Source organism: Streptomyces sp. NPDC001068 (assembly GCF_042897315.1).
Lineage (GTDB): Bacteria > Actinomycetota > Actinomycetes > Streptomycetales > Streptomycetaceae > Streptomyces.
On the sequence record NZ_JBIAYD010000003.1, the window covers coordinates 114316 to 156724 of the forward strand.

Annotated in this window: 34 protein-coding genes and 1 tRNA gene; 18 read left to right on the forward strand and 17 right to left on the reverse strand. The window is 68.1% G+C overall.

All coding sequences use genetic code 11. The features are described from left to right. Window positions 1–1337 precede the first annotated feature (1337 nt). Window positions 1338–1583: a hypothetical protein gene (locus tag ACFY3I_RS09975; protein ID WP_390860180.1), complete on the reverse strand. Its 246-nt coding sequence runs from the start codon at window positions 1581–1583 to the stop codon at window positions 1338–1340. A gap of 485 nt (window positions 1584–2068) precedes the next feature. Between ACFY3I_RS09975 and ACFY3I_RS09980 the strand changes: the two genes are divergently transcribed. Then, complete coding sequence (locus ACFY3I_RS09980; protein ID WP_390860181.1) at window positions 2069–3184, forward strand: hypothetical protein; 1116 nt, start codon at window positions 2069–2071, stop codon at window positions 3182–3184. A 103-nt stretch (window positions 3185–3287) separates the two neighbouring features. Further along, window positions 3288–4112 (forward strand): hypothetical protein, encoded by an 825-nt coding sequence (locus ACFY3I_RS09985; protein WP_390860182.1) that lies wholly within the window; start codon window positions 3288–3290, stop codon window positions 4110–4112. 936 nt (window positions 4113–5048) lie between these two features. On the opposite strand, the gene ACFY3I_RS09990 is transcribed toward ACFY3I_RS09985, so the two are convergent. From ACFY3I_RS09990 to ACFY3I_RS10010, 5 genes are all read right to left on the reverse strand, one after another. Beyond that, on the reverse strand, window positions 5049–10670 hold the full coding sequence (locus tag ACFY3I_RS09990; RefSeq protein WP_390860183.1) for a DEAD/DEAH box helicase: 5622 nt from the start codon (window positions 10668–10670) through the stop codon (window positions 5049–5051). Beyond that, a complete protein-coding gene (locus tag ACFY3I_RS09995) occupies window positions 10663–11619 on the reverse strand; it encodes a hypothetical protein (protein WP_390860184.1) in 957 nt (318 codons plus the stop codon). The genes ACFY3I_RS09990 and ACFY3I_RS09995 overlap by 8 nt, the downstream gene beginning before the upstream one ends. Continuing rightward, window positions 11616–13745, reverse strand: a complete 2130-nt coding sequence (locus ACFY3I_RS10000; protein ID WP_390860185.1) for a hypothetical protein — start codon at window positions 13743–13745, stop codon at window positions 11616–11618. The genes ACFY3I_RS09995 and ACFY3I_RS10000 overlap by 4 nt, the downstream gene beginning before the upstream one ends. 739 nt (window positions 13746–14484) lie before the next feature. Next, window positions 14485–14916: a hypothetical protein gene (locus ACFY3I_RS10005; RefSeq protein WP_390860186.1), complete on the reverse strand. Its 432-nt coding sequence runs from the start codon at window positions 14914–14916 to the stop codon at window positions 14485–14487. Window positions 14917–15159: 243 nt separating this feature from the next. Continuing rightward, entirely contained in the window at window positions 15160–16281 is a 1122-nt protein-coding gene (locus ACFY3I_RS10010; RefSeq protein WP_390860187.1) for an endonuclease NucS domain-containing protein, read from the reverse strand. 324 nt (window positions 16282–16605) lie between these two features. Here ACFY3I_RS10010 and ACFY3I_RS10015 point away from each other — a divergent pair, with 324 nt between their 5' ends. Beyond that, window positions 16606–16956 carry a hypothetical protein gene (locus tag ACFY3I_RS10015; protein WP_390860188.1) on the forward strand — a complete coding sequence of 117 codons (351 nt, stop codon included), beginning with the start codon at window positions 16606–16608 and terminating at the stop codon, window positions 16954–16956. Between the two features lie 314 nt (window positions 16957–17270). After that, window positions 17271–17756, forward strand: a complete 486-nt coding sequence (locus ACFY3I_RS10020) for a DUF4265 domain-containing protein (protein WP_390860499.1) — start codon at window positions 17271–17273, stop codon at window positions 17754–17756. A 208-nt stretch (window positions 17757–17964) separates the two neighbouring features. Here ACFY3I_RS10020 and ACFY3I_RS10025 read toward each other — a convergent pair whose 3' ends face one another. The 5 genes from ACFY3I_RS10025 to ACFY3I_RS10045 form a co-directional block, all read right to left on the reverse strand. After that, window positions 17965–18534 carry a hypothetical protein gene (locus tag ACFY3I_RS10025; RefSeq protein ID WP_390860189.1) on the reverse strand — a complete coding sequence of 190 codons (570 nt, stop codon included), beginning with the start codon at window positions 18532–18534 and terminating at the stop codon, window positions 17965–17967. A gap of 709 nt (window positions 18535–19243) precedes the next feature. Further along, on the reverse strand, window positions 19244–19825 hold the full coding sequence (locus ACFY3I_RS10030; protein ID WP_390860190.1) for a DUF4365 domain-containing protein: 582 nt from the start codon (window positions 19823–19825) through the stop codon (window positions 19244–19246). Window positions 19826–20325: 500 nt separating this feature from the next. Beyond that, complete coding sequence (locus ACFY3I_RS10035) at window positions 20326–20655, reverse strand: hypothetical protein (protein ID WP_390860191.1); 330 nt, start codon at window positions 20653–20655, stop codon at window positions 20326–20328. Between the two features lie 3 nt (window positions 20656–20658). Beyond that, window positions 20659–20970 carry a hypothetical protein gene (locus ACFY3I_RS10040; RefSeq protein ID WP_390860192.1) on the reverse strand — a complete coding sequence of 104 codons (312 nt, stop codon included), beginning with the start codon at window positions 20968–20970 and terminating at the stop codon, window positions 20659–20661. Continuing rightward, the gene (locus tag ACFY3I_RS10045) at window positions 20960–21511 is read right to left on the reverse strand and encodes a bifunctional DNA primase/polymerase (protein WP_390860500.1); all 552 of its coding nucleotides are present in this window, start codon (window positions 21509–21511) and stop codon (window positions 20960–20962) included. Before ACFY3I_RS10045 ends, ACFY3I_RS10040 begins: the two co-directional genes overlap by 11 nt. A 420-nt stretch (window positions 21512–21931) precedes the next feature. Here ACFY3I_RS10045 and ACFY3I_RS10050 point away from each other — a divergent pair, with 420 nt between their 5' ends. Together ACFY3I_RS10050 and ACFY3I_RS10055 are read left to right on the forward strand one after the other, a co-directional pair. After that, window positions 21932–23179: a hypothetical protein gene (locus tag ACFY3I_RS10050; RefSeq protein ID WP_390860193.1), complete on the forward strand. Its 1248-nt coding sequence runs from the start codon at window positions 21932–21934 to the stop codon at window positions 23177–23179. A 41-nt stretch (window positions 23180–23220) separates the two neighbouring features. Continuing rightward, window positions 23221–23829 (forward strand): hypothetical protein, encoded by a 609-nt coding sequence (locus tag ACFY3I_RS10055; protein WP_390860194.1) that lies wholly within the window; start codon window positions 23221–23223, stop codon window positions 23827–23829. On the opposite strand, the gene ACFY3I_RS10060 is transcribed toward ACFY3I_RS10055, so the two are convergent. After that, window positions 23826–24755 carry a phosphotransferase family protein gene (locus ACFY3I_RS10060; RefSeq protein WP_390860195.1) on the reverse strand — a complete coding sequence of 310 codons (930 nt, stop codon included), beginning with the start codon at window positions 24753–24755 and terminating at the stop codon, window positions 23826–23828. The two genes, ACFY3I_RS10055 and ACFY3I_RS10060, sit on opposite strands and share 4 nt — an antisense overlap. Window positions 24756–24863: 108 nt before the next feature. On the opposite strand from ACFY3I_RS10060, the gene ACFY3I_RS10065 reads away from it, so the two are divergent. After that, window positions 24864–24933: transfer RNA gene (locus ACFY3I_RS10065), tRNA-OTHER, on the forward strand. A 440-nt stretch (window positions 24934–25373) separates the two neighbouring features. On the opposite strand, the gene ACFY3I_RS10070 is transcribed toward ACFY3I_RS10065, so the two are convergent. The 3 genes from ACFY3I_RS10070 to ACFY3I_RS10080 all read right to left on the reverse strand — a co-directional run bounded on the left by ACFY3I_RS10070 (window position 25374) and on the right by ACFY3I_RS10080 (window position 28753). Beyond that, window positions 25374–26123: an ABC transporter ATP-binding protein gene (locus tag ACFY3I_RS10070; RefSeq protein ID WP_390860196.1), complete on the reverse strand. Its 750-nt coding sequence runs from the start codon at window positions 26121–26123 to the stop codon at window positions 25374–25376. A gap of 43 nt (window positions 26124–26166) precedes the next feature. Then, window positions 26167–28269 (reverse strand): hypothetical protein, encoded by a 2103-nt coding sequence (locus ACFY3I_RS10075; RefSeq protein ID WP_390860197.1) that lies wholly within the window; start codon window positions 28267–28269, stop codon window positions 26167–26169. A gap of 199 nt (window positions 28270–28468) precedes the next feature. Further along, window positions 28469–28753, reverse strand: coding sequence for a lactococcin 972 family bacteriocin (locus tag ACFY3I_RS10080; RefSeq protein WP_365290497.1), 285 nt, complete (start codon window positions 28751–28753; stop codon window positions 28469–28471). 491 nt (window positions 28754–29244) lie between these two features. Between ACFY3I_RS10080 and ACFY3I_RS10085 the strand changes: the two genes are divergently transcribed. The 7 genes from ACFY3I_RS10085 (at window position 29245) to ACFY3I_RS10115 (ending at window position 36551) form a co-directional block, all read left to right on the forward strand. Beyond that, window positions 29245–30705, forward strand: a complete 1461-nt coding sequence (locus tag ACFY3I_RS10085; protein WP_390860198.1) for a hypothetical protein — start codon at window positions 29245–29247, stop codon at window positions 30703–30705. A 73-nt stretch (window positions 30706–30778) separates the two neighbouring features. After that, window positions 30779–32041, forward strand: a complete 1263-nt coding sequence (locus ACFY3I_RS10090; RefSeq protein ID WP_390860199.1) for an NAD(P)/FAD-dependent oxidoreductase — start codon at window positions 30779–30781, stop codon at window positions 32039–32041. Window positions 32042–32051: 10 nt separating this feature from the next. Then, window positions 32052–32357 (forward strand): (2Fe-2S)-binding protein, encoded by a 306-nt coding sequence (locus ACFY3I_RS10095; RefSeq protein WP_390860200.1) that lies wholly within the window; start codon window positions 32052–32054, stop codon window positions 32355–32357. Then, window positions 32344–33777, forward strand: coding sequence for an NAD(P)/FAD-dependent oxidoreductase (locus tag ACFY3I_RS10100; protein WP_390860201.1), 1434 nt, complete (start codon window positions 32344–32346; stop codon window positions 33775–33777). Before ACFY3I_RS10095 ends, ACFY3I_RS10100 begins: the two co-directional genes overlap by 14 nt. Window positions 33778–33819: 42 nt before the next feature. Then, complete coding sequence (locus ACFY3I_RS10105) at window positions 33820–34728, forward strand: dihydrodipicolinate synthase family protein (protein ID WP_390860202.1); 909 nt, start codon at window positions 33820–33822, stop codon at window positions 34726–34728. Between the two features lie 33 nt (window positions 34729–34761). Next, complete coding sequence (locus tag ACFY3I_RS10110) at window positions 34762–35763, forward strand: proline racemase family protein (protein ID WP_390860203.1); 1002 nt, start codon at window positions 34762–34764, stop codon at window positions 35761–35763. An 83-nt stretch (window positions 35764–35846) separates the two neighbouring features. Next, entirely contained in the window at window positions 35847–36551 is a 705-nt protein-coding gene (locus ACFY3I_RS10115; RefSeq protein WP_390860204.1) for a GntR family transcriptional regulator, read from the forward strand. 146 nt (window positions 36552–36697) lie between these two features. Here ACFY3I_RS10115 and ACFY3I_RS10120 read toward each other — a convergent pair whose 3' ends face one another. Next, entirely contained in the window at window positions 36698–37672 is a 975-nt protein-coding gene (locus ACFY3I_RS10120; RefSeq protein WP_365290471.1) for a Ku protein, read from the reverse strand. A 65-nt stretch (window positions 37673–37737) separates the two neighbouring features. Here ACFY3I_RS10120 and ligD point away from each other — a divergent pair, with 65 nt between their 5' ends. Beyond that, window positions 37738–38619 carry a non-homologous end-joining DNA ligase gene (gene ligD / locus ACFY3I_RS10125; RefSeq protein ID WP_390860205.1) on the forward strand — a complete coding sequence of 294 codons (882 nt, stop codon included), beginning with the start codon at window positions 37738–37740 and terminating at the stop codon, window positions 38617–38619. Between the two features lie 72 nt (window positions 38620–38691). On the opposite strand, the gene ACFY3I_RS10130 is transcribed toward ligD, so the two are convergent. Then, window positions 38692–39495 carry a nuclease-related domain-containing protein gene (locus ACFY3I_RS10130; protein WP_390860206.1) on the reverse strand — a complete coding sequence of 268 codons (804 nt, stop codon included), beginning with the start codon at window positions 39493–39495 and terminating at the stop codon, window positions 38692–38694. A gap of 173 nt (window positions 39496–39668) precedes the next feature. Between ACFY3I_RS10130 and ACFY3I_RS10135 the strand changes: the two genes are divergently transcribed. From ACFY3I_RS10135 to ACFY3I_RS10145, 3 genes are all read left to right on the forward strand, one after another. Further along, on the forward strand, window positions 39669–40100 hold the full coding sequence (locus tag ACFY3I_RS10135) for a protein phosphatase (RefSeq protein ID WP_390860501.1): 432 nt from the start codon (window positions 39669–39671) through the stop codon (window positions 40098–40100). 109 nt (window positions 40101–40209) lie between these two features. After that, complete coding sequence (locus ACFY3I_RS10140; RefSeq protein ID WP_390860207.1) at window positions 40210–41031, forward strand: hypothetical protein; 822 nt, start codon at window positions 40210–40212, stop codon at window positions 41029–41031. Next, window positions 41028–42257, forward strand: coding sequence for an ATP-binding protein (locus tag ACFY3I_RS10145; RefSeq protein WP_390860209.1), 1230 nt, complete (start codon window positions 41028–41030; stop codon window positions 42255–42257). The genes ACFY3I_RS10140 and ACFY3I_RS10145 overlap by 4 nt, the downstream gene beginning before the upstream one ends. Window positions 42258–42409: the final 152 nt, after the last annotated feature.

Genomic DNA, 42409 nt, shown 5'->3' on the forward strand with positions numbered 1-42409 from the left:
TATGGCCGGATGAGCCCTGCTGGCCGGTGCACCCCAGCACCGCGGAGCCACTGGACTTCATCGGACGGTTCCCCATCCCCGGGGAACCGGGCGAGGAGCGGCGCATGGCGTATCTCTTCCTGTCCTACGAGACCGGCGGGACGGACCCGGAGGACGGCGAGGCCGTCCTGCTCGTCCAACCCGGGGCCGGGTCCCCGAGTTCGCCACTATCGGGCCGGTCGGGACGAAAGGGCGTACTCTTTGGCGGTTCGGTCCCGACGAGGAACAGGTATCCGTCCAGTTCCGGATCCGGACCACGGCCGTCCCGGAGACGGTGGAGCGCAACCTGGAAGAGGACGGCAGGGTCGATGTCCGCGACTACCTGGGAGGCAAGCCCACCTATCCGGACCGGGCCGGGGTGAGGCACCGTGGCGCTTCTTCTTCTGCCTCGGCGGAATGGCGGACGACGGACCGTACTTCCTGAACTTCGCGTACGGCAGCGGATTCGCCTCCCTCAGCCCCGACCGCCTGGAGGGCCGCTTCAGCTGGGAGGCGGCCTAAAACCGTGTTCGGCCGTCTCGGTTTCCGTCTCGTTCAGCACCGATCACGGTCGTTCAGACAGGACCAGAGCCCGAGGGCCACCGGAAGCCCAGCCGCCGATGAACGCCCCTGTACAGCCCCCAGCTCCTCCAACACAGTTGGAAAGCATGCGCATCGAGGAGATGCGCCGGGTGTACTGACCGCGTGCGCGTGGGCCCGGATACCGCCTGCCATGCGCCCTCCCCTACGTCTGCAGCGCCGCGCACGCTGAATGTCGGCAGGGGGAGCTGGACTACCGGGGGTTGACAGTGGGCGAGTGGAAGCAAGGGAAGTGCGGTTGGCCAACGGCGGCCGGCCGTCGTTGCCAGAACAAGACAGTGAAGGGCACATCGCGCTGCCACCTTCACCAAGGTGACTGGACGAAGCGCGGTCAAGCCGAGCTGAAGAAGAGGACGAGCAAGCGCCGCAAGAAGTGAGTTGGAGGCGCGGGGTGAGTGTCCAACTGCGTGACAACGCCGGCGGACGCCCGCGGACAATCGGCGCAGGTGAGAACCAGACCAGCCCAAGGCAGCAGGCCCGTACAGGTTGCTACGGGGCGAAGGGGTCGTGGGTTCAGACCTTGCCACCCCGACGCGGTTCTCAGCTGGAACAGTCGACGACCTGCCCAGTGACGGAGAATCACTGCTCACACTCCGGGCAGCATCACCATGCCGATGCCGTTGTGCGGCCCGTTGGTCATGACAGGTCGTGGCAACCTCGCTGGCAGAGCAGCAGGCGAACCAGGTCGATCGCAAGCTCACCCTGAACAAGCTCCCTTGCTACGCATGCGGCCCCTCAGCATCCCTGCGGCTGGACACGACATGCCGCGCGATCGTGGACAAGGCCAGCTCGCGATCCTCGTCAACCACAAGCCAACCCTTGCCCAGGAGCGATTGCAGCACTGGGCACACCTCGTCACCCAGCTCCTCCGCCAAGTCGTCATTCGTGGGGGAGAGGCCGTCCTGGACGAGGCTCGCCACGTGGAACACGACGACTTCCTCCCCCGCGGTGATGTTGAAGTCCATGACGTGAAGGTATGCGAGCCCCTTGGCCGCAACACGCCGAGGGCCCTGTCGTCACGGGCCAGCCGTCACAGCTTGCTCCGGTCGACGGCACCGGCAGCGTGGCTGAGGCCGGTGGGGGTGCAGCGAGGCATACGCGTGCGTGGTCGGTCGGTGCACCCGCCGTCGTGGCTGACTGTCGTCGGCTGAGGTTCAGACGGGGTGTGTCCAAGGTGCCGGCCGTCAGCCGAGCGTGCCGAAGCTGGGCCGTCCCTGGGCCGTCCGAGGTTGATCGACAGCGGCCAACGACGACCAACGTCGACGACCAGGCGCACGGGCCCACCGCCCCTGAGCTGGGAAGCAGCAGGTCGCCAAGATCCCTGGCAACACCCAGGGCAAGAAGACAGCTCTTGAGTCGCCCATTGAGACTCCGCCGCCTTGGCTGCGCCCGTTGCTACCAGGGTTTACTTTTTCGACATCGCCATGATTGCCTGCCATAGTCATGCTTCATGGAGACGGATACCCACACCTCTGCGATCTTGTCTGGAATCGTAAGCGATGCCAACTATTTCGGTCGCTACATACGGGACACAAATTCCAGCAAGAATGAATTTCTGGGTGCCGTCTTGGCCTTCTGCATGGCACCATATTTCTCTCTTGTCATGCACGAGTCGCTGCTAAAGCTCAAGAAGATCGACCCCTCAATCATGGCAGCGTTTGAACAGGATACACTTACCATCAGCGCGCGCGCTCGTCACTCGCTGAAGCTCTTCGAGGACACTAAGCGCGGAATCGAGGGCCAGATCTCATATTTTCGAGACGAGGTCTTCCCTGCGCATTCTGCCAGATTCCTGGGGAACACCTGGCTTCCGCTGGCCCGCTTCCTTGAGACTGATCTCGGCCTCTACAGCTACGGAGGAAGACTGATCACGACCACGCATTCAGCGACGTACCATCTGGGGTTCGAGCCGACCAGGCTCCTCGCGCAGGAAGCTGGGCCGTACATCCGATCGGTATACGAGGAGTACGGGGCCCTCTTTGGCGCTCTCGGAGCCAACCTCGCGGATGAAGGCGCGGAGACCTTCGTGTCTTCCCTGAGCGCGTCAAGCCTGAATGACGAGGATGTTCGGGCCAGTAAGTACTATCGCCGGGTCTTCAATGGAGCAGAGACACCCGAGATCAATGCCATGCTCACGACATTTCGAGCAATGCTGAACTTTGCCGATCTCGTCCTTGCGGATGGTGTGCGGCGAGAGCACGTCGAGTACACGACACTTAAGCTCGCATACCTCTCCCTCTATCAGGTTCTGCATAGCGTGCGAATCCTGCTCAACGATCCGTCCTATGCCCTGACGGCAAGATCCACAGAAAGCGCCACCAGCATCCTTAGCTCTGACTGCGCAAAGGAGCTTATGAACCCGAGCGCAAGGCCGTTTCGCAATATGCTGATGCACTATAACTTGCCACGGCAGATCGATGTAGCGAGAGTCGACCTTTCTCAGGCATTCTTCGGATTGATCCCAGATTACTTCTCGGGCTACGACACCGGTGACTTTATTGAGTTTGTCCGGCAGTGCGGTTCTACGACTGCTGGACTCCTCGACCAGTGGGCGGCGGGACGCTAGGTCAGACCCAGAGGTCTGTAGGGCTCGCTGCCCGCAAAACTGCTAGGTGCAGTCCGAGGGGTGACAGTAAGGTAGCGCCAGGTAGCGGGAGTTAGGTAATAAAATGGACTTTAGCGATCAAGTTGGCCGCCTGGCGCGCGCCCATCAGCTTGGAGCGGCACTGTCGGCCGACATGCAGGCGTGGGGCGTTAGCACCCCTTATGGCGTCCGGGTCAGCATCGCGGAAGATCGACTCAGCTGGGAGCTGCGGCTCCAGGTATCTCAATCTCCACCACTTGCCGATTGGGGCTTCCGATTCGGTGAGGCCGTCAATCACCTGCGGGCGGCCCTCGACAACCTGATCGTGGCCATCGCGCGGCAGTCTGGTGTGACGGACGAAAAGCAGCTCAAGGGACTCATGTTCCCCATCTGCGGCACCCTCAAAGAGTGGAAGAGCCGCCAGAAGGCGCTGTCTTGCTTGCCCGACTGGTGCAGTCAGGCTCTGGAGCAGGTTCAGCCGTTCCGGCGTCCCAAGCACGGCGGCAGCCTTGATCAAGACCTTCTGCTGGTCCTGCGCGACCTAGACAACACCACCAAGCACCACCTTCAGGTCAAGCCCGATCTGGCACCACAGAGCATCCGGCACACACCAGCGGTCGAGTTCGAAACCGAGGACGGTGCAGCCGCTAGCGTGCCACCTGACGTGGAGGTGGTAGTTGGTCCGTTTGAAGATGGCGCTGTGCTACTCCGATATCGGACCAAGGGTCGCATCAAGTCAGTCGAGGGACGATACAACATCACGGCTCAGGTTCAGGCCGTCACTCCTGATGGTCGGCCTCACGGCGTAACGGACTTGCTGGCGGCCCTGTGGGAGTACACGCGGGTCGTCATGGGGCACGTGATGGGCGCGGCCGAACAGGCTGAGGAAGGTCCGGAGCCCAGCTGCTAGCCGGCCCGTCTCAGTTTCCGTCTCATTCGGCCCCGTACACGGCCGTTCAGGCGAGCCCCGGAAACGTCTCGGCTTCGGCAGACGGTGACCTATGAACCCAGGTGAACGTCCTCGAACGACGTCCGCCACCCCACCACCACAGTTGGAAAGCGTGTTGGTCGTGCCGAGATTCAGCAGGCACTGAGCCGTGACGATGCCGCCCTCTGATGAGAGCGTGTCCTGCATGGAGACGCCCACGGCCCCAGGTGACGGGGATGCAGAGCAGCTGTCATCGCCCACTTCCGACTTGCCCACGGTGGCTTCTGTCGGCGAGGCCGACCAACGTTAGCTCGTCTGCGAAGCTCGGCAGGCAATGGCGACAGCGACCGAAGACGCTCGTGTCGGTGAGGTCGATGGCAACGAGTTCGGAGGGGGGCGAGGCCGTGGTGTATGCCCACGGACCGGACGCCAGTGCGCTCTTCAAGATCATGGAGCCCACTTTGCGCAGTCTGCCGTTCAGGCCGGCGCACGTCCTTCTCAGGCACGGCGACAGCGAAACACGGGTGGATTTGTAAGTCAGTCCAGGCGATCATCCGGGCCCGTTGCGCTACGCGCTAGGGGCGCACCAGAAGCGCACCAGATCGAGCGGGGAACAGCGGGGAATCACGGTGAAAGCAAGCGACGTCGACCAGGCCGCAGGTCGGCCATTAGAGCAGGTCAGCGCCCGAACCGACCCCAAATGATCGCAGCTTCCCAAGCTGAGAGCCCGAGTTCGATTCTCGTCACCCGCTCCACACGAAACCCCCAGGTCTGTGACCTGGGGGGTCTTTGTCGTCTTCTCCCACGCAAAATGGAAGTTCACCCCACCTGGCGATCACTCGGTTCAGCGTTGTGGATGGTTAGTGATCAAGATCTGAGGGAGGGATTGAAGACAGTCGTAATTCTGATCCTGTACCGCTATTCGTCGTTGCCCTCGAAGTCGGTCACCATGGAGACAATCCTCGCAGGCGCCTTATCGAGGAGGAAGTCGTCGGCGAAGACGACCTCGGGGACGCCTCGGCTGTCTGCGGCCGCGGCTCGCCTGACCGCAGAGATCCGGGGGGATTCAAGTTGGTCGTCAGCTGCCTCGAAGGGACTCTTGGCGGCTACCCACATGCGCTGCTCAAACAGGACGGCCGGGCCTGCCCCACCGAGGTCCGGTACGAACTCGGCATCGCCCTCCGGGAAGTCGGCCGCCCAGTTCTGCAGCAGCCGACTGGGTTGGCGCGGCTCGATGCGGGTACCTGTGGCCTCCCCGGAGAGGATGGCGAGGAGGTCGTCGGCGAGCCGCCAGTCCAGGAGCGAGTGGTAGGCCATGTTGGTGTAGTCGCGCAGGCACTCGTAGCAGGAGCCCCGGCAGTCGCGGCCGTGGCTGCCGTCACGGAACTTCTCGACCATGCGGTTGGCGGCCGCCACGAGGTCGTTGAAGACCTCAGGCTCGGCCAGGTGGGTGCAGTAGCCCGCGCCGTTATCGAGGGTGTCGGAAAGGAAGGCGAACGTCCGCGCCCGGGAGCCGGCGGATCCAGCACCGTGGATACCGGAGGCGATTTCGTTCGGCTGGACCTGGAGGATATCGCCGGCTGCTACACGGAGGAGTGCCGCCAGGGAGTACCAGCCGGCACGGCGTCCGGAGCGGTCATCCGGGAATCCGGTCGCCTGGGCGACCGAGGCGAGGTTGAGGCGGAGGCCGTGTTCCAGACTCTCGCCCGAGGCCGGGCCGAGGAGGAAGAGATCGGTGTGCTGGACCGCGCCGATCGCTGTGCCAGGGGTGCTGCTGGCGTCTTCAACGGTTCCGGCCAGCCAGGGCGCATAGACGGCAGCTTCTGCCTCTACCAAGGCACCGGACCAGTCGGAGGTCGCCTTGGCCGGGGAGAAGTGGAAGAGCCGACCGCCGTTGTCGTTGACCGCGTAGCGGCGGCCCTTTCCGGCATGCACCACCATCCCGGCTTGGGTAATCCGCCGGGGAGCACCGGACTCCAGGTCCGCTGCCGTACGCGGGGAGAGTGATCTGGCCCTCCAGGCGAAGTTGCCGTCGAAGTCGCGCGCCTTCCCTCCGGTCAAAAAGCCCGCCGGCTGATGGAGGCCGATCTCCCGGTACGAGCCGTCGGATGCTCCGCAGGCAGGACACTCCGCAGTCCGCTCTTCGTCTCCGCCCGGCTCGGAAACAGCCTTCGCGTCCTCGTCGAGGTGCCCGCACGCACGGCACATACCGATGTGCTGCGCTTCGCCGAGGGGATCACCCACAGCCTTCGGGGTCCTGCCTCCAGGCACGTATCCGACCACACCGACCGATGTATGGACCTTCCCGTCCTTCACGGTCTCCGCGCCGGGGGCGAACTGCGAAATCGCGATGTCGAGCGAGCGGTCGACGACACCTGGCGGGGGCCACGGGTAGGACTCCCGCGGCCGCCTCGTGTAGAGGTAGCGGACCGACGTCGGGAAGCCGAACATCGGAAGGAGGCCGGACTCAGCCAAGCGCTGGCTGAGATCGTGGTGCCCGCGGGATGATTCAGCGACAGCGGTGACTTCGGCAACAAGGCGCTCCGTCGCCCATCGAAGTGCCGCGTCAAGAGACCCGGTGCTTTTCGTGTGGCTCACGAGCGCCTCGGCCACCGCGCTGATCTGAGCGGCCTCGGATGCGATCCACGCTTCGACCGCGGGGCGGACAGCATGCCAGTCGCGGACGAGTCCGAACTGGCCGTGGACGTTGCGCGTCGGGTCGAGCTCAGCGTCGCCCGCGGAGTTCGTCTGTGCGGATTCGAACGCCCGGCGGAGCACCTCAGAGGCGAGGACCCGCTGGTAGATGTCCTTCATATCCGTAGAGAGGTACGGAGGCGGGGTCGGAGCGTCAACGATGCGCTTGGGGTCCTGGAAGTAGTGCTCGTCGTGACTGCGCCCGCGGCAGACCGTAAGCGCAAGGGCTACGGGCGCCCCGCGGCGGCCTGCCCGGCCGACCCGCTGCTGGTAGTTGAAGCGGGTCGGCGGCATGTTGGCCATCAGCACGACGGAGAGCGGTCCGATGTCCACGCCGGCTTCCATCGTCGTGGTCACCGAGAGCACGTCGAGGGTGTCGGGCCGCGGGTGTTCCGCATCGTTGAGGAACACGCTCTGGAAGCGGGCTTGGCGCCCTTGGGCCTCGATCCGGTCGGTCTGGCCGGTGAGCTCCGCAGTGTTCAGGCGGAACTTCCCGATTCCGTTCTTCGCCATCCACGCGTAGTAGTCGTCCTCCGGCGCGTCGAAGTCCTCCGCCTCGGGAGGCAGCGGTCCTCCGCACTTCGTACAGATGCCTGTCCCAGGGTGCAAGTGCCGGCGATGGCATACGCCGCACTCCCACGTGAGGCCTTCACCGTGGCGGAGGGACACTTCCTCCGGCTGGATCACGTACCCGATCACGGCCTTGCCCCATGCTCGCTCGGCTCGGTGCTGGACATCCTCCTCGTCCTGGCCTGTGACCGCTGCAATCCTCTGCCAGTAGTCGCGGAGGCGACGAGGCGGAGTGTCCGCGGCGGTACGGAGGCCTGCGAACCGGCGCAGGTGGCCGAGGACACGCAGGCTTCCCCGTACGAGTGCGATCTCTGAAGCCCGGTCGCTGGTGAGGACCGACCTGTCTGACGCCAGCGAGAGCCAGCCGAGACCGAGTGATTCGAAGTCCCTGCCCGCACTGCCGAACAGTCCCATGAGGAGCTCCCGGCTGAGGGACTCCCGTATCTCCTCGCGGAGATCACGCTGCCGCGCGCTGAGAACCGTGCCGGACTCGTCGCGGACCTTCCCTTCGGGATCGTCGGGCCATCGGTACAGCGACGACCACCGCCGTGTCTCAGTGCCCTTCTCATAGCGAGCCGTCTGCAGCGAGGCGTTCGGCCCTCCGGGGTTCACTCCGAGGTGGACCAGCCTCTCGGCAACGGTGGCGGCGTGGCTGTCCAGACTCGGAACCCTGCTCAGACGCGCGTAGAGCTCCTCCTCCGTGTCCGGCTCTGGATCATCGGCGAGGTCGTCGAGACTCCCGGCAGAGGGCGGCTTCTGGAGCTTCTCCCATTGGTCGTATGCGGCGGGGTCCCTGGGCCGGATCCGCTTACGGGCGGCCTGAGCTGCCGCTAGGTCCTCCTTGGTCCGCGAGGGACTCTGGTAGAAGCCCTGGATCGCTGCCAGGTCGGTTGCGGGATCTCCTTGGTCTGCGACTTCCTCCGCAAGAAGCAGACGCAGGAGGTCCTGGTAATGGCGCAAGCCGAGGCCGGCCGCGAGCTTCGCGGCGTCCTGGCGGCTGTCGGAGAAGACGACGGCCTGACGCGTGGGCAATTGGGCGAGGACGGCGGTGGTAAGTACCTGGTTGATCTTCTCGAAACCGGTGCGCATCGACCGGACGGGAGTCCGGAGGCGACGGGGGTCGCTCAAGCTGAGGTTGTCGTGCCCGATACGCCGGACCTCCCAGTTGTCGCCGCAGCCAGGGCACTGGGACGGAGCGGCCGGAAGGTCTTCGAGCCGGAGGCGGGGGCGTCCGCGTTTCGGCTCTGGAACGCTGGTGTGGAAGGACCAACCGGTGTGGTTCCTGTGGTTGCGCAGCATGCCGGTGCGGGGGTCGTACGCACTCCGCTTGAACTCGAATCCGGCGCTCATCGCCCCCTTGTCGGAACTCGTCTCCCAGTCCAGCTTGTCCGCGGCAGGGTGCTTCTTCCGCGGCCAGTAGACGACGTAGTTAGCCGCGCTGGGGCCGAGGGAGCCCCCGTCGGGTAGCGAGTCGAGGTCAGGCAGGTCGGCGAGGAGACCGGCTTCGAATCCCTTCCCCCTGCGCTGTTTGAAGGCAGATTCCGGGGCGTACCCGCCCAGCAGCACATCGCCGCAGTTCTGGCAGTAGAGCAGTTCGAGGACCCGCGCTCCGCAGTCGCATCGCGAGGTCGGCCGCGAGAACAGCTTTCCGACGGTCCGGGCGCTGTCCTCTCCGTGGGCGGGCTCTCCGTCAGCGGGTTCTCGTCCGGGGACCTGCGGGCACTCAGGATCTGAGCATGCCCAGACTCCGGGGATGTTTCTGAAAAAGAGGTGGCCCCGCAGAGTCGGCAGCTTGGGCAGCCCGCTTCGGCGGAGCGCGGCCAAAACGCCTGCCAGAGCGTCTGCTTGCTGCTCCTTCGCCACCGCCGGGAACATCCTGGCTGCCACTGCGTCGTCGAAGTCGGCGGTCAGCCGGTCGCCGTCCCGAAGTGCGTTGGTGAGGGCGTCGCCGGCACCGGTACGGGCCAGGAGGTCGTCAGCCTCGGCCGCTCCGGGCTCAGAGCCGAGACGCGCGAACTCGGCAGCATGATCCGACACGTCGGAGTCCGTGGTCGCAGGCAGGTCCAGACGGCCGCCGAGCACTTCGAACCGGTCGCGTTCGATCCCGAAGAACTCCTGGAGGAAGTCGAGGTCCCGGGGTGCTTCGAGGGAGGCAGATGCTGCGATGACCCGGAACTTGTCAGGACGGTCGGTGAGGCCCAAGCGGTGGCGGAGGTTTCTCAGCAGATACGCGATCTCCGTACCAGCTGTGCCGCGATACGTGTGGAGCTCGTCGACCACCAGTGTGAAACGGGCGTCGGGGACCTGGTGCAGCCACTGGCGCGTCTTCTCGAAGACGGACGCTTCCCGGGACCGCATCAGCATGACGTTCAGCATGCTGTAGTTGGTGATCATGATGTCCGGGGGGGCCTGGATCATGTCCCAGCGGGAGCGCATCTCCGCACCGTCGAGCCGGGGGATGAAGTACTTGCCGTCGCCGTCGCCGCTCTGGGCCTGGCGGGAGCGAGCCTCGGTGGCGGCAAATTCCTTGCGGAGGTTCCTGACGCCGGCAGCAGAACCGATGTCCCCCGGGACAGGTGTCGCGCCTGTGTAGCGGCCGAAGTAGAAGCGGTGTCCAGGGCGCTTGGCCTCAAACCACGCGCGCACGCCGTCGCTGTCCAGAGCCTTGCGCAGACGCATCATCTGGTCGTCGACGAGCGCGTTCATCGGGTACAGCACGAGTGCGCGAACGGCAGCGTGGCGGCCGCGCTCGCCAGCCCTCTGCGGCTGGAAAGCACCGTCGGGCGAGGTCCACCAGCGGTTGGCCGGGGCTGACGTCGCGCTCCACGACTCGGACTCCCGCACCAGGTCGGCAAGGATGGGGAGCAGGAACGCCTCCGTCTTACCTGATCCGGTACCGGCAGTGATGACAACGTCGCGCCGGTCCCTGACCGCGGCGGCGAGCGCCTGGTGCTGGTGCTCGTGGAGGGAGCGAACGCCCTTGAGGAGGCCCAGCTCGACGAGCTCGGCGAGTTGGGGGTGGGCGGCGGCCTCGCGGACCGACGCGGCGATACTCACTCCGGCAGAGACGTACTGCGGACGGACCTCGATCAGCGGGCGGCGCCAGGCGCCCCCATCACGGTCGAACAACCGGCGCCGTTCCTCCTCCAGTTCATCGTCTGCCAGCCCGAAAGGGGTGTCGTAGTAGCGGAAGAGCGCATTCTTAAGGTGATCAAAGGAGCCGACGATGTCCAGTCCGTGATCTGCCGCGGGTTCTGTCGTCGCGTTGTCAGGCATGAAGGTCTCCGAGCGTCTGCCCGAGCGATGCGGCGATCTTCAAGGCCACGTCCCCCGGGACGTTGTCGTACGCAAGATTCTGGGCTGACTCCTGAATGCGGGGTGCGAGGCCGGAGCACATGGCAGCAACCCTCCGCTGCAGGTCCGGCAGCGGATAGCCCCAGTCCACGAAGAGCGTCCCCATGCCGTCGCGACCGCAGTCGGCCTCGGGGCGCCACCGCAGTACGTCGGCGGCGCTGTTCTGCTCGGATAGCACCGTGTAGATGCCGTACTCGTGGGTGGTCTCGAACCAGGCCCCGTCGCGGAGAACCTGGCAGACCCGTTTGCTGTCCCTGCGCTTTAGCCGGTACAGGCCGTCACCCTGCGGACGGACGGTCGGCATGTACCGCCGCTGCTCCAAGTCGTAGCGCTCCAGCGGTGCTCCGTGCTCCGGCGCCGAGGTGCGGTCCGCCAGGCCCGAGCCCGGCAGCAGGGCCGCACCCCGGTAGGCAAAAGTGGGAGCGAAGACAGCTCCGAGGTCCTCCGCCAGATCGCGGAGTTCGCTCTCGTCCCCGAATCGGACGAAGTACGAAGAGGGAAGTTGGATGTCCCGAGGCGGCCGGTCCGACGAGGCCCGGTACAGCTGGACGAGCCCCTCGTCCTGCAGCTCGTCGAGTCGCCGGTCGAAGGAGGCCGTGCGGCTGCCCGTGATGGCGGCAAGACCCTGTGCCTTAGGCAGCGGGGTGAGCACCGGTGGCGCAGCGGACCAGCGGCGCCCGCTCCAGTCGACGTCGAGGTATGCCAGAGACACGGCATCGCGGAGCCAACGGCCTGGTGCGCCGGACTCGATCTCGTCGGACTCCTTGGCGCCGAGCCACCACAGACTCTGCTTTGCTTCGGTGAGACTCCCCGCCCCCTCTTCGCTGAACCAACGCAGCAACAGGTCTCCCGCGCCGATTTCCGTGCTCACTTCCCACCCCGATCGCGCGTGTTGCTGATTTCTGCGGCAGCAACCACGTACTCGGCCCAGCCTGCCGCCCGGCACGCATCGGCGGCGCTGAGTACGACGTATGCCCAGCGGTAGTCCTCCCAGGTCGGTACCGGGGCAGGAGCCGGAGCACCGGGATCAGCTGGCCGCACCCACCATCGCTGTGGAGTGCGGTAGACGAACCACACAGCGCCATTTGGGATCTCTGCTTCCATCGCGGGGGTTTCGGACGCCTGGGAGATGCGCTTGCTGACCCACGACGGTGCTTCCTGCCTTCGTACCGGCGTCACCGTTCCGTACTGGTCGAGGAAGTAGGACTCCACAACCTCGAGCTTGACGACGACTGTTCGGGCCGGGGCGGGAGCAGACGTGGCATCCGCGCCCCGGATGAAGGCTCCGCTGTCCTCGTCATCGCACTCGCTGACGCGGTGTGCGGAAGTGCCTGCGCACCGGTATCCGAGCGAACCGGTGCCCTCAGGAAGTGCTTCGTGGAACCCGTCGTAGACGGTGAAGATCTGGCGGCTCGAAGATGTGCCCACCTCGTGCTGACCTTCCTCGAAGGCGAGGCAGTTGAGGGGGAAGGGCACCCGGGGGTCAGCGCGCAGGTTCTCAGTCCGGCCGTCGAGGGATACCTCGACGGTACGGTCGGGAGTGTCGGAGGCCGGCAGGAAGAGGTCGGGTTCCCCGCCCCTGAGGTAATGGCCCGCGAGGCCGGATCCGGTGCGGTACTCGCGGGCGATGCGGAGTCCGCCGATCAGCTTCGTGTGCTGCCTGATCTGGGGGTGCAGGACGTGGCTGTGCTCAGCGCTGGAGTCCAGCGCCTGCTTGAACGCGGAGGTATCGACAGCTCGCACGCCCTTGAAAAGCCGCCACCCGGGGACAGGGGCGGCAACCTCCCGCACCGTCTTGGACCGGAGCCCGCTGAGCATGGCGCGCACCTGGGCCGCCGACGACGAGGACGCCAGTATCCAGTGCGGCTCACCGGGTTCGAAATACTCTGTGCTCACCCACTCGCCGAGATCCGCGTGCATGCGGAGCAGTACGACCTCCTGAGGCACCCATTCGATGACGAGGTCGTCGCCGTCGAGATGGACACCGAGGCGGAGCTGGGGCTCTGAAGGCACCAAGGTCTCAAGCCCTGAGTAGACCCCCCCGTAGTCGGTGCGGAGGGTGAAGGACCGGCCGTCGTGAATCCGGACAGTCGTCTCCTCTACACCTTCGGCAGCGTCCGCAAGCCACTCCAGACGGCGGCCCTTGTCCGTCACCGCGATGCGCAAGCCCAGCGCCCGGCGCCGCTGCTGACGCTCCGGCTCGTGGAGGGTTCCGTCCCAGGTGGCGGCCAGCCGCTCCAGAAGGGCGACGATGAGTGGATCGCCGCCCTCGCCGCTACTGGGCGCAGATGCGAACTTCAGCTCCTCCATAAGCCGGGGAGACAGGCCCCGGCCACGCCCCGCACTCCACGCGTTGAGCCGCCGCAGGAGCTCTCGGCCTGGCACCTCGGTCGAGTTGTGGGGCCGCAGCCGGGTCGTGGCGAAGAAGCGTGTGAGTGCTTGGCGGTCCGACCTGCGGACGAGCGCCTGTGAGACCGGGTATCCCACGCGCCAGTAAAACTCGTCCGTGCTCACTGTGCTCGTCCCGTACAGGCCGCCGGTATCTTCGAGCCAGGAGTCCAGTTCCTCCCACATGGCCGCTACGTCGTCCAGGGCCTTGTCAAGGCGGTTCGCTTCAGGTCCCTCCTGCGGGACGCCGAACATCTGGTACCAACGTCCGCGGAAATTCGTTCGGCGCATACCGTCCGAGGTCGCCATCCGGGTGGCCGCGAGGACCGACGCCGCCAGGACCGGAAGGCTCGGCGGCGCGCCGGTGCTTCCTTTCGCCGCCCATACCCGGCACTGGCTCATCACGCGCCAGAGCAGGGCCTTGTCCGACCCCGACCAGTAGAGCTCGTCCGCGACGGCGCTGCTGAGCGACTCCTCGATGCCGAACCGCTGAGCGAGTTCCCGTTCAACCTCGTCGTCGACATACAGCACAGTGCTCTGCAGGGCATGGTCAGCACCGAAGAACTCGTCAGAGAGGACTTCGTGCCACCGGTCGTACGCTCGCTTCATCTGCCTGCCTCTGCCCACAGCGCTGTCCGCATCTAGATATTGCGTGGCGTGGGGGGGACGTGCCCTCGCCGCGGCCTGTTCCCGGCCCGACTGTCGCGCCGCGCGGTGGCGGCGGGTTGGCCAGGTGGCTGCAGCGTGGGGCGCGCAGAGAGGGATGCCCGTGGTGAGCGCACTGATGTCGGCAACGATACGACAGCACGCGTTCCTTGTCAGCAGCCTCCGCAAGCCGGTGACCTGCGCTTGCGTGGCCGGCACGGGTGTCGCTACAGGTCTCCGAGCCAGCTTTCCATCTGGCGAAGGCTCCGGCGTACATCGGCACGGAGCGCTTCCGACCTTTGAACCGAGTTCTGGGCCAGGTTCGCCAAATGAGCGTCGGACATGGCCAAACGCGCACATGCGAGCTCAAACTCTTCCAAGAGTTCGCGGGCGACCTAGTCCGCGCCACCGCCCCGGAGGAGCGCATCCCCGCCGACTGAGAAGGCACCCGGGGACCCGGCCACCCCGAAACCGAGGCCGTACGCGCGGACCTTAGCAGCGGACAACAGCAGTCGCGAGCGAATCATGGTGCACATACGCGCCAGGTTGAGACGGCTCTGCCCAGCATTGCCCAAGCCGGGATCGAAAGGGGTGCGCAGCCAGCCATGGACTATCCGTGGACTGACCCCGCCTAATCTACCGCGTGCAGGGCCGTGACCTGCAGCGTTACCCACTTTCCAAGGGCCCTCCGGAGTCGTGCCCACTATTCGAGGATCCGTGTTGGGAACGAGCGGCGAGAAATCAACGGAAGCTGCCCGCTGGGCCCCGAGATCCTGAGTTGCCTGCCCTGCTGAGCCGAGACCTTGACGGTAGAAGCGGCGCTAATGGTCAGAGTGATGAGTTGCGACAGTTCCTCACGAGTGATGCCCGTGACCACCTCGTTGCCGCACACAAGAACAGCGAAAACGAGGGATGCCGCTTCGGAGGTAATTCTCTCCTTGTCTTCCCCAGAGAACGTAAAGAAGTAGTCTCCCGGCCCTTTTCCGTCGTTGTACTTTATGAACAAGTGGCGGTCATGGTTCACCACATAGTGGCCGTATTTTACACTCGCTCGATTCAGTGCTGTGAACATCTCCGAGTCGGCGATCGCGACCAATGCCGCACCATGCATAAAGTCTTTGTGATCAATCACCATTTCCCCCTTCGGACAGTCAAGGACGATGACCTAAAGCCTGGCGCCCGAGATCGCCATAGCGTATCGATCAGCTGGTCGCTGAACTTGAGGTTTGGAGGAGCTTTTGCGTGCGTTGCTTCCAGCCGGAGATGCCCGTGCCAGATCGCGCGGGGCAGAACAGGGAATGGCGGACACCAGGGGGTGGGAGTGAGCCGAGACCTCGGACACGCTTCGCAGGCCCTGACACGCCGCTACCAACCCTTCTCAGGCATCGGTGGAGCCGTCAATGATGCCGAAGTGACGGGAGACCTCATCGATCGTGAAGCGGGCGCGGAGCTTGCAGGCAGAGTTCTGGTTGGCGAAGAAGCCCGGGCGCCACAACGCTTCCTCGCGGGGCACGGCATGTTCCCAAGTGACCGGGACGATCCACTCACGACGATCCTCCCCATCCCCCTCTGCGCTCTCCTCAGCCCGTCGGTAGGTGCCCCCCAGGGACAGATCAGCCATCCGTCGGCTCTCACCGTCAATGGTGAGGGCGGCATCCTCAAACGGCTGCGGCTCGCCGGCCACGGTGCCGACGCCTACGTATCCCACCTTGGGGATGTGGGTGAACACGCGCGCTCCGAGCGGCAGGGATCGGATCGTCCGGGAGAACCACTCCCCGCCGCCGGCCGACACGAATCCGTAGCCAAGTGCGTCGTCCCAACTCCGGCTGCCTGACTCATCACCGAACGACACATACCAGTCCGTCCCGTTCCACGGCTCCTGTTTCGCGCGTCCTTTCGCTCCCGCCGACGGCACCACTGCCTCGGCCTCATCGATCAGCCAGGTGCGTGCCAGGTACGAGCGTCCCTCGTCCTCGAAGTAACGGAAGAAGAGCACGTTCACCGGCACCTGGAACCCGGATGCCAGGTAGGTGACGATCCGCTCGGTCGCCGCATCGATCTCGCTCGCGACGATGGTCAGGGAGTGAGTGGAGTTGAGAGCCTCCGGCGGACTGCCGCCGAACCGCAGCGCGAACGCCTCGTCCAGCTCCTCTGCCAGGCCTCTGCCGCGAGCGTACGAGGCATAGATGTCGCGTATCTGCTCGTTGGTGAGCTCCAGGACCCAGGAGCCGTAGTCCAGAACCTGTGCCACGACCTCACGGGGGGTACGGTCGCGCTTGAGCTCAAGAACATGCAGGCCCCCTTCGGCATCCATGGCAAGCAGGTCGACGACCTTGCCGTACTGCGTGGACACCTGCCGACCGATCAGCAGCAACGGCTGCCCCACGATTCCCGGATCGGCCTCGATGAGCTCCTCCAACCGCGACTCCAGCGGCATCGGCCGCGTAGTGACCCGCACTGGCTTGTCGTCCACCCGCCACAGCCCGAATTCCAGCGGCATGCCCGCTCCCCCTCCGCCCAGATCTGAAGTCAAGCAGACCCTGAGGAAGCGGGGAACCATGGGGCAGGACCGGGCAGCGAGTCGACAGCCCACGCTGAGACGGACTACCCGCGGCCCGTAGCACTTTCCGTCTCATTCAGCCCCGTTCATGGGCGTTCAGGCGAGACCAGCAACCCTTCCAGCATCGGCGACCATCCGCCCGTGAACGCAGGTGAACGCCCCCGAACCTTGGCCAAGACCCCACCAACGCAGTTGGAAATCGTGTTGATCAGCGCGGAAGCTCGGGTCCAGGCCACCGCCAGCCGGGGAAGCTAAGTTGAGGGTGTGGACGAGGAAGCGATCACCATCAAGCTCTCGCGCGATCAAGCGTTCGTGCTGTCGGACTGGCTCTATCAAGTCATGTTCCGGTCCGACGACCTTGAAGGGATCGTGCACGACCTAGCCGTGTGGTCGCCGATCTACGCGATTTCCGGAACGCTGGACAAGACGCTGAGCGAGATCTTCATGCCCGACTACGGCCCACGCCTTGAAGCGGCCAAGGAGCGTCTCCGCGCCGATCTGCACGGTGGAGCAGACGAGCCAACGACACCAGGCCAGGACACGGCCGACGCACCACAAGCGCACCAGATCGAGCGGGGAACACCGGGGAACCACGGTGAAAGCGACCGAGGGTGACGAGGCCCGGTGCCAGGTGAACGCCCTGCTCAGCAGCGCTACCCGCCGCATATGCCCGCAGCTTCCCAAGCTGGGAGCTCCAGAATCGTCGTCGCGGGCCGGTCGTAGTGGCTTGCTGGTCGACGCCATAGGCAACGTGGCTGAGGCTGGTGGGGGCTACAGCAGGGCACACGTGCGCCTGGTCAGTCGGCGCACCCGCCATCGTGGCTGACTGTCGTCGGCTGGGGCACAGACGAACCAGTGTCCGACTCCAAGTGGACGTAACCGTGCACCCACCTGCGGCGTGCGCGGAAGGACTGTGCATCCTGAACACCATGACGAACCCCGAAGGCCCGTACGTGAAGGTGCACTTCCGGATGGAGGTCGAGAACGACTGGCCGCCGGCGTCGGTGGAGAGCCTGTGGGCGGTCGATCAGGGTGACGGCACCGTGCGGCTCGACAACATCCCCTGGTTCGTCCGGGGTATCGCCTGTGGGGACATCGTGGCCACCGAACCGGACGAGGAGGGCGTGCGGTGGGCCGGCGAGGTGGTCCGGCGTTCGGAGAACTGCACCATCCGCCTCATCGTGTTCCGTGACGGCGGTTCAGGAGCTGCACGGCAGAGCGTGATCAACGCATTTCACGCTCTCGGGGTCTGCGGCGAAGGCATAGAGAGGTTCGGCATGGTTGCCCTGGACGTCCCGCCCACCGCCGATCTCACCAAGGTACAAGGGCTCCTCAACCACGGTGTGGCCAAAGAGCGGTGGGACATGGAAGAGGGATGCATCACTGCACAATGGCGGGCCGCGTCCGTCGGCTGACGCCGTTCATGTGATCCATGGCTGGGCCGTAGCTGGGCCGTGCGAGATCGCTCGACAGCGGCCAATGACGACCAACGACGACCACCAGGTGCACGAGCCCACCGCCCCTGAGTAGCGAGAACGCAGGTCACCAAGATCTCAGGCAACACCCAGGGCAAGAGAACGGCTCCTTACTCGCTCATTAAGATTCCGTCGGCCTCAGTTGCAGCTACCCGTCTACCACATTGCCTTGCGGAGGACCGGAAGATTGGCGAGTTATTTGAGGTGCTTGGCTCGCTTCATCATCGAACAGGTTTATCTGACCAGCTGAAACATTCCTCACAGATTGGGGGCGCCGATATTCGTCCACATGCCCCATTGTTCGAATAACCGTCGCATTGTAGAGCCAGCTCAGATTCCCCTCTTTCTCTAGCTTTCCGGAAACCTGCAATGCCAAGTCTTCTTCATGTGCCCTGATGGCCTCGTGATAGTCTTCCTCGTCAGCCAATCGAACACGTACTTTCCTTACCGGTCCTGAAGTGAGTGCTTCAACCCCGAAGACACCCGGACTCCCCACGTCCTTTTTGGCGAGTAGATGCACTCGGCCAATAATAGTCACCATGCGAGATGACTTATCCTCTGCCAGCCGCACCGCCGCTTTACCTAGAGGTTCCGCGTCTGAGCCTTTGAACTCAAAGCGCACTGATTCGGGAGCCGACCCAGGGTTACTTGAATCCCATTCGACGGCGATATCGGCGCCATCTGAATTAGCGGCGATACCCAGGAGAGCCTGGGTCATCTCATAAGAGATGCCCCGTGGCACTCCAGCTTCGAAGCCAGACAGTGATCCGCTCGTGCGGTAGTGCTCAACTGCCTCCGCAGTCGCCTCCACAGCTCGGACGACTGCTTGTGATACCTCCCGAGCATGTGCGACACCGACATCAGGGAGAGACGATGCCTCTCCGCCGGAGGCTGACAGCGAGATCCCAGCATGCGGCGGAGCGTAAGCGGTGACGATGTAGCTACCCGGAGCTGTCTGCCCCATCAGGACTTCATCCAGATAGCGACCTGCGAAGCGACCGTGCCGATTGACGAAGTGCCGGCCAGGCCCCAGGAAAAACTTTGCCCCAGCTAGCAGTGTGCGACGGGCGGACTCGATCAACCGTTCTCCGCTTCGCCAGTCAATGAATCCACTGGGCGCCGCAGATTCCCTCCTGAACCTAAATTCATCAGACGCGTCAACAGCGAGGCGCGGATAGATAATCCTGGTCCACGACTCGCGATCTTCTGCAATCTGCATGAGTGCAGACTTCATAACATCGCTGAATTCAGGCGCATGAACGTCGAGGGGGATCAGAAGGCTGGAGAACCGAGCCTCTTCGGATCCCGGCGGAAGGTATCGCATATAGATGCCACGCCTACCGCCTGCGGGTCGCCACCCAGCTTCCTCTAGTAGGACCGTCAGCTTCCCCGGATCGACTTTCGAAGGGATCGTCACAGTGGACCTTTTAGCCATTTAGCGACTCCCCCCTATCGATCTTATCCAGGATCATCGCCAATGCACTGGCGTCCATAATATTCTTAGTCGGAATTCTGACGGTCGGCTTTTTTACCTTGGAGTCCGCCTCTGCGCCTTCTAAGTATGCCCAGTAACAGCAACGCCTAGTCCACAGGCCTTCATGCGTGACCTGTGTCCATTCGGCCTGTCTCGGAGGCGTCGTCATAACGATCAGGATGGCTTTCGGGTAACTTCTGACCTTCGCCATGTGATCGAAGTACTGACGCTTGCTGAACTGATAGCTAAAGAAGTCTTTGGTGAGGTCTGGCACGGTCTGCGTAGTGCACTTGAGCTGCGCGAAGACCATCGTCTCTTGCTCAAGGGCCGTCTGTGGCGGACGGATCAGCTGAGCGTCAACACCCCACTTGTCCTTGCTGATCAGCTCCATCGTGCAACCTGCCGTCGCAGCGACGCTCGCCATGTATCCCTGCTGAAGCTGCTCCATCATGTCCGTCACCGTGAACGGATCAACAGCTTCGATGTGGCTTGTGCGCGGTTTCCCAATACCGCCCGCGCCAACCAGCTCCACCACTGGCAGCCCCCCGCCTGAGTACAGAGGCTGGCAGGATAGGTCACCGGTGGTTGATCTGAGTAGATCCCCGGTCCACCGCATGGTCACACGGTAAGGCGGAGCACTGACACCGCCCTTGCTCCAGAGGTAGCGACCATCCATCCCGAGCAGCGGGGAATCACGGGGAATGGGGCACCGCCTGCCAAGGATCCCTGTCGTCCATTTCCCGAGGTCAGAGCCTCTATCAGCCCCAAAGGCTCGCAGCTTCCCAAGCTGATGTTCTCGCGTGCGACCAGGCACACCGCTCGCTGCCCAACAATCGAACACGCTGGTCTGCCGCTTCGTCCGGGCTGCGGCGCTGGGGCGCCGGTCCCGGCCGAGCGGCAGACGAGAGAGCTGACGTACGACAGAAGGCCCCGCGCATCGGCCGCCGGGAGAGATGGCGAAGTGCGGGGCCGGGCTGGCCGGTCGCAGGAGCCTGCCAGCACTGCGGCCAACCGAAGTTTCATCGGTCAACGAGATCAGACCACTGACGCACCCCGGCCCATCGTGCGCCTCGGCGTCGGCAATACGTCGGAACTTGCCTCTGACTTTGCCCCGAGGCCGGAGAGGATCAGTTCGGCCAGCATCGCGGCCGTCTCCGGCTGGATGGTGCCAAGGCGCACCAGGCCGTCACCAGCGACATTCACGTCTGCCGCAAGGCCGGGAAAGTCCGTCTCCAGGCCCAGACCTGACAGTTGTGTGGCCAATGCCCCTGCGCCGCGTCGAGCCCGAACCCAACCACGGACGTACGGAACTCCGGGCACCAGGTCTTCGGCGCGCTTGGCGACGACTCCCCGTCGGTCGGTCATGGCTCAGTCCCTTCCTGCGCGCAGTTCGGTGGCTCGGGCGCCGCTCTTCTCACATCGCGCGCCGCCCGTTGCCAGGGCCAGCCGCAGCAACTCGGCCAGTCGCTCCGCGGTGGCCGGCGATACCCGGCCGAGTTCGACCAGGCCGTGCCCGAAGGCATTCAAGTCGGCACGCAGGTAGGGGAAGTCCATCTCCATTCCTGCGCGGATCAAGGCGTCTCGTAGAGCGGTCGTGGCGTTGCGAGCGGCGTACCAGCCGTCGCTTTCCAGAGGCGACCAGGCGGCAGCGTCGCGCCGGTCCGCGGTGTCATCCGGCATCCGCCGCGCTCCCCTCGATTGCACTCCAAGTCAAGGCAGCAGCGGACGGGTAGCGCTCGCCGTAGCGGTCCACCCGAGCAAGCAGTTCCGCGGAGGCTACGAGCATTGTGGCCAATGCGACCGGGCGAAGCGGGTTGGCCATCGGTCGGCGGATCGGGGCGCGGAGCCATTCATAACGGTCGCCGGGCATGGGCATGGGGCCGGGTACGACAACCACCGATCCGCCGCTGAGGTAGCGGTACGCGGGTGGAGTCCCCTCTTCGCGTTCGAGGTAATGAGCGAAGTCCTCCCGGCTCTTCGAGCCGAGGAAGAAACCCACCCGTTGGCTCCCGTGATCGAGCACCGTCGGGCCGAACGGAAGGCCGCGCCGGAGCAGTTGATCGAACGTCTCCATGCCGACCCGCTGCCCGACGGTCACCATGTCGAAGAGGCGGCCGGCCGGGACCATGTAGGGCGACCGAGGATCGTCCGCCCAGGTGGCCCGGCAGTCCGCCGGATCATCGGCGGCAGCGGAGAGCCATTCGACGCCCCTCCTCGTCATCCTCTGCACGTCATCTCACCTCGGCCAGAACCGGAGACAGTTGCGGCTGCGACGCCGCCTTGTGTCCAGAGTCGGGGTCAACGCTCCGGCCAGGGCAGATGACGAGAGGTGACGGGGGATGACGTGTCACGCGTCGACGCGTCATCTCCCGTCATGCACCCAACGGCTGTCGCAATCCGGTTACTTGCAGCGCAGGGTGATGAACACCGCGTACATTCGGTCGTAAGGTCAGAGAACCGTGCGCCCCGGAAGTCGCGCCCGTTCACAGGTGGGGAAGGAATGGTCACGTCTTCGCTGGAGTCAGCCAGCGTTCGCTTACGGCAAGCCCGCGTGACCCGAGGCTGGAGCCAGCCACGGTTGGTCAGAGAGTTACGCCAGGCTGCCATGCGTCGTGGCCATCAGCTCACCTCCGACGCCAGCGTGAAGCGCCGAATCGCCAGCTGGGAGAACGGGCACAGCGTGCCGGACGATTTCTACGGTCCGCTGCTGTGCGAGGTCTACGACCTCAGCGCCGCCGAGCTGGGGCTGAACCACGAGGGCGAGCGGGACGCAGGCCTCTTGGACGCCAGCTATCCGGGGAGCCCCGAAGGCGCGATCGAGACCGTCGGTCAGTTGTGGCGAGCCGATCTCAACCGGTACGAGCCTCTGCTACAGGCCGAGCCGTCCGAGCCCGCGTGGAACGAGGCCTCGCTTCGGTGGTTGGTCGCGCCCGAGCCGGCCGTTCCTCAGCAGCGTCGGGACGGCATGCGCGTCGGTCTCGGAGATGTGGCTGCCATCAAGACAACCGCGGACATGTTCGCCCAGTTAGACGACCGGTTCGGCGGCGACCACGCGCGGCATGCAGCTGTGCAATACCTCAGCACCGAAGTAACACCACTCCTCCGCGGGCAGTACAACGAGCACGTTGGCCGGGCCCTCTTCTCCACCGTCGCGGAGGCGACGCTCCTAGCCGGTTGGATGTCCTACGACGCCTGTCGGCACGGCCTGGCACAGAGGTACTTCCTCCAAGCCCTCCGGTTGGCCCAGGACGCCAATGACCGCCGGCTCGCCGGGAGCATTCTGTCCGCCATGAGCCATCAGGCTACGTTCCTCGGCCGATACACGCAGGGCGCGACGCTCGCCCGTGCTGCTCTCATGGGTATCTCCCCCGTGGCCACGCCCACGCTTCGCGCCCAGTTCCACGCCATGGAGGCACGCGCCCTTGCCCGGACCGGGGACGTTCGGGCTTGTGAAGCCGCCTTGAACGCGGCTACGAAGGCGCTGGAGAGCCGGAACAGCGACGACGAGCCCGAGTGGATCAGCTATTTCGACGAGGCCGAGCTTGCTGCAGAGGCCGCCCACTGCTTCCGTGACGTCAACAGCGCCCGGCAAGCCGTCGCTCATGCCGAGAACGCCATGAGCGGCAGCCACGTACGAAGCGACTTCTTCGCAACGATGGTCCTCGCCGACGCCCACCTACGCGCCGGTGACGTCGAGGAGGCTTGCCGCGTGGCACTCGACGCGCTGGACCTCGGCGAGCAGCTCAAATCGGCGCGGTGTGTCAGCTATCTCGCCGAGTTCCGGCAGAACCTCACCGCGAGCGGCAACAGCGCGGACGTGCAGACGTTTACCGAGCAGGTCAGGGAGCACAGGCTGTGGGTAGCCGCAGCCCCAAGCACGGCAGTCTGACTTTCACCCGGATCGCCCCAGCTAGGAGAGAGGATCCATTCATGGGTGACCTGCTGACTCCCATCATCTCGGCTGCTTCGGCTCTGCTGGGTGTCGGCCTGACCGGCACCATCAGTGCTCGCTCCGATAAGCGCAAAGACAAAGCTCTTGAGAGACAGCAGGTGCACCAGGAGTCCGTTCAGGAGCGCACTCACATACGCGAGCTTCATGCGGAACACAAGAAATGGCTCCGCGAGCAAAGATTGGCCGCGTACCAGTCGCTATTGACTGCCATGACCCAAGCACGTGAGGCAAATTGGCAATATTTCAACGTGCTGCAATCGACATCCTCCCCCTCGCCTGACGCCCAGGAGAGGAGAACCGCAGCACGACAAGCACGTAGCGTGGCCAGTCAAGCAAGCCACACAGTCCAGTTGGAGGGTCCCGAACCGGTCTCTGCTGTTGCTGTTCGCTGCCTGGCCATCATGGAGCTTGAGTACGAACGTGTTGCCACTCTCGTCGAGGGCACACTCACTAACAATCTGAGCCAGCAACGCGAGGCCGACCTACGGGCGGAATTCAGGGAAGGCGATCAGGAGTACAAGGACGTGATGGATCTGCTCGTTGAGACCGCGAGAGGAGCGCTCGGCGAGATTCTGGCCGTCGACTAGAACGGGCCCCATTCATCTCGCCCGTCTCCGGTACGAATGGACCGTACCCGCCGCGCGAATTCCGCGGCAGCTGAGTCGCTGGTCGTGACCTGGTGGCCGAGCCACGCGACCATCATCAATTCGCGCAGGTCCGCGAGGGTCTCGTATCCAGGCCAGTTCATCACGTCGAACCCGTACCGGTGGACGAACTCCGCGTACTCCGCCTCCGAGTGCCAGCCGTACCGGTCGTAGAACGCCGCCGTCTGGATCAGGTCCCATTCGCGCGGGGCAAGAGCGAAACCGTCCAGGTCGATGAGCACCGCGTGCCCATCCCGATGGCGAAGGATGTTCCCGATGCTCGCGTCACCGTGGATCATGCCGAAGGGGAGGACGAAGTCCAGTCGGTCGTACTCCTTGGCCAGGCGGGCCGCTCGTTCGTCCAGGAACGTCCGGTCCTCGGCCGCGATGCCGTCGAGGCCTTCCAACGAGGCCGCCAGCTTTGCCAGCGGGTCGAAGTACGGGAGGCGGAGGGATTCGGGCTCCTCAAGCCAGTGGAGGCGCCTCAGGAGATCAGCCAGTTCAGCGACCGTCGCGTACTCCACTCGGTCTTGGACACTCTCCCAGAAGGTCACCACCAGACCGCCGATGACCAGCGGTTGCGTGACCGACGCCGGCGCACGCATCGCCGGGAAGTCCTGCGTCTCCAGCCACCGGGCGACGCTCACAGCTCGGTCCATGTCCGCGAGGACGGATCGGTCACGCGCGACGCGGACTATCACGGGTAACGAGGTGAGGGTGTAGACCGCGTTCGAACCGAGTCGCAGCAACTCGGCGCCGCGGAAGTCGAGTCCAGCCGTCGCGCAGGCCTCTTGGAGTACGGGTTCCAAGCCCTCCGCCGTGAACTCCGTGCCGCCGCTGTCAGGTGCCCCGCTGCTGCCCGAGATCATGCTTCGACCATACGGGCCGGACCGACCGCCCGACAGGCCGCCCACGTAATAGGGGCGTAATGATCTTGATCGGAAGAGATCGCGCCCGCCCCTCCCCCGCAGCTCAACGCCCCGCGACGGCAACGGTTCCTGATGGCCTCCGGAGCCGTGTGCGCAGGTTCGAATCCTGCCGGGGGCACCCCTTATGAGGTGCCCAAAGACCCCGTCGCCAGCGGAAACGCTGAGGCCGGGGTCTTCTTGCATGTGCAGGCGTGTGCGGCCCGAGGCGGGCGTATGCCTGGGTCCGTGGACGAGACGTGGATGGGATCTTGGAGCATCGCCACAGGTGAGCCCGCGAAATGACGAGGCCCCCGTGCAGACCGCCACGGAGCCTCGCGCGCGGCTCAGCGATCACACTCGGGTCTCGCGAAGTAGGGTGTCAGCCCCTTCATAGAGCTCCAGGGAGTACCTCAGACCGGAGCGGCCGTCGCCGTCGTTGACTTTTTCCCTACAGCGACGATCCCGTCACCGCAGTCAGAGAGCCCCTGTTAAGGTCCGCGACTCGCAATACGCTGACTGACCCGCATCGGTGGTCGACCGGCCGTGGGGCCGGCCGCCGTTCTCGCCGGGCGCCCACGGTCACCCCGTCGCCCCCGCCCCCTCCGTCGCCGGCGCCGTCGCCGTCGCCGTCGCCGTCGCCGGCGACCGTACGACGGTCGACTCGTGGACGGCGTACACGGCGTCGCAGCGGTCGCGGACGCTCGCGTCGTGCGTGGCGATGACCACCGCGCAGCCGGCCCCGCTCATCTCGCGCAGGATGTCCATGACGACCGTGGTGTTGTCTTCGTCGAGCGCGCCGGTCGGCTCGTCCGCGAGTACCAGGGCCGGCCGCTGCACCATGAGCCGGGCCAGCGCGACGCGTTGCTGTTCGCCGCCGCTGAGGTGGTGGATCGCCTCCTTCTCCCGGCCCGCGAGGCCGACGCGGTCCAGGGCCTCCGCGACGGCCGCGCCGCTCCTGTCCTTGCCCCTCCACCAGCGGCTGCCCTCGCCCTCGCCCGGCGTGGAACGCCGGGGCCTGGCCACCACGTCCAGGTTCTCGGCGACCGTGGCGTTCTCTATCAGCGCGTAGTGCTGAAACAGGTAGCCGAGGGTGTCCCGGCGATACCGGCGGGCGTCGCCCCTGCCGAACCGGGTGATGTCCCTTCCCTCGTACCGGATCGTGCCGGCGCTCGGCCTGTCGAGCAGTCCGAGGCAGTTCAGCAGGGTTGACTTGCCCGAACCGCTCGGGCCCACGAGGGCCAGCATCTCGCCGCGGCGGACGGTGAGGTCGACGTCACGCCACAGGGTCCGGGTGCCGAAGACCATCGCGAGACTCTCGATATCGATCACAACTGACTCCCGTTGGACGGACGGTTCTCGGCACGGGTGGGGTTCACGACTCCGTCGCCCCTTCCTTCACGATGCGGCGGTGGAAGAACGCGAGAGCGAGCAGCACGGCTCCCAGTTCGAAGACGACCAGGCCGGTGATGACGGTGAGGTCCAGGGAGCCGATGTGCATCGGTTCGAAGGGCGCGGGCGCACCGGCCGCGGCGAACCTCTTCAGTTCCCGGTTCTGCTGCCAGGCCTGGAAGGGGACCCGGGTGGCGAAGACAAGGGCGATGGCCACCTCCACGGCGAGGATGAAGCGATGGTTCGCGACGTATCTCCAGCCGCCGATGTGCCGTACGAAGATGCTCTGCGCGTTCTTCCGCGCGTAGATGAGGCAGACGCCGACTCCGGCGATGAGGAGCACTGTCACGGCGACCGCGAGATCGAAGACCTGGAGCCGGAGTTTGGTGACCGAACTCCGCAGGTCCAGGGCGGTTTTCTGGCCGACGGGACTCACCGAGTTGACGTAGTCGCGGACTTGATTCGTCCTGATTGCCTTCAGTACGTCGTCGGGGTCGGGGAAGACCACTCCCGCCTGGGTGGCGAACGAGGTGTAGGCGTCGTCGGTGAGGAAGCGCGAGCCGTTGGGGACGGCGACGACGACCGGGTCGCGTACCAGCGATCTGTCCTCGTCCGGGCTGTGCGCGGAGCTGTAGACGTACGTGCCGGTGCTGTAGGCGAAGAGACGTTGTCCGCTTCTGCTGCCGAGCGTTTCGAGGGGGATGTGCCGGCTGCGACCCGGGTCGATGATCTCGGAGGCGGCCTTGGTGATGGCGGCCCTGTGCGAGGTGAGGGAGTCCGGGACGATGACCCGTACCGGGCGGGAGTCCGGCGCCTCGCCGTCGTGGGCCTCGGAGGCGTATCTGCGTCCCCGCGGGTCGAGGAGCGGCTGCTCACGGAGGTACGTGTCGTTGACGACGAGGATCTCGCCGGCGGGCAGTCGCGCGTCGGGCGCGGAGACCTGGAGGTCCCTGCGTCCGGCGACGATGACCTCACCCCGCCGGTCGGCCTGGCGCAGCCATGGACCGACATGGTCGTTCAACTGGTCCATGTGCATGGCGAAGGCGCCGTTGAGGCGGATCGAGACCGCGTCGCCCACGCCCCGGTAGACATCCCGGTTCTCCTGGCGGGTCAGGACGTCGCGGCTCGCGAGCGTGACGTTCGTGGCGATGGCGAGTGCGAGCAGCAGCGCCGGGACACGTACGAGGTAGACGCTGAACGACGCCGCCCGTGAGGGCAGTTCGCCCTTGAGGGCGCGCAGTACGTCGACCTTGTGGGTCAGGGCCAGCGCGGCCGCGTGGGTGGCCAGTGCCACGGCGACGAGCAGGGCCGCGATGCCCGCGGCGAGCGAGGCGTACAGCCCCAGCCGGGCCAGGCCGTTGTAGAAGCCGAGGAAGGTGAGCGTCCCGGCGGTCACGGTGGCGGCCGCGACCAGCCAGAACGCCGCCAACTGCCGTAGGTCGCGGAGCAGGATGCCGGCGAAGGACATGCCCTGCATGCGCAGGATTCCGTACGACTTCGCGTTGAGCAGCACGCTCGCGCCGGTCGTCGTCAGGGCCGCGAGGGCGACCACGCACAGGGCCCGGTACAGGGGATCGCCCGAGTACCGGTCGGCCAGTTCGGTGTACGACAGGGGGTGGGTGACGGCCACGGTCATGCCGAGGTCCTCGAACTCCGCCTTCAAAGCGTCGGCGTCCGCGGCTGATCCCAACACGTAGTAGGAGCCGCGGGGATCCTGCTGTCCGATCTCGGAGATCGGATGCACACGCGTCTCGAGGTTCCTGCTGAACGCCGGGTAGCCGTGCTCCAGCCAGTCCGCGGTCACGGAGCGGGGGCCGCCCGGGGCCAGGTAGAGGTGCCGTATCCCGTCGGGGTTCCTCAGGTCGGCCACTTCACGGGCCACCCCGACTCCGTGCTCGGCCGAGAAGGACGCCACGGCCCGGACGACCTGAGCGCCGGTGGTGGAGTTGTCCGAGTCCGCCACGTCGATCAGGGCCGTGTTTCCGAGGACCCCGGTCTCGTCCAGACCGCGCAGGAACAGAAAGGCAAGGACGGCGGAGAAGGCCAGGACGGCGGCGTGGACGAATCGTATGCCTCGATGCAGCATGGGATACCTAGGTCGAAGGTGCCGGCGAGCACCCGTCCGGGCACTCGGGGCCGAGAATTCGGAACCGATAATTCAGGTCCGAGCAGAAAGGCCGTGGAGGCGAGGATTGCTCGCCTCCACAGCCGGCGTAGCTCTGTCAGGCAAGCGCGGGCGGCGCCACCCGCGGATGCCTAGACTCGTCGGGTTTCGACCGGGAGCCTCAGCAGTTCGGGTTGTAGTAGTACGACACCGAGCCGTTCAGCCCCGCCGAGGCGAGGGACCACTTGCCCTTCGCGGTGCACCCGCTGCCGAATACCGAGCCGCCCGTCTTCACCGAAGAGGCGTGCTGGTTGTTCGGGTGCTTGTAGTTCGACCACGCCGTGTTGGCGCCGTGGTCGTAGCTCCACGTGCCTCCGCCGACGTCGACGGTGGTGGCCAGGGCCGGCGTGGCCGCGGCCACGATGATGGCGGTGGCCGCCAGCGCAGCCTTCACCCCGTTGCGCATGCTCAAGACTGACTCCTCGTCTTCATGTTCTGGTCGGAACAGGGACAGATCTTGAACGAAAAATGGGACCGCGAGCAACCGGATATTCGCGTTACCCAGATCACAGCGATAAATCAGGCGTGGCGTGCATCAGTCGCGTCGGCCGATTTCCGGCCACTTCACCGCGGTGGCACGCGCCGGCCGGAGAAATGCAGGTAATGCGCGCGAGCAGACGGGAAAAGCCGCTCCCTGGTTGCGCGAGATATCGCCAAATCCATGCACCGGTTTTCAGCCATTCGGTTCCGGGCTTGGCGGTCCTTTTCTTGCGCATGTACTGTCATCGGATTACGGGGAGGCGCAGACAATGTCCCCTGCCTTGCCGGCCGGTCTGTAGCAGGCGCTTTTTTCCGGGATTCCCGGCGCGCGCCGGTGGCCGGTCCGGTGGGTTCTGAGTCATGTCGACGAACCGCTGACCTCAGTTCGCACCGCTACCCGGGGGCCCGACCACCTTCATGACTCCCCACCTCACCGCCGGCCGGCGCCCGCCGCCCGTCTGGCCGGTTCCCCTGCTCTGCCTGCTCTGGACCGTGGCCCTCGGAGTGTGGGGGCTGTCCCGGCAGCACAGCCTGTGGCGTGACGAGGCCGCGACCTGGCAGGTGGCCGAGCGGCCCACCGCCGAGATCTGGCACATGCTGGCGCACGTCGACGCCGTGCACGGCCTCTACTACCTGCTGATGCACGGCCTCTTCGAGGTCTTCGGGGCGAGTACGACGACACTGCGTCTGCCCTCCGTGTTCGCCATGGCGGTGGCCGCGGCCTGCGTGAGCGTCACCGGGCGGCGACTGGCCGGGACCTGGGCGGCCCTGGGCGCGGGGCTGTCGCTCGGCCTGCTTCCGGCGGTGCAGTTCTATCTCCAGGAGGGGCGCCCCTACGCACTGGTCACGGCCGGGGCCGCGATCTCGACGCTGCTGCTGGTGACCGTGGTCATGGACCGGGGGCCGGTGACGCGCTGGGCGGCCTACGCAGGCGCCGTCCTGCTGTGCGGGCTGCTGAACTGGCTGGCGCTGATGATCCTGCCCGCGCACGCGGCGACCCTGCTCTGGACACGGGCCCCGCGCGGGGTGTGGACCCGGTGGACGGCGGCCGCCGCGGCGGCCGTGGCGGGCGTGCTGCCCCTGGTCCTGTTCACCCGGAGCCAGTCCGAGCAGATCTCCTGGATACCACCGCTGACCTGGCACATGCTGATCGGCCCGGCCGTCCTTCTCGCCGTCGGCGGCCTCGGGGCACTGCTGGACCGGCCGCGGGCGGGCCGGCTGTCGGCGACGGCCGTGGGGCTGCCGCTGCTCGCGGTGCCGCAGCTCATGCTGATCGGCCTCTCCCTGGTCCAGCCGCTGTTCCTGGACCGGTACGTGCTGTTCAGCCTGCTGGGTCTGGCGCTGCTGATCGGGACGGCGCTGGGCACCGCGGTACGGGCGGCCGCACCGCGCTTCCCCCGGACGGCGCCGTGGATCCTGCCCGTGGCGGTCGCGGTGGCGATGGCCGCGCTGCTCCCCCAGTCGCTGGCGAAGCGCTCCCCGGCCAGCCGGGTGGACGACGTCTTCGCCGTGGCGACGGACGTACAGCGGCTCAAGGCGCCCGGGGACGCGGTCGTCTTCGTACCGGCGGCGCGGCGCGACACCGAGCTGGTCACCCCGCGTGCCTTCACGGGTCTGCGGGACATAGCCCTGGCCGAGAGCCCGCAGGAGTCCGGGACGCTGAAGGGCGTGGAGGCCGGCTGCGCCCGGATCCGGACGGTGATGCTGGCCCAGCGGCGGATCCTGCTGGTGACGGACATGGCGCGGGTCGCGACGCCGGTGTCGGCGCGGCGGGACCGGACGAAGGTCTCCGTGCTCAGGAAGTACTTCACGCCGGTGGCGGACGCGCAGGTCCGCGGCCGCAGGGTGACGGTGTATCAGCGCGTCGAACGCCCGTGACGGCGGTCGCCCCGCGGGTGCGGTGGCGTTCCGTGGCATTCCCCCCTCCTGCGGTATGTGACATAGTACTGAGGTGGCCAAGTCACTGACCTGCGATGTCGTGGTCGTCGGCGCCGGGATGGTCGGGGCCGCCTGCGCTCTGTACGCGGCCCGGGCCGGGCTGGACGTGATCGTCGTGGACCGTGGGCCGGTGGCCGGCGGGACGACCGGAGCGGGCGAGGGCAATCTCCTGGTCTCCGACAAGGAACCCGGGCCGGAACTGGACCTGGCCCTGCTGTCGGGCCGGCTCTGGGCGGACCTCGCCGAGGAGTTCGGGGCGGCCGTCGAGTACGAGGCCAAGGGCGGTGTGGTCGTCGCCGACTCCCCGGACGGACTCGCCGCACTGGGGCGGTTCGCCGACGGGCAGCGCGCCGCGGGAGTCCACGCCACACCGGTCGGGGAAAGGGAGTTGTACGACCTGGAGCCCCGGCTCGCGCCCGGCCTGCCCGGCGCCGTGCACTACCCGCAGGACGCCCAGGTGATGCCCGCCCTGGCCGCCGCCCACCTGCTCCGCGCCTCCGGCGCCCGGCTGTTCACCGGCCGTACCGTGACCGGCATACCGCGCACCCCCGGCGGCGCGGTGCGCGGGGTCCGCACCGACCGGGGCGACGTCGACGCGCCCGCGGTGGTCAACGCGGCCGGCGTCTGGGGCGCCGGCATCGCCGCTCTGGCGGGCGTCCGCCTCCCGGTCCTCCCCCGCCGCGGCTTCGTCCTCGTCACCGAACCCCTCCCGCGTCTGATCCGCCACAAGGTGTACGCCGCCGACTACGTGGCCGACGTGGCCAGCGACGCGGCCGCGTTGCAGACCTCGCCGGTCGTGGAGGGGACGGCCGCCGGGCCGGTGCTGATCGGCGCGAGCCGGGAACGGGTCGGACTCGACCGGGCCTTCTCGTTGCCGGTCGCGCGGGCGCTGGCGGCGGGGGCGACCCGGCTGTTCCCGTTCCTCGCGGAGGTCCGCGCCACCCGCGCGTACCTCGGGTTCCGCCCGTACATGCCCGACCATCTCCCCGTCATCGGGGCCGATCCCCGCGTCCCCGGCCTCCTCCACGCCTGCGGCCACGAGGGCGCCGGCATCGGACTCGCCACCGGCACCGGCCACTTGATCGCCCGGGCGCTCGGCGCGAAGACCCAGGGTGAGGCCGCGGCCGAAGACGGGGATGAGGTCGCGGCCGAAGGCGCGGACGAGGGCAGGGGCGAGGCCGCGGGCCTGGACGGGCGCCATGGCCGGGGGGCGGACCCGGACCTCGCGCCCTTCCGGCCCGACCGCTTTCCCACGGACCACCCTTCCGTCGACTAGAGGAGACCGCGTGCGATCGCCCCTGGAACTCGCCGACGCCCAACCGGATCCGGCGTTCACGGTCGACCTCGACGGGCGCGAGATCTCCGCCCGGCCCGGTCAGACCGTCGCCGCCGCGCTCTGGGCGGCCGGCGTCACCTCCTGGCGCACCACCCGGGTCGGGGGCCGCCCGCGGGGTGTCTTCTGCGGCATCGGCGTCTGCTTCGACTGCCTGGTGACCGTCAACGACCGGCCGAACCAACGTGCCTGCCTGGTGCCCCTGCGGCCCGGCGACTCGATCCGTACGCAGGAGGGGACGGGCCATGGCGGCGACTGACCGCCCGCGTCTCGCCGTGATCGGTGCGGGGCCGGCCGGACTGGCCGCCGCCGTCGCCGCCGCCTCGGACGGGGTCCACGTCACGCTCGTCGACTCGGGGACGCGGGCGGGCGGGCAGTTCTACCGCCGGCCCGCCGCGGAGCTGCGCGCCCGGCGGCCGCAGGCCCTGCACCACCGGTGGCGGACGTGGGAACGGCTGCGGGACGGCCTGGAGGCCCAGGTACGGGCCGGCACGGTGCGCCATCTGACGGATCATCATGTCTGGTTCGTGGAGCGGCTGGACGGCGGGTTTGCCGTGCACGCGCTGCTCGGCCCCGCGCAGCGGGAGCCGGTGGCCGTCCCCGCCGACGCGGTGCTCCTCGCCACCGGCGGCTACGAGAAGGTGCTGCCCTTCCCCGGCTGGACCCTCCCCGGAGTCGTCACCGCGGGCGGCGCGCAGGCCATGCTCAAGGGTTCCCTCGTGGTCCCCGGACGCACCGCCGTCGTCGCCGGCACCGGTCCCCTGCTGCTCCCCGTCGCGACCGGCCTCGCCGCGGCCGGAGTCGAGGTGGCCGCACTCGTCGAGGCCGCCGATCCGCGGGCGTTCGTACGGCGCGACCCGAAGGCGTTCGTACGCGGGGCCCGGGCGCTGGCTGCCGAGCCGGGCAAGGTCTTCGAGGGTGCCCGGTACGCCGCCGGGTTGCTGCGGCACCGGGTGCGCACGCTCGTCGGTCACACCGTCGTCGAGGCGCACGGCACCGGACGGCTGGAGGCCGTCACCGTGGCCGCCCTCGACCGCACCGGGCGGGTCAGGCCCGGCACCGAGCGCCGTATCGCCTGCGACACCCTCGCCGTCGGCCACGGCATGCTCCCGCACACCGACCTCGCCGGGACGCTGGGCTGCCGCCTCGACGGGCCGGCGGTCCACGTGGACGACGAGCAGCGCACCGACGTGCCCGGCGTCTGGGCCGCGGGCGAGACCACCGGTATCGGCGGCGCCGCGCTCTCCCTCGCCGAGGGCCGGGTCGCGGGCCGGTCCGCCGCGGCCCGGCTGCGCGGCGCCGAACCCGACCCGCGCGCCTGGGCCGCCGCCGCGAGGAGCCGTACGCGATCGCGGGAGTTCTTCGCGGTGCTCGACACCGTCTGCGTGCCGCCCGCCCGCTGGGCCGAGCAGGTCACCGACGACACCGTGGTCTGCCGGTGCGAGGAGGTGACCGGGGGCGCGATCCGGGAGGCCGTCGCGGAACTCGGCGCGGGTGACGCGCGGACCGTGAAGCTGCTGACACGGGCCGGCATGGGCTGGTGCCAGGGGCGCGTGTGCGGGCCCGCGGTCGCGGGGCTCGCCGGATGCGAACTCGACGCCACACGCATGCCGTTCGCCCGGCCGGTGCCCCTCGGGGTGCTGGCCGCCGCCGGAGAACGGGAACCCGAGGACGACTGAATGCCGCATCCCCCGGAAGAGAGCGACCAGATGGGACCCAAGATGACCGCAACCGAGAAGGAACCGGGCGACCGGCCCTGGCACGGCGTCCTCGTCGCCACCGCCCTGCCCCTCGACGACGGCCTGTCGGTGGACTACGACCGCTACGCCGAGCACTGCGCCTGGCTGGTGGCCAACGGCTGCGACGGTGTCGTACCGAACGGCTCGCTCGGCGAGTACCAGACGCTCACCGACGAGGAGCGCGCCCGGGTCGTGGAGACGGCCGTGGCCGCCGTCGGCGGGGAGCGGGTGATGCCCGGAGTCGCCGCCTACGGCTCGGCGGAGGCCCGCCGCTGGGCCGAACAGGCCCGCGACGCCGGCTGCGCGGCCGTGATGCTGCTGCCGCCCAACGCCTACCGTGCCGACGAACGCTCGGTGCTGGCCCACTACGCCGAGGTGGCCGGGGCGGGCGTCCCGGTGGTCGCGTACAACAACCCCGTCGACACCAAGGTCGACCTGGTACCGGAGTTGCTCGCCCGACTGCACGGCGAGGGGTGCATCCACGCCGTCAAGGAGTTCTCGGGCGACGTCCGCCGCGCCTACCGGATCGCCGAACTCGCACCGGAGCTCGACCTGTTGATCGGCGCCGACGACGTCCTGCTGGAACTGGCGATCGCCGGGGCCAGGGGCTGGGTCGCCGGATACCCGAACGCGCTGCCCCGCGCGAGCGTCGAGCTGTACCGGGCGGCCGTCGGCGGGGATCTCTCGACCGCCAGGAAGCTGTACGGGCAGCTGCATCCGCTGCTCCGCTGGGACTCCAGGGTCGAGTTCGTGCAGGCCATCAAGGTGTCCATGGACGTCGTCGGGCGGTACGGCGGTCCCGTCCGCCCGCCGCGGGTGCCGCTGCTGCCCGGACAGGAGGCCGCCGTCCGCGCCGCCACCGAGCGGGCCGTCGCCGCCGGACTCGCCTGACCGACCCCGCCCGGCCGACCCACCAGGAGCGTCATGCGCAGCAAACTCGTCCTGCACGCCGTCGACTCGCACACCGAGGGCATGCCCACCCGCGTGATCACCGGCGGGATCGGCACCCTCCCGGGCGCCACCATGAACGAGCGGCGACTGTACTTCCGTGAACACCGCGACGACGTCAAGCAGTTGCTGATGAACGAGCCGCGCGGGCACTCGGCGATGAGCGGAGCGGTCCTGCAGCCGCCGACCCGGCCCGACTGCGACTGGGGGGTCGTCTACATCGAGGTCTCCGGCTATCTGCCGATGTGCGGGCACGGCACCATCGGGGTGGCCACCGTGCTGGTGGAGACCGGCATGGTCGAGGTCGTCGAACCCGTCACCACGATCCGGCTCGACACCCCGGCCGGTCTCGTCGTCGCCGAGGTCGCGGTGGAGAACGGCGCGGCCCGGCACGTCACCCTCGCCAACGTGCCGTCCTTCTCCGCGGGCCTCGGCCGCGAGATCACCCTCGCCGACGGGCGCACGGTGACCTACGACATGGCCTACGGCGGCAACTTCTACGCCATCCTGCCACTGGACGAGTTCGGCCTGCCCTTCGACCGGTCCCGCAAGGAGGAGATCCTGAAGGCCGGTCTCTCCCTCATGGAGGCGGTCAACGCCGAGGCGGAGCCCGTCCACCCGGAGGACCCCTCCATCCGCGGCTGCCACCACGTCCACCTCGTCGCGCCCGGCGCCACCGCCCGGCACTCCCGGCACGCGATGGCGATCCACCCCGGCTGGTTCGACCGCTCCCCCTGCGGCACGGGTACCAGCGCACGCATGGCACAGCTGCACGCGCGCGGTGAACTCCCCCTCCACACCGAGTTCGTGAACGAGTCCTTCATCGGGACCCGGTTCACCGGCCGGCTCCTCGGCACCACGGAGGTCGCGGGCCGGCCGGCCGTGCTGCCCAGCTTCACAGGCCGCGCGTGGGTCACCGGCACCGCCCAGTACCTGCTCGACCCGACCGACCCGTTCCCGACCGGCTTCGTCCTCTAGAGGCAAGGGATACTGATGCTGCGTGACATTGCACCCTCGGTCACGCGTGACATTGCACCTTCAGGCGCGAGGAGACACCCCGCATGCCCGCCGCCCAGCACAGCTCGCCCCCCGGCGTCCCGGCCCTGCCGACCCTCGGCGGCAGAAGGAGCAGCTACCGGGAACGGGTCGCCGACGCGCTGCGGGCCGCGCTGATCGCCGGTGAGCTGCGCCCCGGCGAGGTGTACTCCGCGCCGACGCTCGCCGCCCGCTTCGGAGTCTCGGCGACCCCGGTGCGCGAGGCCATGCTCGACCTGGTCAAGGAGGGCCTGGTCGACACCGTCCCGAACAAGGGGTTCCGGGTCACCGACGTCTCCGAGAAGCAGCTCGACGAGTACACCCACGTCCGCGCCCTCGTAGAGATCCCGACCGTGACGGAACTGGCCAGGACCGCGGACCCGGTCTCCCTGGAGGCGCTGCGCCCGGCCGCCCGGGAGATCGTCCGGGCCGCCGTCGCCGGAGACCTGGTCGGCTACGTCGACGCCGACACCCGGTTCCACCTGGGCCTGCTCGCCCTCGCGGGCAACGCCCACCTCGTCGAGGTGGTCGGGGACCTGCGGGGCCGCTCCCGTCTCTACGGCCTCACGGCCCTGCTGGAGGCCGGCCGCCTGCTGGCCTCCGCCGAGGAGCACCTGGAACTGCTCGACGCGCTGACCGCCCGCGACGAGCGGGCGGTCCACGAGGTCATGACCCGCCACATCGGACACGTACGCGGCCTGTGGGCGGCCAGGAAGGCCCCGGAGAGATAGCGCCTGGACCGGGGCGGCCCAGGACGGTCATCCCGTGGGCATGCCAGGCGCCGCGCGTATGGGCGCCCCGTGCGTGTGTCAGGCGCCGTACGTATGGGCGCCGCGCGTATGGGCGCCCCGTGCGTATGTCAGGCGCCGCGCGTGTGTCAGGCCGTGCGCTTGCGGGGTGAGGTCTTCTTCGCCGACGCCGTGGCCGTCTTCTTCGCCGCCGCCCGCTTCGAGGTCGTCGACTTGGCGGTGGTCTTCTTCGCGGCGGCCGCCTTCTTCGCGGCCGGCTTCTTCGCCGCGGGCGTCGGCTTCTTCGCGGCGGCCCGCCGCGGCATCGGTGTGACCTCGGCGTCCTCGCCCCTCGACTCCTTCGCCGCCCGCACGCTGTTCTCCAGGGCCGCCATCAGGTCCAGGACCTTGCCGCCCTTCGCCGGTTCCGGGGTCTCCGGCGGGGCCTCGCCGGCCGCCTTGGCCGCGATGACCTCCTCCAGGGCCGCCCGGTACTCGTCGTGCAGGTCCGCGAGGTCGACCTCGCCGAGGGTGTCCATCAGGGCGTCCGCGAGATCGAGCTCCTTGTCACGGACGGTGACGTCGACGTCGGGGGCGACGCCTTCCGGCGCCCGGACCTCGTCCGGCCAGAGCAGTCCGTGCATGGCGATGGCGTCGCCGACCACCCGGAGCATGCCGAGGCGTTCCCGGCCGCGCAGCGCGTACTTCGCGATGGCCACCTTGTGGCTGCGTTTCAGGGCCTCGCGCAGGAGGGTGTAGGGCTTCGCCGCGGGGGCGCCGCTCGCCGCCAGGTAGTAGGCCGCGTCCATCTGGAGCGGGTCGATCCGGTCGGCCGGCACGAAGGCCACGATCTCGATGGTGCGGGCGGTGGGGATGGGCAGGTGGGACAGGTCGTCGTCGGTGATCGGGACGATCGTGCCGTCGGCGTCCTCGTACCCCTTGCCGATCTCCGACTGGGAGACCTCGCGGTCCTCCAGCTCGCAGAACTTGCGGTAGCGGATCCGTCCGTTGTCCTCGGCGTGGACCTGGCGGAAGGAGATCGAGTGGCTCTCCGTGGCGTTCACCAGCTTGATGGGGATGCTGACGAGCCCGAAGGAGATCGCGCCGTTCCAAATGGATCGCACCTGCGGAGTCCTTCCGTCCGACATCCAGGCCATGTCCGCGCGGATATGTATGAGATTGTCATCGTATGACGCCGATCACAGAGGTGGGCGGGCGGAGGGTCGCGCTCAGCAATCTGGAGAAGGTGCTGTATCCCGCGACCGGGTTCACCAAGGGCGAGCTGCTGCACTACTACGCGACGACCGCCGGCGTCCTGCTGCCGCATCTGCGCGACCGGCCGGTCTCCTTCCTGCGCTATCCGGACGGACCCGACGGCCAGGTGTTCTTCACCAAGAACGTTCCTCCGGGTACGCCCGAGTGGGTCACCACCGCCGAGGTGAGCCGCTCGGAGGGGTCGGCGCGGATGGTCCTGGTGCAGGATCTGCCGAGCCTCATGTGGGCGGCGAACCTGGTGACGGAGTTCCACACGCATCAGTGGCTGGCGGGGACGCCGGACGAGGCCGACCGGATCGTCCTGGACCTGGACCCGGGGGATCCGGCGACGGTGGTGGAGTGCTGCGAGGTCGCGCTGTGGCTGCGGGAGCGGCTGGCGGCGGACGGGATCGAGGCGTACCCGAAGACGGCCGGGTCCAAGGGGCTGCATCTGCTGGCCGGGGTGCGGGGCGCGTCCAGCGAGCGGGTGAGCGAGTACGCCAAGGGGCTGGCCGTGGCGGCGGAGCGGGCGATGCCGCGGCTGGTGGTGCACCGGATGACGCGGAGTCTGCGGCCGGGGAAGGTGTTCGTGGACTGGAGCCAGAACGCGGGGCGCAAGACCACGGCGACGCCGTACACCGTACGGGCGCGGCGCGAGCCGATGGTCTCGGCGCCGGTGACCTGGGAGGAGGTCGCGCGGTGCCGGAGGGCGGCGGAGCTGGAGTTCCGGGCCGCGGACGTCGCGGGCCGGATCGAACGGTACGGGGACCTGCTGGCACCGCTGCTGGCCCCGGAGCGGGCGGCCCCACTGCCGTGAACGCCACCGCACCACCGCGAACCGCACGGCGCCCCCCCAGCACGCTCACGCTCACACGCGCTCCCGCTCGCGCTACAGCCGCCCCCACGTCCTCCGGTCGCGTGCCATCGCGTGCAGGGCCTCGACGTCGGCCGGTTTGAGTACTCCGCCCAGGCGGGACAGGCCCCGCAGGTCCCGGTCGCGCAGGACGCGCAGTTCGCGCGGCGGGGCCGTCAGGACGACGTCCGCCGGCTCGGTGAGCGCCAGGACCGGGTGGACCTCGGCCGTCAGGGCGTACGAGGCCCGGTCGGCGGCCGCGCGCAGGTGGCGCAGAAGCGGCCGGGGGTCGCGGCGGCCCAGGGTGACCATGGGATCGGCGACCCGGACCTTCTGCTTGCGGGCGTGGAGCGCGTACACGCAGAAGAGGCCGCCGGGACCGATCAGCAGGTGGTGGATGCGGTCGCCGCCGGGCAGCGGGACGGAGTGCAGGGCGTGCCAGCCCGCGCCGTCCAGGTGGTCCAGGGCGTCGCCGACCGTCTGTTCGGCGGCCAGGGCGCGGCGGCGCGGGTCCGGGCGCAGGCGATGGGCCGGACCGGGGTCGCGGTCGAGAGCTACCAGCAGTGCCTCGCCGGGGCGGTTGGGGGCGAGGTCGTCGTCGGGGTGCAGGCTCAGCCTCGCCAGTTCGGCGGGCGTGGGCACGGGGGGCGGGCCGATGGTGACCGGGCCGGTCAGGAAGGGCCGCAGGGTTTCGAGCACGTCGTCCCGGCGCTCCTCGCTGAGCAGGTTGACCCGGCCCGCCTCACGGTCGTACCAGGCGATGTTCCGTCCGTCCGGCCGGCAGACGTACAGCCGTTCCTGGCCGTGGCGCCAGGCCGGCACGACGCGCAGTCCGCTCATTGCGACATCACCCCTCGACCATGGGAACAGGCGGGGTGCTCCGCGGGCAAGAACCCGGCTACCTTTGACAGGGGTTGGCGCGCGACGGGGAGGCGCCGGTGCGGATCCGTGGAGAGAAGTACGAGGTTCCGGCCGCGGACAGCCCGTGGAGCGAGGTGGTGCCCGGGCTGTGGATGGGCGGCCACGAGTTCCGAGGGCAGGCCGGACAGCTGGAGTCCGCTGTCGTACGGGACGAGTTCGATCTGGTGCAGAGTCTGCTGCGGCTGCCCGGGCACGGCCCGGACACCGGGGTCGAGCACCAGGTGTGGCCGATCCCGGACGGCCCGCTGGACGGTACGCAGCTGGCGGGCGTGATGCGGCTCGCCCGCACGGCCAGTGAGGCCGTGGACACCGGGCGGTCGGTGCTGGTCCGCTGCTACAGCGGCTACAACCGGTCGGGTCTGGTGGTCGCGCAGGCGCTGGTGCACCGGGGGCGTACGGCCGAGGAGGCGATCCGGCTGGTGCGGTCCAGGCGCTCGCCCTGGGCCCTGCACAACGAGTTGTTCGTCGCGTACCTGCGCGCCGGGCTGTCCACCGCCCGGCTGCTCGAGGAACTCGCCGAGTAGCCTCTCCCGTGCACGGGCCGCCTTCGGGCACAAAAAGGACTTCCGTACGAATCTACGAATAAGGTGTACGGGCCCGAGACCCACGAACCCCGACCGTCCCAGGAGCAGTGTGCCGACCCGTCGTCCCCGCCGAACCCGCCGTACCGCCCTCGCCGTCACCGCCGTCGCCCTGCTGGCGACGGCGGTGGCCGGCTGCGGTGACTCCGGCGGGCTCCGGGCGGCCGGTGCCACCCCGACCGCGGTCAGTCCCGCGAAGCTCTGGCCCGACCTGCGGCCGGCGTCCAGTCCGGCCTGGCCCTACGACGAGGGCAGCGCGTCGGCCGTCAAGGGACTCACCGTTCCCGGCGACGACATCCGCGAGGTCGATCCGGTGGCCGTCGTATGGGCGGAGATCGCGTCGCAGGCCGCGGACTACGGGTCCAAGGGCGCCTACCACGAGACGGCGAACCGGGTACGGGAGTGCGCGGCCGGGGGCGGCGGGGCGCGGTGTCCGCTGCTCAAGCCGTACTACCGGGATCTGACCGGGGACGGGCGGGACGAGCTGACGCTCGGCTTCCGGCTGTACCCGACCAACCAGACCGCGCTGCGCGTGTACACCGTGGTCGGCCACCGGCTGGTGCAGGTGCTGGAGGACGACGACGCGATCATCGGCGTCGAGCTGGCCGGGCGGGCGGTCGTCGTGCGGTCGCCGGCCGGGATCAGCGGGTACGAGTACCGGACGACGTGGGCGTGGGATCCGGAGCGGAAGGCGATGGTGTTCTCCCGGGACGAGTTCCTGCGCACCGGCGAGGCCCGGCACAGCCGCACGCAGGCGCCCGCCGCCCCGTCCTCCCCGGGCCTCCCGTCGCCCGCCCTCCCCGCCTCCGCCCTCCCCGACCCGGTCCTCTCCGACTCCGCCCCTTCCCCCTCCCCCTCGGCGAGCACCCGATGAGGCTTCCGCGCCTGGCCGGGACGCTGGCCGCGAAGTCGGCCGCGTTCATCACGGTGATGTGCTGTTCGCTGGCCGCGCTGCTCGGCGTCCTCGTGCACGTGTCGGTCACCGACCAGACGGTCGCGCAGGCCCGTGACCAGGCGCTGTCCCGGCTGGCGGACGCGACGACCGCGTACGCGGCCGGGGACGCGCTGGTGCCGGGCTCCGCGATCGACCCGCCGGGGCTGCCACCGGGGCTGCGGAGGCTGGCGGTGGCCGGGCAGCGCGGCACGACGGTCGCCAGGGACGACGGCCGCCCCACGATGTGGGCGGCGGGCCCGGCCGACCACGGCCGGGCGCTCGCGGTGGCCGTGGACTACTCCCAGCAGGCCCGTACGATCGCCGGCCTGGACCGCTCGATCCTCTGGTCGTCGGCCCTGGCCATCGGGGTGACACTGCTGGTCGGCGCGTTCGCGGTGACCAGGGTGACCCGGCGGCTGCACGGCACCGCGCGGGTGGCCCGGCGGATCAGCGCCGGGGACCTGGACGCACGGGTGCACGACCCGCGGACGAAGGACCCGACCCGGCCGCAGGACGAGGTGGCCGCGGTCGCCGCGGCGCTGGACGGCATGGCCGCGTCGCTGCAGGGCAAGCTGCTGAGCGAGCGGCGGTTCACCGCCGACGTGGCGCACGAGCTGCGGACGCCGCTGACCGGGCTGCACGCGGCCGCGGAACTGCTGCCCGAGGGGCGGCCGACGGAACTGGTGCGGGACCGGGTCGCCGCGCTGCGCACACTCACCGAGGACCTGCTGGAGATCTCCCGCCTGGACACCGGCCGGGAGCGGCTGGAGACCGACGCGGAGGCGCTGGGCGCGCTGGCCGAGCGGGTGGTGCGGGCGTCCGGGACGGAGACCGAGGTGAAGGTCGTACGGGACGCGTGGGTGGAGACGGACCGGCGGCGGCTGGAGCGGGTCCTGGGGAACCTGGTCGCCAACGCGCACCGGCACGGCCGGGCGCCGGTGGTGCTGACGGTGGAGGGCAGGGAGGTCACCGTCCGGGACCACGGGGGCGGCTTTCCCGGGTACCTGGTGGCACACGGGCCCCAGCGGTTCCGGACGGAGGGCGGGTCGAAGGGGCACGGGCTGGGCCTGACGATCGCGGTGGGCCAGGCGGAGGTGCTCGGCGCGCGGCTGACGTTCGGCAACGCGGTCGACGGCGGGGCGGTGGCGGTACTGACGCTCCCTTAGGGGTGGCGAGGGGCGCGTTCACGGCCGCGGGTGCGTGGGGGTCGTTCGCGCAGTTCCCCGCGCCCCGGACGGGGGCGGGGGACAGCGCCGCAAGCCCCCCCCCGCGGGGGCCTGGCCCCCCCCCCCCGCCCCCCCCCCCCCCCCCCCCCCCA

What these genes read in the sequence shown, in the direction of transcription:
- ACFY3I_RS10000 (WP_390860185.1), bottom strand. Translation starts at nt 13,745, where the DNA reads ATGAAGCGAGCGTACGACCGGTGGCACGAAGTCCTCTCTGACGAGTTC.
- ACFY3I_RS10040 (WP_390860192.1), bottom strand. Translation starts at nt 20,970, where the DNA reads ATGCCGGATGACACCGCGGACCGGCGCGACGCTGCCGCCTGGTCGCCT.
- ACFY3I_RS09990 (WP_390860183.1), bottom strand. Translation starts at nt 10,670, where the DNA reads ATGCCTGACAACGCGACGACAGAACCCGCGGCAGATCACGGACTGGAC.
- ACFY3I_RS10005 (WP_390860186.1), bottom strand. Translation starts at nt 14,916, where the DNA reads ATGGTGATTGATCACAAAGACTTTATGCATGGTGCGGCATTGGTCGCG.
- ACFY3I_RS10020 (WP_390860499.1), top strand. Translation starts at nt 17,271, where the DNA reads ATGACGAACCCCGAAGGCCCGTACGTGAAGGTGCACTTCCGGATGGAG.
- ACFY3I_RS09975 (WP_390860180.1), bottom strand. Translation starts at nt 1,583, where the DNA reads ATGGACTTCAACATCACCGCGGGGGAGGAAGTCGTCGTGTTCCACGTG.
- ACFY3I_RS10060 (WP_390860195.1), bottom strand. Translation starts at nt 24,755, where the DNA reads ATGATCTCGGGCAGCAGCGGGGCACCTGACAGCGGCGGCACGGAGTTC.
- ACFY3I_RS10115 (WP_390860204.1), top strand. Translation starts at nt 35,847, where the DNA reads ATGCCCGCCGCCCAGCACAGCTCGCCCCCCGGCGTCCCGGCCCTGCCG.
- ACFY3I_RS10135 (WP_390860501.1), top strand. Translation starts at nt 39,669, where the DNA reads ATGGGCGGCCACGAGTTCCGAGGGCAGGCCGGACAGCTGGAGTCCGCT.
- ACFY3I_RS10075 (WP_390860197.1), bottom strand. Translation starts at nt 28,269, where the DNA reads ATGCTGCATCGAGGCATACGATTCGTCCACGCCGCCGTCCTGGCCTTC.
- ACFY3I_RS10105 (WP_390860202.1), top strand. Translation starts at nt 33,820, where the DNA reads ATGACCGCAACCGAGAAGGAACCGGGCGACCGGCCCTGGCACGGCGTC.
- ACFY3I_RS10080 (WP_365290497.1), bottom strand. Translation starts at nt 28,753, where the DNA reads ATGCGCAACGGGGTGAAGGCTGCGCTGGCGGCCACCGCCATCATCGTG.
- ACFY3I_RS10130 (WP_390860206.1), bottom strand. Translation starts at nt 39,495, where the DNA reads ATGAGCGGACTGCGCGTCGTGCCGGCCTGGCGCCACGGCCAGGAACGG.
- ACFY3I_RS10085 (WP_390860198.1), top strand. Translation starts at nt 29,245, where the DNA reads ATGACTCCCCACCTCACCGCCGGCCGGCGCCCGCCGCCCGTCTGGCCG.
- ACFY3I_RS10100 (WP_390860201.1), top strand. Translation starts at nt 32,344, where the DNA reads ATGGCGGCGACTGACCGCCCGCGTCTCGCCGTGATCGGTGCGGGGCCG.
- ACFY3I_RS10055 (WP_390860194.1), top strand. Translation starts at nt 23,221, where the DNA reads ATGGGTGACCTGCTGACTCCCATCATCTCGGCTGCTTCGGCTCTGCTG.
- ACFY3I_RS10010 (WP_390860187.1), bottom strand. Translation starts at nt 16,281, where the DNA reads ATGCCGCTGGAATTCGGGCTGTGGCGGGTGGACGACAAGCCAGTGCGG.
- ACFY3I_RS09980 (WP_390860181.1), top strand. Translation starts at nt 2,069, where the DNA reads ATGGAGACGGATACCCACACCTCTGCGATCTTGTCTGGAATCGTAAGC.
- ACFY3I_RS10045 (WP_390860500.1), bottom strand. Translation starts at nt 21,511, where the DNA reads ATGACGAGGAGGGGCGTCGAATGGCTCTCCGCTGCCGCCGATGATCCG.
- ACFY3I_RS10035 (WP_390860191.1), bottom strand. Translation starts at nt 20,655, where the DNA reads ATGACCGACCGACGGGGAGTCGTCGCCAAGCGCGCCGAAGACCTGGTG.
- ACFY3I_RS10025 (WP_390860189.1), bottom strand. Translation starts at nt 18,534, where the DNA reads ATGACCCAGGCTCTCCTGGGTATCGCCGCTAATTCAGATGGCGCCGAT.
- ligD (WP_390860205.1), top strand. Translation starts at nt 37,738, where the DNA reads ATGACGCCGATCACAGAGGTGGGCGGGCGGAGGGTCGCGCTCAGCAAT.
- ACFY3I_RS10145 (WP_390860209.1), top strand. Translation starts at nt 41,028, where the DNA reads ATGAGGCTTCCGCGCCTGGCCGGGACGCTGGCCGCGAAGTCGGCCGCG.
- ACFY3I_RS09985 (WP_390860182.1), top strand. Translation starts at nt 3,288, where the DNA reads ATGGACTTTAGCGATCAAGTTGGCCGCCTGGCGCGCGCCCATCAGCTT.
- ACFY3I_RS10110 (WP_390860203.1), top strand. Translation starts at nt 34,762, where the DNA reads ATGCGCAGCAAACTCGTCCTGCACGCCGTCGACTCGCACACCGAGGGC.